Origin of the sequence: Amphritea sp. (assembly GCF_050300915.1) — a bacterium.
Classification (GTDB): Bacteria; Pseudomonadota; Gammaproteobacteria; order Pseudomonadales; family Balneatricaceae; genus Amphritea.
Genome location: NZ_JBNKYN010000005.1, coordinates 1 through 55,483, shown reverse-complemented (window position 1 = coordinate 55,483; position 55,483 = coordinate 1). Strand labels below are relative to the sequence as shown.

The following is a 55,483-nucleotide window of genomic DNA, read 5'->3' as shown; positions in this document are numbered from 1 at the left end:
TATAGGTCTGAGCGGTCGCTTACCTGGTCCATTGAGCGCAAGTGAATTCAGCCAGCAGATCGCTATCGCCATGGGACGTGAGGTACTGCATATTGACGGAGGCCCTGAGCTGATTGAAACCGTAGGCTGGTGCACGGGTGCCGCTCAGGGGTATATCGACAAGGCTGCAGCGCTGGGGCTGGATGCGTTTATCTCAGGAGAGATCTCCGAACCAACGGTACATAGCGCCAGAGAACTGGGTATTCACTATTTCGCAGCGGGCCATCATGCGACCGAACGTTATGGCGTGCAGGCACTGGCAGAGAGGCTGGCGGAGCAGTTCGATCTGGAACACCAGTTTATTGATATCAATAACCCTGTGTGATGGCACGATCATCGCCCAGCGAGCTGTGAGTTATTGCAAAATTCCTTTTTATAAGCTCGCTTTGGCGACACCGCAGCTAGAAAAAAACAGGCAGGAGCCGGTTGTTTAAAGCGTTGTGAGACAGCTGATTGGCTGTCGCTCAACCAGATTACTTCTCTTCGCTGTCACGCAGGCTGTTGCCGGGAATATGATCTTTCAGCAGTGGGGGTATCTCTTCCTCGTCATCCGCTTCAGGTTTTTTCTTCAAACCATATTTTTCTGACAGAGTGCCCTCTTCATCGGGCCCTTTAATGGCATAGTCGCGGGGAGGCTCAACAACTTCAGGCTCATCTGCAGCAGGGGTAATCTGCTCTGTAACCGTTGGAATCTCTTCCGTCTCAGCGGCTTCACTGTTTACCGGCTCGGAGATTTTAGCCTGAGTATGAGCACTTAACTGGGCAGGGGAGTGCTCACCCATACACAGGGTTTCCGATCCCTGGGCAAGATGTTGGTGAACCTGTTTATAACTCTCCGTGAGGTTATTCACCAGTTCGGCGGTTTTTTCGAAGTGGTTGTTGACCTTTTCTTTGTATTCGCTCAGATCGCGCTGGGCATCATTCAGCTGATCAACCAATTTTTTCTGATTCGATGTATCACCGGAGCGGCCCATCAGATAACCGATTAACGCTCCCGCTATCAGAGTGACAATACCAATAATCCAGACGCTGTTCTCTTCCACACTAACTCCTTAAATACTCCGATTTACAGCTGAAGAATACCGTAATTGCCGGACAAATCCTATGTTATTTTGGTCTGTGGCTTATGGTGATTTATTTACTTTCCACTGCTGTGCCTGTTGGGTTTTTTCGCTCAGGTAGCTCACCTGTTCAGCTAATACGCTGCAGGCGAAGTCTGCATTTTTCTGTTCCAGCGCCTGCAGGATACGCTGATGCTGATCGATGACCACCGAGCGCTCACGAAAGCGAAACGTTACCATGTTGCTAACTGGCTGGAGCGCCTCAATTACACTGAACATAATGAAACTCAGCAGGCGGTTACCAGACGCTTCAGCGATCAGACGGTGGAAACGAACATCGGCGGCGCAAAACTGCTCTGGTGTGAGATTTTTATCCTGCTGGGCCTGGAGCTCACGTTTGAGTTCGTCCAGTTGTTCCTGGGTGATATGCATTGCGGCCAGCTGCAGGCAGTTACTTTCCATCAGCAAACGGGTTTGGTGGATCTCGTCGATGGAGAATGCATCCATACCCACCAATAGGGTGGTGGCGCTGGTGAGAGCATCACTCAGATCGGTGGCTGAGGGGCGGTTGATAAAGGTTCCACCGGTTGGGCCGCGGCGGGAGCGGATCAGGTTTTGTGCTCCCAGACGTTTCAGCGCCTCACGTATCGTTGGTCTGGAAACCTGATAGCGCAGCGCCAGCTCTCCTTCAGTAGGTAAACGGTCGTCAGCTTTGAGTGACCCATCAATGATGGCTTGACGTATCTGATCTGCAATCTGGCTGGGCAAGCTGCGCTGGGCAACCGGTTCTATTTCTAAACTCACAGAATTTCTCCTACAGTAGTAGTACGATTATTTCATATAAACGACTAATTGTTAATTTGTAAGATGAATATCGTTGGTGTATATTTGTTTTAAGTTAATTTGTAAGACAAATAGGGTGGGTCTTATATCCCTTGCGAGGGGCTTATAGATCAGCCATCTAAACATTACGTCAGCCGTATATAGGTAAAGAGAGGTAAACTATGTTTAATGCCCTGGTATTAGAGCAGGAAGAGGGTAAAACCCTCGCCGCAGTAAAGCAGCTGGAACTCAGCGATCTTCCGGATGAGGATGTACTGGTTGAAGTAACATACTCCTCACTTAACTATAAAGACGGACTGGCCATTACCGGCAGCGGTAAAATTGTCCACAGTTTTCCAATGGTTCCGGGAATCGATCTTGCGGGAGTTGTGACGGAGTCCCACAGTCCTGAATTCCAGCCTGGCGATAAAGTGATTATGACCGGTTGGAGTGTTGGTGAGCGTTACTGGGGTGGATATAGCCAGTACGCACGGATGAAGCCTGAGTGGCTGGTGAAGATGCCTGAAGGGATGAATGCAGCGAAAGCGATGTCAATCGGTACCGCAGGCCTCACAGCAATGCTCTGTGTGATGGCATTGGAGGAGGGGGGAATCACCCCGGATCGGGGGACTGTAGTGGTCACCGGGGCTGCTGGCGGTGTGGGCAGTGTAGCGGTGGCGATTCTGAGCCAACTGGGGTATACCGTTGCAGCGGTTACCGGACGGGAATCCACCCATGAATATCTGCGTGGTCTGGGCGCCAGCGAATTGCTGTCCCGGGCAGAGATGGCTGAATCGGCACGCCCGCTTGAAAAACAGCGCTGGGCAGGCGCGATTGACACCGTTGGGGACACTATCCTGGCCCGGGTGCTGGCAGAGACTGATTATCGTGGCACAGTCGCAGCCTGTGGTTTGGCGGGTGGTTATAAGCTGCCAACAACAGTGATGCCGTTTATTCTGCGTAATGTCCGTTTGCAGGGAGTGGATTCAGTAATGTGTCCGGTGGATATCCGCACCCAGGCCTGGAATCGCCTGCTGACCGATCTGCCGGATAGTGCATTAGGCGATATCTCCAGTGTTATTGGTCTTGCTGATCTGCCACAGGCTGCAGAAGATATTGTTGCGGGCAGAATTCAGGGGCGTACCCTGGTTGACCCTAATAAGTAAGCAAGGTAACAGTGCCGCTTGTTCGCGGCTGTGAAAAGGAGGGCCGGAAAGCCCTCTTTTTTTATCGATAACTGAGCTTATGGCGGGGTTATCGTTGCCCCTTCGGCGTTGAATAGTAGTTCCAGTTCCCGATAACCGTCCAGCTCTGTCAGTAACCGACTCTTTTCATGTTTGGCGATTTTCAGCCAGCTTCTGCCTTCGATAGCGCCGACCATCGCGTAGAGAAAGTTCAGGCTGGGTTTAGTGCTGCACTGCTGCTGGAGTCTGATGAATGCCCTGACCGCGCCTACCTGTCTGAGTTCGTCGGGGCTGGTAATACCCACTTCGATAAGCCATGCCTCAGATTTGGGGCCTAACCCGGGCAGGCTCCTTAATTTAACAATTTAAAATTCCCAACCGGCTGTTTAACAGGGATAACGATACCTTGTTACCTTAATTTTACAACGTCAGACTGTTACAGCCGGTTTATAGTCTGTGAAGGGGCTCGCTTCATTAGTCTGATATGAGATTTTTAGGTTCAATATTAAATTTGAGACAGTGAGCTTCATAGAGTTTTTTAAGCTCAGGTTCTCCCAACAGATTTCCGGGCTCATCAAGATAGGAACCACTTCCATCCAGGGGGGCGCCCTGCCATTTCTGTTCGATTAAGGCGCGTTCGCCCTGTGTTTTAAACCAGCGGATAAAACGGTTTGCCTGGGCTAGCAGGCGATAACCGGAAGCCGTACCATTGACAACCATGGTGTAGAAAAAGGGTCTGCCAGCCAGATTGCCGGGAATAATTTCAATCTTGTCAAACCAGGGGCTGGCAGGGTTTTTACAGGCCCAGTAATAGATAGGCAGATCAATACCAAACGCATCAACAATGCCATCTGCAAGACAGTTATGGATGCGTGACTGGTCAGAGTATGCGATCAGGTTATTTAGTGTAATCCGTCCACCGGGTTTGGTTTCATTACTGCTCCAGCGGATGCCAAGCTCTTCCAGGATCATTAACGCAGCGGGATCATTGACTACGCCAACCACTTTGTCCTGCAGGTCGTTGATTGAGTTAACTCTGTTATCATCTTTGCGTCGCGCTAAAATCCAGGGCAGGTAGGTGTAAGCGTCAGAGTATGCGACATTGTCATATTCGGCGGAGGGGGGCAGTGCACTGATAACAATGTCCGCCGGTGGTTGGCCGAATTTTTTCCCGCATGTCAGCAGTTCTGTACACATGTCCCAAGGCGTTTCAATAAACTCACATTCGACACCGAGGTATCGGGCAAACGCTGTGGCATAGTCGACATCCAGACCTTTCAGCGGCTCTCCCAGCCTTTCCCGAAACGATAAACCAACAAAACTGGGTTCAATCGCTACCCGCAGTTTCCCCCTTTGCAGCACATCATCCAGCTGATCGTGAGCGGCATCGGCTACCAGGTGGAGTTTGTTGAGGGTGGTGTTAACTGCTTGCGATGCTAGTGTGATGTCGGCACTGTGGATATCAACTTTATCTAAACCAAGCGACATCTGTTCAATGACCTGATTGATCAATTGGTTTTTGCCGCTGATTCTCTGTATTGATCCGCTACTCATATCCAGGGTTTCAAAAATCACTGCGGTATTCTCCATCACCGCACTGAGCTGTTCACCGATAGAGTTAAACAGTTCGGTCAGCTGTCCGGTAGCCGACTGGATAACACCGATAAAATTGCTAAGCTTTTCGCTATTGGCCCTACTGATATTATGCAGATCCGCGTTAACCTGAGAGAAGTCGAGTTGCTCTGCCGCCTGGTGTGCCTGTTCAGTGGTCACGTTTGCCAGGCGTCGCACCTCATCGGCAACAACCGCAAAGCCCCGTCCATGTTCGCCAGCACGAGCGGCTTCTATCGACGCATTGAGTGCCAGCAGGTTTACACCTTTGCCGATTTTGAGGATACCATCCAGCACCTGATTTACATTATTGGACTTCTCCGACAGAGAGTTACTGATCGCATCCAGCGACTGGCTGATTGTGTTATTGACCTCCTTCACCTCCACCTCAATCTGCTGCTGTAATGTGCTGACGGTCGTGTTTGAACTGTTAAGGTAGTCGTTGGCGACCCTGAGTTCAGTATCCAGCTTGGTGGCTCGCTGGCTGATTTCTGAGAGGAAGTTCTCCTGGGCCTCAAGCGCTCTGAACACTTGTCGGGATAGCTGGGCAGTCTGGCCACTGATCAGCTGCAGCGCGCGATAGAAACGCTTTTCATCATCTGAAAAGTACTGATAGTTGAGTGTTTCCATCGCCACCGGGGTTGCAGAGGAGGTATTGGTATCCGCAGCTGTACTGTTTGAAGTGCCAAATAGTTTAGAAATCAGTGTCATTGCTCATACCTTCCGGAGTGTCAAAGAAGCACTAACTGAAGCAAACCTCATTCCAAAAGAATATTTAATTCATGAAGGGAATATTTCGGAGCTGCTAATGGGTGCCGCTGCAGCATTGCTGTGCTTATTTCAGACGGACAGGGCCGAGAAATGGGGAGTGCCTCCCACGACTGTTCAGCCTGGTCTGCACCAATCTGAAACACAGAGGGAACATAACTGTGCAAGCCACGGGCTGAAAATGTTAATGAGACCCTATCCCAGGCGAGGCGAGATTCTTTACTGGTCAGCGGTTGTTATCCCAACTGACCATCCAGCCGTGGTTGCAAAAGAATCGGGGTGTAAGGGATCAGAAACAGGCCCCAGGCGATTATCCATAAACCTCCGGAGAGGTGGATAGCCGTCGTATAGAGTTCCGGAATCATCGGCAGAAAGACTCTGATGACACCCGCAGCGATCATCACTGCAAAAGCCACAACGGTTATTCTTGCCAGTTTTAACGGCCGGGCGGTATGGCCCAGAGCCACCCGGGCCATCATGCCCAGGGTCATTGATCCGATCGCTCCGGCGGCGAAAGCATGAGTCGACAGGTATGGTGATAGGGGGGTGATGCTGCTAAGCGCATCCAGGGCAAATCCCAGCGGGATAAACAGGTAGGCGACGTGCAGAATCCAGATCAGCGGGTTACGAACCATACGTGCCCGGAACCACCCTGCCAGACGGATAAAATGGAGCATGGCGTTGGCCGCAGCCAGCCAGGTAACTACGGGCTGAAACTGGCCGATATCAGCCACTAGCCAGCTAACGGCGAGGGGGATAACAGCAAACTCTAGCAGTTTAAAGCGGCGGGCCTCAAAGGCCAGCGCCCGTTCAGTAAAGAAGGGGATGACCCGGCCACCCATGATGATCATCACCAGCAAGATCAACCCCAGCTCAAGTTGCATCCCTGACGCCAGCGTTGCTTCCGTTAATCCGGTCAGCTGCAGATGTATCAGCAGATTGGCAATGCTCATGATTAACAGAATAAGCGTAAAGATCAGGTTTTTGTAATTGCCAGAGCGGATAATTGGCAGGCCGATTGACAGAGCGACTAGTGGTAGAAACATCAGATCCGTCAGCGCTATCAATGGTGCGGGCAGTGGCACAACAAACGCTGAGATGACAGGTAATAAGCGGCCTGCCAGCCAGAGCAGAAACAGACCCGCCAGTTTTACCCCGAAGGGGGTCTGGATTGAAGTCCAGTTGCGCACCGCTGTCAGGAGAAAACCACTAATCACTGCCACCGCATACGCAAACAGCATCTCATGGCCGTGCCATAGCTGACTGGCCTGATAATAGCTGTAGGTGGCCTGGCCTGATCCCAGCAGCATCAGCCAGTGAACCATCAGCAGCAGTGCTGAAATAGCGGCGAATAAAAAAAATGGCCGGAAGCCGAGGTTAAACAGAGCGAAGCGACTGCTCTGATGGGGTTCCTGAATCTGCATAACTATTTTTCACCCTGTTTAACTGTGCAACGAACGCAAAAGAATGGTTTCTGGTAGTTTACTGGCTGTATTAGCATTTTTTCTCTGTTGGGTAGAGTAGAATTGGGTTCTCTTTACCTGATCCTGTTCTGGCAATAATTTATGCGTTTTAAATTACCCGCTTTTATTCTGCTTATATGCAGCCCACTCTTGTTGGCCTCGGCGACCGAAGCGGGGATCAGTGTGACAGATAACCGGGGCCGGGTGATTGATATTGCTCAACCAGCCCGGCGGGTTATCGCTTTAGCGCCCCATATCACCGAGAATCTGTTTGCCATTGGTGCGGGTGATTATGTTATTGGGGTTGTCAGCCATAGTGATTATCCTGCCGCAGCGCTGAATATCCCGGTGGTTGGCGACTCTCAGAGCTTTAATCTTGAAGCGATGATTGCTATGAAACCCGATCTGGTGGTGGCCTGGGCGGGGGGAAACCCCCAATTGCCTCTGCAACGGCTGGAGCAGATGGGGGTTCCGGTGTACTACTCGGACCCAAAAGTGTTCAGTGATATACCCTACAACCTGCGGGCATTGGGGCAGTTGTTAGAGCTGCCCCAGGCGGAGGATCAGGCGGTACTGTTTGAACGGCGATTAGCAGCACTGCAGCAGCGTTATGCTGACAGATCTAAACTACGGGTGTTTTATCAGCTCTGGCATCAGCCGTTGATGACAGTTAACCACAGTCAGATGATCGATCAGGTAATTCGTTTATGTGGCGGTGAAAATCTGTTTGCCGGACATCGGGAGGCGATTCCCCGTTTAGGGGTTGAATCGGTTTTGCTGACTAATCCTCAGGTTATTCTAACCGGAGAGGGCGTACCCGATGGCTGGCAACAATCCTGGCAGGACTGGCCAGACCTGGCTGCCAGTCGCGATAACCAGTTTTATCGTCTGAATGAAGATCTGTTATACCGCCCAACGATGCGTTTGCTGGACGGCGCTCAGCAGATGTGTGAAGCGCTACAGCAGGCCAGGGTGACTATTTACCCTCAATAGTCACCGCCAGGGTTACTCCTCAGTGAGCCCCTTAAAAAATGATTTGGTGTCTTGTGCCGCTTTCTTGGTCGCATCCCAGGCTGTTTCAGCTCCGGCTTTAGTGCTGCAGGCCGCACGCTCTGCTACGCACTTGGATTTACAGCCGGTTGCGGCCGCGTCATCGGTCAGATGTTTAACTTCGCACTTTGTTTCGCACCAGGTCTGCTCATCGGCGCAGTCTGCCTGAGCCAGCGGTGCCAGAAGCGAAGCTGAAAGGGCAATCGTCAGTGGAGCGATAAAACGCAACATATCGGTTTCTCTCTTTTACGGTTCATATTAGCTGCGGATAACAGATAATAACATGTGGCCATACGGGCTTATTTAAACCCCCAGGTACTCTTATTTACGATCAGGTTTGCGCGGTTGCCATAAGATTTCTTCGCCACCGTTATGTCGTGCCAGCACTCTGGCGATGACAAACAGCAGGTCGGATAGCCGGTTCAGATAGGTGGCGCTTTCCTGATTGACTGTTTCCTGGTCAGCCAGTTCCACCATCCGCCTCTCTGCCCGACGGCAAACACTTCGTGCCTGATGGCAAAGCGCTGCTGACCGGTTGCCGCCCGGAAGGATAAACTCCTTCAGCGGCGGCAGTTGGCTGTTCAGCGCATCGATCTGCTGTTCCATCTGCGTGATCACCTCAGCGTTGATAACGGTGTAGCCCGGATCTGCCACAGCCAGTTCACCCCCCAGATCAAACAGATCGTTCTGGCACTGTAGCAACAGTTTCCTTAACGGTTCCTGAGCAGGCAGTTCAGCAATCAAAACGCCCAGCAGACAGTTGAGTTCATCGGTATCCCCCAGCGCTTCGATGCGGGGATGGTATTTGTTCACCTTACTGCCATTGGCTAGGGAGGTGGTGCCTTGGTCGCCGCTGCGGGTGTAGATTTTTGTCAGGCGGTTGGCCATAGTTAATCCTTGAAATAAAAAAGGCTGAATAACATTATTCAGCCCTGGAGTGACCTGCTTCAGCTGAATTAAAAACTATAACGCGCCGAAACGGTTAGCAAGCGATCCTGAGTATTATACCCGGGATTGGTTTGATACGCCTTGTCGAACAGGTTTTCAATCCGGCTGCCAAGTGTCCATTCAGGGGTTACCTGATAGGTTGTATAAAGGTTAACCACGGCAAAAGCGGCAAGCGAAGCACTGTTATCTGCGTTGGTATAGCGTTTGCCTTCCCAGATGATTTCACTACCGGCAGACCATTGGCTGGCAGCATAATTAATCTGCCATTTGACGGTGTCCTGAGGGCGGAAACGCAGTTTTTTACCTGTTTCTGTGTCTTTGGCGTTAACGTACTGATATGTCAGCGTGTGGTTCCAGTGGCCATAACCTATCTGGTAGCTGGCATCCACGCCTTCGATTTCCGCTTTGTTGGTATTTTCTACGGTGGTAAACGTATCATTTGTGCTGATCAGGTTATGGATATCTGTTTTATAGACACTGATCTCCCATAGCGCGACGCCGTTGCCTGAAAAACTGATTTCGGTCGTTTCTGACTCTTCAGGTTTCAAATCAGGGTTACCCTGGTAGCCGAAGCTCAGGGGATAATACAGGTCATCAAAGGTTGGGGCTTTAAAGGCCGTGCCATGGCTGATGGCTACTTTTACCGGCTCAAACTGATAGGCATATCCGGCACTGTAGGTAGTATTTTCGCCAAACTGTTCATCGTCGGTAAAACGACCACTGAGTTCGGCCTGGTAATTTTCCCCTTCGTGAAGCAGGCCGACAAAAGCGGCTTTGGTTTCACGGCTGGACACCGTGTAGTTTTCTGTGCTTTCGCTCAGATCATCATCCAGATAATCCAGCCCGGCAGAAATAGAAGTGTTGTTGATGTAGACGGTGTTAAGCCAGTTTATCTGCTTGCGTTCAGTGACATAGCGAGAGCCATTCTTGCGATTGATACCGTTGCCGTAGGTCAGGTTATCATCTTTGACATAGGCGGCGTTCAGGGCGCTATCGAAACTATCGCCGGAATACTGAATGTGGGCTGAGTAGAGTTCGTTTTCAAAATCGGACTCGTTGCCACCCCAGGTGGTATCAAACTCACTGTTTCCCTGCCACTTCATCGCTTCGAGGTTCAGGTTAACCCGGTCAGATAATTTCTGATCAACGGCAATATTTGCTGACAGATTGCGATAACCGTCCCTATCAAACTCTGCATCATCTTTTACATCGATACCATCATGATGGTCGGAGGATAGCGTGACTGACAGCGTGCCGCTGTCGCTATAGGGCTGAGAATAATGGCCGGAGAGCTTTTGTGTACCCTGATCACCGAGGGTCAGAGCCATTGAACCGGAGGCCTCTTGGTTACCCTTCTTCGTGAATATCTGGATGATTCCGCCAATGGCATCGGAGCCGTAGAGCGCCGAACGTGGGCCTCTGACAAACTCAATTTTTTCGATCTGATCAACCGGGATCAGTTCCAGTCGTGTACCGGCTGCGGTCGGTGTGCCTATACGGATACCATTCAGAAGAACCAGGGTATGGTCAGATTCTGTACCCCGGGTATAGAGTGCCGCAGCCTGGCCGCGTGCACCGCTGCTGGTGAAGTTTACCCCTGGCAGCAGATTGATTGCGGCTTTAGCAGAATCCACCTGGGAACGCTGAATATCCTCAGCGGTGACAACAGATACTGAAGCGATCGTTTCTGTAATCGGCTGCTCAATCAGGTTAGCGGACACAACAATCGTATCGAGCGTGTTCTTCTGGGTTTTTTCCTGCGCTGCAGCCGTAGTGGAGATCAGCGCGCTGCCTAACAGCACCGCCTGGTAAAGGGGAGATATTTTCATTGTACTTCCTGTTTAGCGCACCCACCGTGCGCTTAAAGAGTGAACTGACTACTGGCCGGTCTCCGGGCTGGTAACCTGATCAGCTTCTGGCTGATCTGCAACTGACGCCTTCCCATGACAGTGGCGTGTGTCAGTTTCGCAGTTACTTACCGTTGCGGGGGCAGCGCTGGAGTTGCTCGATTTGAAGAGCGCACCAGACTTCCCGATTAACCCTGGCTGTGGAATCAGCGTCGGGCACCAGTAGAGCGAGGCGCTACTCTATGTTGCAGTTGCGCTCGGGTCAAATGAAAATGTATCAGCTGTTGATGAGGTGTTTTAATCCATTCCTTTAGTCAATCTCAGGGATATGCTTTTTGCTGAACTGTGGGGTACGATCCATTGCTTCAGCAACGATGTTGCTGTCGGGTACCAGATCAACCTCAGGGTCTTTGTTTTCATAGGGCAGGGCGTCCAGCACGATCTTCATCGCATTCAGTCGGGCGCGTTTTTTGTCATCCGACATGATGGTTTTCCAGGGCGCGAATTCGGTATGGGTGTAGTGGTACATCGCCTCTTTGGCTTTGGTGTACTCCTTCCAGCGCTCCACGGATGCCAGATCCATCGGGCTGAGTTTCCAATGCTTCAGCGGGTCTTCGCGGCGCTCGTCGAAGCGTCGTTGCTGCTCCCGCTGATTCACCGAGAACCAGAATTTGAATAGGCGGAAACCACTCTCTACCAGCATCTGCTCCAGCATCGGGGTGTGCTTGAGGAACAGCTTGTACTCCTCCTCAGAACAGAACTCCATTACCCGCTCAACACCGGCCCGGTTGTACCAGGAACGGTCAAACAGCACGATCTCTCCCGCGTTGGGCAGGTGTTGCAGATAGCGCTCGTAGTACCACTGACCCTGCTCAGTGCTGGAAGGTTTGTTCAGCGCTACGATACGGGCGCCCCGGGGGTTGAGGTGCTCAGTAAAACGCTGAATAGCTCCCCCTTTGCCTGCGGCGTCCCGGCCTTCAAAGATGATGATCACTTTCTGGCCGGTCTCTTTGATCCAGTTCTGCATTTTCAGCAACTCGATCTGCAGCTTTTGCTTCTCTTTTTTATACTTTTTCTTCGACAGTTTGCTGTCGTAAGGGTAATCCTCTCCCAGCCCCTGGGACTTGCGGCGTTCTGATGGGCTCACCTCTGCATGTTTCTTAGCCATTTAAAGATCCTTGTTAACCTATACGTATTTGGAAAGCCGTTCTCTACTGAGAGAAAAGCACTGTTATTACTCGCTCAGCTCCCGTACTGCCTCCAGTACTAAGTGGTTGGCCGGTGTCGCTATGTTAGCCTGGTCAGCAACCCCGCACAGATAACCGGTGATAGTTTCAATCTCGGTGGGGCGGTGGTGGCTGACATCCTGCTGCATCGAGGAATGGTTATTGCCAGTCAGCTCTGCCACATCCCAGGCTTCTTCCATCAGCTTACGATCAAACAGGGTGAACCCCAGTGCTCTGGTGACATCATCTACCTCTTTACATATCTGCGCCATCGCTGCCCGACGGTCGTCATATTTCAAGAGTTCGCCATTGCGACAGTTAAACAGTGCGGTGAGTGGGTTGATGGCGCAATTAATCGCCAGTTTACGCCAGAGTACGGTTGCAATATCGGTGGCATGGTGGAGCTGATCATCAACCCCTTGCAGCTCCTGAAACAGCCGATCATTGCCACAAGCAGACAGCCGGCCGATATGGGTTTCACCAATACCCGCCCTGACAAGACTAAAGGGCTGGTCAAAATAGGCGCCGTCGGTTGTGCTACCTGCCCAGATCTCCAGTTCAGGGTGCTTTTCTGTCAGTTGCTGCTGCGGCCCCATGCCATTGTGCAGTAGCAACACCCGGGCGCTATCGCTCAGACGCTGCTGCACGGTTGCAAAGGCATCAATCACCGCAAACGATTTCGTTGATACCAGCAGATGACTGATCGGTGTTTCGCTGCTGGCCAGTTCCGCTTCGGCGACAAAACGCTCAGAGGTATCGTTATGGCTGATCTGAAAGTGGCCGGTGTCGTTGTACCGCGTCAGTTTCTCTGGTGTATGCAGAATCAGAGTAACCTGGTGACCCGCTTTTTGTAATTTTGCTGCCCAGAGCAGGCCGATCGCGCCCGCGCCCAGAATATGCCAGTGCATATGTTCAGAATCCTATGCTGAATGGGGTATGTGTATGATCATCATAACGGTATGATAGGCAGGATCAAACGAATTAGACCGCCGGGCGAGCGGCAGTAGTGTTTTAAGGAGTAATTTCGATGCCATCTTTTGATATCGTTTCTGAGCTGGACATGCATGAAGTCAGTAATGCGGTTGACCAGGCTAACCGGGAACTGGGTACGCGCTATGACTTTAATAAGGTTGATGCGAAATTTGAACTTGCAGGAGAGGTTATCACCCTGCACGCGGAAGTGGATTTCCAGTTACAACAGATGATGGATATTCTGCGCAACAAGCTGGTGGGGCGTAAGATCGATATTAAGAGTCTTGATGTCGGCGAACCCCATAAAGCTAATATGCGGGCGCGTCAGCTGGTAACCCTGAAGCAGGGACTGGATCAGCCTTTCAGCAAGAAAATTGTCAAAATGATTAAAGATAAAAAACTCAAGGTTCAGTCACAGGTGCAGGGCGATCAGGTACGGGTGACTGGTAAGAAACGGGACGATCTGCAGGAAGTGATGGCGATGTTGCGTAATGAAGATCTGGAATTGCCGCTGCAATATACCAACTTCCGCGACTGATTCTGGTTCAGGTGCGGCAGTGTTCAGCTGCCGTTCCTTTCTACCTAGCTAAGATCAGCTAAACGTTACCCGTAAAGGATTTTAAGTGGACGCGGTAAAAGCACCGGACGACAAACCAAACTGGTTAGACGCAGTATTTAACCGACGGACGCTGATCTGTATTTTTACCGGCTTCTCCTCCGGTATGCCGCTCTACGTTTTGTTTCAGCTGTTACCTGCTTATCTACGGGCTGAAGGGGTAGGGCTGAAAGAGATCGGTCTGTTTGCTCTGGTTACTTTCCCCTACACCTGGAAGTTTATGTGGGCGCCGCTGATGGACCGCTATATTCCTCCATTTTTAGGGCGCAGGCGTGGCTGGATGCTGATGATGCAGCTGGCCCTGCTGGGGTCTATTGCCTGTTTAGGGTTGTTTGATCCGACTATGTCGATCATGACTATCGCTTATCTGGCCACGGCTGTGGCCCTGTTCAGCGCCAGCCAGGATATCGTCCTGGATGCCTATCGTCGGGAGCTGTTGCCAGAACAGGAACTGGGCTGGGGTAACTCTGTGCATGTGCAGGCGTACCGCATCTCCGGACTCGTGCCAGGTGCGCTGGGGCTGATTCTGGCAGATATCCTGCCCTGGAGCAGTGTCTTTATTATCGTTGCCGCATTTATGTTGCTGGGCGTGATCATGACGCTGGTGGTCAATGAGCCGATCACTGAACCCCGGGCCCCAAAGACTCTTAAAGAAGCGGTTGTCGAACCGTTTCACGAATTTATTACCCGGCTGGGATGGACCGGTGCACTGCAGATTCTCAGCTTTATGTTCCTTTATAAACTGGGCGATAACATGGCTACCGCGCTATCGACACCCTTCTATATCGATATGGGTTTCAGTCTGACAGAGATCGGAGTGATAGCGAAAGCCTCGGCACTCTGGGCATCGGTGGTGGGGGGGATTCTCGGCGGCCTGTGGATGATTAAGCTGGGTATTAACCGTGCATTGTGGATCTTTGGTGTGGTGCAGGTGGTAACTATCCTGGGATTCGCGCTGTTGGCTCAGGCCGGGCCTGACAAATTGGTGCTGGCGGTGGTTATCAGCCTTGAGTATCTCGGGGTCGGGCTGGGGACCGCTGCATTTACTGCTTTTATCGCCCGTTCAACCAGTATCACCTTTGCCGCCACCCAGTTTGCGTTGTTCACCGCTTTGGCCGCGTTGCCCCGTACCTTCGTCAACGCCTTTACTGGCTATGTTGTCGATGCGGTCGGCTGGCATCTGTTTTTCTATATCTGCGCCCTGCTGGCGATCCCGGGGATGTTGTTACTACTCAAAGTAGCTCCCTGGAATGGCGATACCGTCACAGCGGAAAAATTACCAGTGAAATCCCTCTAACATTTGATCCACGGTATAAGGTTTTTCAAACCGTTATGGGGCGGTAGGTCAGTTGATACACTTTGCTTTCGCTATGAAACGTTGCGTTGAGTTTGTGCAATTCATTTCCATGGGCACGCTCGGTGTGTGTCAGTCTGATCTCAAAGTGCTCTGCGTAGAGTGTGCTTATCTCTTCATCAATCATATCGGCAGCCTGATTGCTGCTGTTCTCAATATCCTCAACGGTGAGCAGAAAAATCTGACTGTTGTCCTCGATAAGTGTTTGTAGCTGGGCGATATACTGGCTCCGGATCGCCTCGGGCAGCGCCGTCAGTGCTGCACGGTCAAAGACAATATCAATCTTGCCCAGATGATGTGGCTGTAATGAGAAAAAGTCGCCACACCAGATCGTTATCAAACCCGACTGCCAGCGGGTGAAACTGCCCTCGCGTGTTTTTTTAACCTTTAAACCGTTCTCTGCGAAAAAAGCTTTGACGGCGACAGGGCTCAATTCCACACCGATTACCCGGTGCCCCTGTGCTGCCAGCCAGATCATATCCTGAGTTTTACCACACAGAGGCACCAGCACACGACTGCCTTTAGGCAATGACTGCCCGCCCCAGAATCTGGCGAGCAATGGATTAACCAGCAGCTGGTGAAACCCGGTCTGCTTATCCGTCCACATCTGCAGCCACAGCAGGTTATCCTGCCGTTTGTCGATATTGAGCGCTGGAGTTGCTCCTGAGTGAGTGTTGAGCGCTATGTCAGTTTTATCGGTCATGACAATCTCTTGTAATAAAGCAACCCCTGGGGTTGTGCTAGATGGATGGCACTGCAGTTAAGCAAATAACAGCTGGCGATACCCCCCGTCGGGCTATGCAGCCAGTTTCTGGTCTTTTCTGCTGCCAGATTTGCGGGGTATAGTCACCGATAAATTGATCTGTTCACGACAATAAAGGTTATTGCAATGGCTAACTGCAATAACCAGTCCACTTAAGTTGTTAAAAAAACGGATAAATAATTGATAAGAATCAGCGTTTCATTTTTACTACACTGAAACAAAACAGAAAGTTTGAGGTATTTGATGGATCAATTTCTGCTTGACCTGCCTAAGGCCGAATTACACCTTCATCTTGAAGGCTCACTGGAACCTGAACTGATGTTCGCGCTGGCTGAACGCAATGCGATTGCGTTGCCCTATGACTCAGTTGGCCAGCTGCGACAGGCCTATGATTTTGCAAATCTGCAGGAATTTCTTGATCTCTACTATCAGGGGGCAGCGGTGCTGCTAACTGAGGAGGACTTTTATGATCTGACCTGGGCCTATATCGAGCGTTGCCAGGCGCAGAATATTATCCATATTGAACCCTTCTTCGATCCCCAGACCCACACAGAGCGGGGTATCCCTTTTGCCACCGTAATCAGTGGTATCAGCCGGGCCCTGCAACAAGCTGAAACCGAGTATGGCATCAGCTCTGGTCTGATTATGTGCTTCCTGCGCCACCTTAGTGAGGATGCCGCGTTCGAGACTCTGCAACAGGCGGAGCCCTATCTGGATCAGATTATTGGCATCGGCCTGGACAGCTCAGAAAAAGGGCATCCTCCCGCTAAGTTTGAACGGGTATTTTCCAAAGCCCGCAATATGGGGCTGCTGGCCGTTGCCCATGCAGGCGAAGAGGGGCCCGCGCAAAACGTCATCGACGCACTGGATATTCTCAAAGTTGATCGGATTGATCACGGTGTGCGGGCGATCGATGATCCGCAACTGATAAAACGGCTGGCAGAGGAAAAAGTGGCTCTGACGGTATGCCCTCTGTCGAACACCCGACTGAAAGTCTTCGATGATATGAGCCAGCACAACATCCTGCAGATGTTAGAGCAGGGCGTAAAAGTCACGGTCAACTCCGACGATCCGGCCTACTTCGGCGGCTACCTGACGGAAAACTTCATCGCGTTGGAAAAAGGGCTGGGGATGACACGGGAGCAGGCGATAGAACTGGCACGCAACAGCTTTGAATACAGCTTTGCGAAAGCAGAGCGGAAAGCAGAGATGCTCTTTGAGCTAGACCGTCGAACAAGTTCGACTCGCTAGAACGCCGCTTTGCGGCTGCCAGACGTGGCTTCGCCACTTGTTAGTTGTTAGAAAAAGCGTAAACGATTGGCGCGGTATTCATGAAAATAACTCTAAATTTACATAATAGATGAGTATTCGGATAGCAGTTGAAAGTGATGTGCTCCAGATCGCAGATTTGGTTGCTTCGCTGTCGCATTTTTACCTCGATGAGCCGGGCCAGGAGCTACCGTTCTGGTTTAGGGATTCGATAACGGAGGCGGCATTTGCTGCTAGGGTTTCCAGTCCCGAATACCTTAATTTTGTTTATGAAGAGGCTGGCGTACTGATGGGCTATATCTCTATCAAAGGCGGTAGCCATCTTTATCATCTGTTTGTAGCACAAGCGTTTCAGGGAAGGGGAGTCTCTCGTTTGTTATGGCAACATGCTAAAGAACGCTGCCAAAGCAAATGTTTTTCTTTGCGCTCATCTATCTATGCTGTGCCAGTCTACAAACGGTTTGGTTTCGCTGAGTCAGGTCCTGTAGGCACAAAAGACGGGATCTCATTTCAGCCAATGGAATTGAATGATGCGAAGTAATCGGCTCGAAGGTTCTTATTCTTTCGACAGTAACCTTCTTACAACGCTCATCTTTTTAAAAATCTCTCTATAGTTATAAAGAAGGCTCTCCTAGCCACGAGCAAGCGGCGAAGCCGCGTCTAGCTAGTCGCGCAGCGACGGTCTAGCCACTGCTTTTTAACAAGAATTCTAAGATTTCCCCCCTCTCCCGAATCAGATGCCGGGCTTCCGGTTGGCAGATGACCCGGACATCGGCGACATTGGCTTCGAGCCTGGCTTGCGTGGCTTTGGAGTCGAGCAGAACATCTTTACCGGCGACAATGGCCAGCATTGGGGCGCGGATGTTTTGCAGGGTTGTATCGCTGAAGATCGGCAGTTTTTCCATTCGGGGTTTAACGTGCTGGGTAATCAGCCCGAAGAACTCCCTGAATTTGAGGATTGTGGGGGATGGATCTTTCTCTTCAGGACCGAAGATCATCTCACGCACTTTGCGCTTGCCCCATCTCCCCAACAACATCAGCGGTAGCGCTTTGAAGAGGAATTTACGTTGTGGTCCTACGCCACCCGGCACCAGCAGAGCGAGTTTTGTAATCCTTTCTGGTCGTCGGCTGGCGTAGTCGAGTGCCAGCCAGCCGCCCAGTGATTCGCCCACAACAGCAGCGCTAGCGAGCCCCGCTTCCTGCATCACATCATCCAGCCACAGGGTATAGGCATCAGAGTCCAGCGGCAGGCGTTTCTGTGCACTCAGGCCGGGTTCGCCGATCATATCGATGGCATAGATGCGAAAATGCTTTGACCAGGCCTCGATATCGAAAAACCAGGCGCTGGCGTTCGCCATAGCACCATGCATCAGCAGCAGAGGGGGCAGTGTTTTATCACCGCAGGTCAGCACATGGGTTTCACCGAAGCGGGTATCCAGTTTTAATTGCTGACAGGGCACGGGCCAGTGATTGATGAATGTTTGGTAGTATTCCTGAACGGCCTGTTCACCCTCAGCTGATTTGTATATTGTCATCTTTGTTTCCAGATAGTGTCAGAAAAGGTGATATCCAAATGGTGGTATTGGTGCAGATGAATGCGTATTCAGATAGTCGCTACAGCTTACAGGGTAAATTATGCGGCGTATTCAACGAGTGAAAAAATATATATTTTAATGGCCGATCAGGTCTGAGCTAGTCCATGTTATTACTAAGTTTCTGACCGCCCGGTTAACACCCCTGAAACGACATAACGCAAGGGGCCTCCCGGTACTATGCTATCCATCGGCCAGCAGGTGATTAGTGATAGCCCCTGGCTGTTCTGATCAACGGTCAACGGACCGTTTCGGGTATCAACCACATTGGTGGCTGTGATTCGGTATGACAGCCGCTGTCCCAGATAGGTTTCAACAGTTACCGTATCACCTATTATTAACTGATCGAGATAGTCAAAATGAGTATCCCGATGTCCCGAAATAAAGTTGTAGCCATTGCCGGATACGGGTATCACGGCACCCAGGCCAAATGCCAGCGATTCGCCGCTGGCATCCTGCATTACATACTGTTTTTTACCTAAGCGAGGCACCTCGATACGAGCGACTACCCAGGTATCGGCCCATGGCCAGGGCTTTTGTGGAACGCCATCTGGCTGGCGTTCCTCCCATGTGTTGCTGATCATCCAGTCTGCAACCTGAGCTTTAGCTTTAATGTAAAGCCCGTTCCCCATCAGCCATGCGCTCGCCGCAATCAGGCTTAGCATGATGAGATATCTACGCGCTTTCATGCTTGCAGACCCTTTTGGCTTGGACACTGTGCGAAGCGCTGGTAAACAAGGGCGCAGAGTAATAGAATCAAGCCCAGCAATATCTGTAAGGTGGCTGGTGTCGCTGTTCCTGGAGCATGAACGGTTTTGGCATTAGGCAGTAAGTTAGGCACTTGCTCATCTTTAGCCACCGCTTTTTCAGGTTTTGCAATTGCTTCATCGACGGCAACAAAACTGGTGAACTGCGTCACGATCTGGTTCTCAACACCTATTTTCACAATATCATTTTTGTATTTTGTGACTGGCTCGCCATAGAGAACAGACTTTTCTATCAAGTCGTTTACCTTATCCAGCGCCCAGATCTTATTAATATTCTCGGCGGTGGCTGATCCTCCCTGTTTAACCAGTAACTCCTGTTGCCAGGGCTGACCTGCAATCTGTCCGGTGAGTGTGACCGTGTCGATTGGCTTTTCCGAACGTGCAATCAGCATGATCGGCTCAGATACATATAAATCAGGAATATTGGCAGGATAAGATTCAACGGTGACATCCGCTGGCCATTGCGCTTTGAGGTCACGCATGACTGGATAGCTTAGTTTTTCAAATAAGCGGGTCATCTTTGCATTGACTTCAGATAGGTCGCTGATTTGAGTCGATGTGCCTCTGCCATATTTGGCTGCGCCATGCATAAAGTGAGTGTTCGGCGCACTACCTATGCCAACAGTGAACAAGCGAGCTTTACCCAGATGCTGATTGATGTAACTGAATAATGCTTTTTCATTACCCACGGAGCCATCAGTAATGAAGATGATCTGACGCAAATATTCTTCATGCTCTGGCTGTGCAATCGCCAGTTGAAGTGCCCCCATCATCTCAGTACCGCCATTCGCACGGAGATTTTTTACAAAGATCTGTGCCGAACGAAGGCTGCTGTCCGACACGGGTTGAGAGTCATCATATAGCTGACTGGATTTACTATTAAATTCAACGATATTGAAACGGTCTTTACGCGATAGTAAGTTTAATGCGGCTAACAAACCATTTTTAGCCTGTTCCATAGAGCCGCCAGCCATTGATCCTGAGGTATCCACAATAAAGGTCACATCCTTGGGCAAGGTTGACACAATATTTTTAACCGGTGGATTGATCATGATTAAGTTGTAATAAGCACTTCCTTTTTTCTCGGTGAATATAGCCGCCTTGGGAATCGAATGCGCTGCTGCTTGCCACTGCAACAAGACATCTCTATCCATGAGCTCATCTTTATTCTGAAATTTGACCTGATAAGCCGATCCTTGCTGTTCAACTGTTATTGCATGACTGATGCTGGAAATCTTATCCAATGGCAGACCCGCATTCAGATGAATATCCATATCAATACGGTGTGTATCGACTCTATTCATACCTGTCACCTGTGGCGGGGTGATCTCTGAAGCATCTGGAACCTGATCGGTGTTGACCGCCCAACCCTGTTGAATGGTTGTTGCAATCGCTTCAGCCTGTTCTGTTAACTCGTTCAGGCTAAGTTGCAGGCTTTCTCCTGGAATGTAGCGAGGGGTGAGTGTTGTTGGTAGCGATAATGAAAACACGCCGCCTTCATAATGTACTTTTTGCACCCAGGTGATTTCTGCTTTGATTGTCGAGTGAGGGGCGATATTTGCCATCGACATCGCAAATAAGTTGGGACGATTCTGCTCTAGCAATCCGGCTTTCTTGCCAGCCGCTTTTGCCTGTTCAAAAATCTTTTTGGCTTGCTGTTTTTCCTTGACGACGCCATGCAAAACACGGTCTTCATTGGTCAGCGTTAAGCTATCGATAACAGCATTGTCAGGTAATGGGAAGACATAGCGACCGTTGACCCAGTTAGCGCTGGTGTTTTTAAACTCCTGAGTCAGTGTCAGAGACACTACCAGACCATTAACCTGCCCTCTGATGTGACTATTCATTAATAAAGCCGGTTGTGAACCTTGCCGGGCGTCACTCATCAATAGTTGCGGTGCTGTATCACTCTCTTCAATACTGGCCTGTGCGGGCGCTATCAATAACCAGTACAACAGTAGTGTTATCAGATGGGGGCGTAGCTTGTTCATGTCATTCCTCCTTAAATTCGGTTGGAATAACTTTCTCAAAGCCACTTGTGATTTATGTGTGGATTGTGTGTTTTTTTGATTCAGCCTAACTTAACGGGCCAGGACATTTCTGCGCATACGCCTGATGCAATATTGCCTAATTTCACTTCGCCATGATGCAGGTGCATGATTTCACGGACAAAACTCAAACCAAGGCCGGTGCTTTTACGTGCGCCATTTTTAGAGTGTAATGAGAAAAAACGCTCAAACGCCCGTTCGATCATAAAATCATCCAAGCGACCTTCATTGATGGTTTTAACATGATGCCGGCCAGCCTGAAGTTCATAACTAATGCTGATGTGGCCCCCTGGCGGACTATTTTCCAAAGCGTTATCCACCAGGTTGCTTATTGCTTGCTGCAACAATAACTTATCGCCATGGACTATTAATTGTTCAGGTTTATCGACATGGATATGGAGGTCATATTCACGAATAATAGAGTCACTTTCACCTATTTTCGCCTCAATAATATCCGCTAAATCAAACGCATTAATCTCTGTCAGGGTGGTCATGTTTTCTAGCCTGGCCAGATCCAACATGCGTTCTACCAATGCCTGCATACGTGTATTTGAAGCGCGGATATTATTTATAAAACGCTTCTGCTCAGCGGCGGGCATCTCTTCAGATAACAGTTCTGCCGCTGCAGCAACGGCTGTGAGTGGAGTTTTCAACTCATGTGTTAAGCCGTGGATGTAGTGTTCGACATATTCTTTGCCATCCAGCTGGTCACGCATATGCGTAATCGCTGTTGCCAGATTATCAAAACGTGTATCCATAAATGCGGGCTGCTTGCTACGTTGCCCTGACGCCATGTTATTCGCATAGTCGACCAGCCGCGAGATGGACGCAGTAAAACTATGGCTCACCAAATAGCCAATCAGCATGGCGATAGCTAAGCCAACTAATATGTAGCTTTTCAAATTCTCGCTTTCGGTTGCCAGTAACTGCTCTAAAGGCCTGATGGGTTTGACAACACTGAGCACGCCGACGATATTCCCTTCAATTTGAATCGGGGCCGCGACGACCATAATTTTCTCATCAGTTTTACCCGTTTTATTCTCATAACGAAAACTACTCCGGGCTCCATACTCTCCCTCCAACGTAAGCTTCACATCTCGCCAGGCAGAAAAATTTTCACCTTCATGTAGACCCGTAGAATCATATATTACGATGCCTTGCCGGTTGGTGATGTAGATCTCCAGATCTATGGCATCTTTATACAAACTGTAGATTTGCGCCTGGATTTTGCGTTTATAACTCTCTTCAAAAATACGTGAGATTTCATCTGTATCCAGCACCTGATCCCGAAACTGATGTTCTAAAGAGGTTGCCAGTAAGTTCGCTGTATCGACTAATACCGTTTCCGATGATTGCTGAAATGCGGTACTGAGTTTGTCAGTGGCTTTATCCAGAAAAAACCAGGTTAACGCGCCCAGAATAATAAAAAAAACAAAAAACGCGCGAAGACTAAAGCTTATTTTTATCATGAAGTGGCAGCCAGGGAATAGCCGAAGCCGCGATGAGTTATAATGGGTACATTGACGGCATCGATATTTTTCAGCTTTTGTCTCAAACTTTTAATATGTGTATCAATTACCCGCTCATCAGATGGGTGCTGTGATGACCAGACCGCTTCTATTAATTGTCGGCGGGAAAATATCTGTTGCGGATGGTTTATCAGGGTTTCGAGTAAAGAGTATTCGCTGCGAGTCAGCTCCAGTATCTGTCCCTGATATCTGATTTTCATCTGCTGGCTGTCTACATTAAAGCCGTTCTTAGTCCGATTTGTTTCCGTGCTGGTCTGTGTGGCCGTATCAGCGCCAGCCCGCTTCAGGATGTTTTTAACTCTGGCTGCCACCTCTCTGGGGCTGAATGGTTTGGTGACATAATCATCGGCGCCAATCTCCAAACCAATAATCCGGTCAATCTCTTCTGAACGTGCGGTCAAAAACATCATCGGTATCGCATAACTTTCGCGAATAGTTTTAAACAGATCAAAACCATTACCGTCAGGCAGACCTACATCTAAAATAGCCAAATCAACGGCAGTCGCCGTGAGCTTGATTAAAGCATCCTGGGCCGTACTTACCCAGACAGGGTTCATGCCTTCAGATTTTAAGACATAAACCAATGCATCAGCGATCTCTGCTTCGTCTTCAACGATTAATATAGTTCTGATCATTAGGCTTACTTTAAATGGCTGCTTTAATATAGCGAAGTATGACATAGTCGACTTCACCAGTTAAAGATAACATGGGGCGCTACCCTGATACTTATTTCAGGGTGGTAAACATCGGCTGTGGAGCGTAAACAAGGTCGACATGTCAGCCGCAAAAAACAAAAAAGCCAGCATCGCTGCTGGCTTTTCAGACGCAACCTGTGGAGATATTACACCCGCAGTGCGCCGTCTACTTCGATGCAACGACCGTTTACATAGTCGTTTTGCAGGATGAAGGCAACGGTGTTGGCGATCTCCTGTGGCTTACCCAGACGTTTAGCCGGGATGCCAGCAGCGATTTTTTCCAGCGCTTCAGGTTTCATGCTCATTACCATCTCAGTACCGATATAACCCGGTGCGATAGAGGCTGCACGGATACCGTAACGGGCCAGTTCTTTTGCCCAGGTAACCGCCATTGCTTCTACGCCCGCTTTAGTGGCGGTGTAGTTGGTTTGGCCCATGTTGCCGTGACGAGAGATAGAGGAGATGTTGATGATGCAGCCTTCGTTGCCCAGCTCGATCATCTTGATAGCCGCTTCACGACCACAGAGGAATGTTCCGGTCAGGTTAACATCAATGACCAGGTTCCAGTTATCCAGGCTCATCTTGCTGACAACTTCACCATCTTTAACTTTGATGAACAGGCCGTCACGAGTGATACCCGCGTTGTTTACCAGACCGTGCAGGGCACCAAAATCTGATGCAACATCGTTGAACAGTTTTACAACAGAATCTTCATCGGAAACGTTAGCGATGTAGCCACGGGCTTCAACGCCGAACTCCATGCACATGCCAATGGTTTCATCCAGGCCTTCCTGATCCAGGTCAGCCAGAGCCAGTTTTGCGCCTTTTTCAGCCAGTTCAAGTGCCATAGCACGACCCAGACCACGACCGCCGCCAGTGATAACGATTACTTTATCTTTCAGTTCCATCAGTTTTTACTACCTTATCTTCTATATTTTCTTTTCGTTTTTATTATAGCCGTATTTGTGCGTTGCAAAATGCTGTGCATATGAACTTATAACGCTTCTGCAAAAAAGTCTACTGCCTAAAGGTGGTATTGTTTAATATTCATAATAAACAATGACTTATATTATCAATAGTCTGTCCTTTCTTGCTTAAGTGTCTGATTGTTAAGTGATAATTTGTGCGCTTCTGTAGAGGGTGGTTTGTAGTTATTTAGTCGTAATGCTGCAATCGCGAATAGTTTCCGAGGGGTTGAAAAGGCAGAAACAGTCCCTAACTATGTTGAATGTGCAGTATTTTTTTCTGTTTGGCTCCTTGCGTAGCGAAATTTCGCAGGGCGTAAATTTTTTTAAGCAGTGCTGACAGAGATGCTGTCTGGCACAGGATTGGAGCATTATGCGCTTTCTCTTACTGCTGTTTATTGTCATTCCGGTGATTGAAATAACCGTGTTGATTAATGTCGGCCAGGCGATCGGGGCCTGGTATACCGTTGGGTTGGTGTTGTTGTCAGCCTTTATCGGCGTGAATATGTTGCGCTATCAGGGATTATCAACTCTGGCCCGGGCGCAGCAGCGGATGAACGAAGGCCAGATTCCCGGCAATGAGATGGTTGAGGGGATCGTGCTGGCGGTGGGTGGCGCGTTGCTGCTGACGCCCGGGTTTGTCACCGATGTGATCGGCTTTCTCTGTCTTATTCCCTTTACCCGCCAACGTTTTGCCCGGTTGCTGATGAGTCGCTTTACAATAGTGGCGATGTCGCATCGTCAGGGTGGTGCTGCAAGCCATGATACGCTGAATCAGCGTCAGCGTCCCGGCCACAGCGATACCCAGCAAAGTGGCGATATTATTGATGGTGACTTCCGTCGCGAAGATTAAAAAATAATTTTGCCCGGGTGTTGAAATCTCTTTCAGCGCCCCCATTTAGTGTGTCATCCAAGGATTTGTAAGCGCTTACAGCGTTTACACTTTATAAAACAAAACTGACTTTTTTTGATCAACGGATCAGGAGAGAGATTCAATGAAAATTCGTCCGCTTCACGACCGTGTCGTTGTTCGCCGTAAAGAAGAAGAAGCCGCTACTGCCAGTGGTATTTTGCTGCCAGGTTCTGCTGCTGAAAAGCCTAACCAGGGTGAAGTGCTTGCTGTCGGTACTGGTCGTATTACCAGCACCGGTGAAGTTCTGGCTCTGGCTGTTAAGGTTGGCGACACTGTACTGTTTGGTCAGTATGCCGGTTCTAATACCGTTAAAATCGACGGTGAAGAGCTGCTGATCATGAATGAAAGCGATATTTACGGTGTGCTGGAAAACTGATTTCAGTTCTCTGGTAAGAATTTCTGATTGAATTTTTTTAGACACAGGATTTTTAAAAATGGCTAAAGAAGTACTGTTTGGTAACGATGCTCGCGTACGTATGTTGGCGGGTGTAAATATTCTGGCTGATGCAGTTAAAACAACTCTGGGGCCAAAAGGCCGCAACGTTGTTCTGGATAAAGCATTCGGTGCTCCTACCGTCACTAAAGATGGTGTATCCGTAGCAAAAGAGATCGAGCTGAAAGATAAGTTCGAAAACATGGGCGCTCAGATGGTTAAGGAAGTTGCTTCCCAGGCCAATGATGTTGCCGGTGACGGTACGACCACTGCAACTGTTCTGGCGCAGGCGATTGTGAATGAAGGCCTGAAGTCTGTCGCTGCTGGCATGAACCCGATGGACCTGAAGCGCGGTATTGATAAAGCTGCTGCGGCAGTTGTCGAACAGCTTAAGCTGATGTCTGTTCCTTGTGCTGACGGTAAAGCCATTGCTCAGGTTGGTACTATCTCAGCTAACTCTGACACCCAGGTGGGTGACATCATCGCTGAAGCGATGGAAAAGGTTGGTAAAGAGGGTGTTATTACTGTTGAAGAAGGTTCAGGTCTGGAAAATGAGCTGGATGTAGTCGAGGGGATGCAGTTTGACCGCGGTTATCTCTCGCCATACTTCATCAACAACCAGGAAAACATGAGCGTTGAACTGGAAAATCCGTTCATGCTGATCGTTGACAAGAAAGTGTCCAGCATTCGTGATCTGCTGCCAATTCTGGAACAGGTTGCTAAAACCTCCCGTCCGCTGCTGATTATTGCTGAAGATGTTGAAGGTGAGGCCCTGGCAACTCTGGTGGTTAACAACATGCGCGGTATCGTTAAGGTTGCTGCCGTTAAAGCACCTGGCTTCGGTGATCGTCGTAAGGCGATGCTGGAAGATATTGCTATCCTGACTGGCGGTACCGTGATCTCTGAAGAGGTCGGTCTGAGTCTGGAGACTGCTGTTCTGGATCAGCTGGGTCAGGCTAAGCGTGTTACCATCACCAAAGAAAACACCACTGTTGTGGATGGTATTGGTGAGCACACTGCAATTGAGTCCCGTGTATCTCAGATTCGTGCACAGATTGAAGAAACTTCTTCTGACTACGACCGTGAGAAACTACAGGAGCGCGTTGCTAAGCTGGCAGGCGGTGTTGCCGTAATCAAAGTCGGTGCTGCTACCGAAGTTGAGATGAAAGAGAAGAAGGCTCGTGTTGAAGATGCTCTGCACGCGACTCGCGCTGCGGTTGAAGAGGGTGTGGTTCCTGGCGGTGGTGTTGCACTGATCCGTGCAATGGACAAAGTGGGCGCGCTGCAAGGCGACAACCATGACCAGACTGTCGGTATCGAGTTGGCATTCCGTGCCCTTGAAGCGCCTCTGCGTCAGATCGTAGGTAATGCCGGTGAAGAGGGTTCTGTTATCGTTGCTAACATCCGTGAAAAGGGTGAAGGTAACTTTGGCTACAACGCTGCGACCGGTGAGTACGGCGATATGATTGAGATGGGTATTCTTGATCCGGCTAAAGTAACCCGTTCTGCGCTGCAGGCTGCGGCCTCTGTTGCTGGTCTGATGATCACCACTGAAGCGATGATTGCTGACCTTCCATCTGAAGGCGGTCCTGATATGGGCGGCATGGGTGGTATGGGCGGTATGGGTGGCATGGGCGGCATGATGTAATCATCTGCTCTTAAGCTATACGCTACCTGGAAAGCCCCGTGTTCTGCACGGGGCTTTTCTTTTGGCAAAAAAACGGCCAGATGGTGTAATATCAGCAGTTCTGAACTGAACTATTGATCTGATAGAGAGATTTAAATGCGTGATCAGGATAAAGATCTTGAGCTTCCGAGCTTAGGTCCGGCAGAGCGGGAGCCGAACATCAAACTTCCCGGTGCTAAGACGCAGCCACAGTCTTCTCCGGATCCTGCTGCAGGCCGTCCTCACGCTGTCGCGGAGCAAAAGAAAGGCTCTGGCAGTAGTGCTCTGAGCTATCTGATTATTTTGCTATTGGCTGCAGCGGTGGCTGGGCTGGCCTACTGGAACTTTTTGCAGCATCAGCAGCTACAAACACTTGAGTCCCAGCGTCAGGCGGTTGAGCAGGAGATCGTTGAACTGCAGAAGCTGTTTCTGGTGGCCGGTAACAGTGCTGCTCAGTCAGGGGAAACGTTGCAGAATCAGGTGCAGCGACAGGCTGCGGCTGCCCAGCAGAAGTTTGAAAAAGTGGATGCAGATGTCGCTAAGTTTGACGCAGCCATTACCCGGCTTGATGCAGAAGTGACTAAGTTGAATAGCGAAAATGGTAAGCTTTGGGTCGTTGCTCATCAGCGTAATACACCTAAGATTGCTGAACTGGAAAAACTGTTGAGTGATGCTTCAACCCAGATCGATCAGCAGGCTAAGACTCTTGAGGGGATGAATACTGAGCTGGCAAAACTGGATAAACAGTTGAAAGCGGCTGACGCTAAAGGCAGTGAAAACAGCAAACAGGTGGCCGCTATTCGCCAGAGCGCCTCTGCTCTGAGCACCGAATTCCAGGCGTTGACCGAGTCGGTTGAGCTGCAGCAGGCGGATCAGAAAAAGAAAATGGCGCTACTGGCTGAGCAGGTTATCTCTCTGAAAGGTGATCAGGGGCTGGCCGCAGGGCTGGAACGTCGGGTCAAGGTGAACGAGCAGGCGGTTAAGGCAATTGATGGTTCCCGCTTGGTGACCAATAATGAGTTGTTACAGATACGTCAGAAACTGAATAACCTGCAGTTGAAAGTAGAGCAGCTTCAAGCAAGGTAAAACGCAACCTCAAGGAGAGTGAGATGATTAAGGTTTATGGCGGTGTCTATTCCCGCGCCAGCATGGTGATGTGTGCGCTTGAAACGTTGGGTTTAGCCTATGAAAATGTTCCTCTGATGCCCCGCAGTGAACCTACTCAAAGCGCGGAATACCTGGCGCTGAATCCTACCGGTAAATTGCCTACCCTGGTGGATGGAGACCTGGTGCTCTGGGAGAGTCAGGCGATTCTGTTTTATCTGGCTCGCAAATATGGCGCGGGCTTGTTGTGGGTGGATACGCTTGAGCAGGAAGCCGATCTGTATCGCTGGAGTCTGTATATCAGTAATCAGATCGAAGTGCCTGCTCTGGATATGTTACTGGCGGTTAAGTACGCTGATGGTGAGCCTGACCGGCAAAATATTGATGCACAGCGCCAGCTTCTGGATCGCTTCTTGCCGGTGCTTGAAAGCCATCTGCAGGATAAGGAATATCTGGTTGGTAACAAACTGACGGTCGCTGATCTGCATGGTGCGATGGTTATTTCCTGGCCTAAAGTCGCTGGTTTTGACTATTCGGACTATCCGGCGATAGACCGCTGGGTTTCTCGCATTCAGGCGTTGCCGGCGCAGGAAAAAGTACGTCAGGGCGGTTGAAGTACAAATTGTCGCTTTTTTATACAGGTTAGTGATTGCGATCACACCGCTGGACGGGCAAAATAGCTAGTCTTTTTTGACGAGGTAGACAACGTTTTAATGGATATTCGTGCGTTTTTTGCGCTGGCCCTGCCGGGTTCTGTGGCCCGATGGTTGGCTGATTACGCTGATACCCTGTGTCAGTATGATAAGCAGATAGAGGTCGATTGGGTTGACGCAGAATCTTATCATTTGACGCTCTGCTTTCTGGGCGAGATATCACTGGAGCAGGTTGATCAGTTGGAAGATATCGCCCGCAACAAGTTGTCTGATGTCCGCTCTTTTCAGGTGCGCATCAATACGGCTCAGTATTATCCGGTGAGCAAACAGCTGTCGGTCATTGCAGCGATGAGCCAGGAGGATGAAGAGCTCAATAGTCTTAACCGGGCGATGATGGAGATCGCTCTGGAAGCGGGGATTGAGTTTAAAGAGGAGGATTTTAAGCCTCATATCACCCTGGGACGATTGCCTGCCAGAAACCAGTTTGTACCGCCCGACGACTGGCCAGCGCTGGATCTTTTCAGTCTGGCGGACTCGGTGATTCTGTTTCAGAGTAAGCCGGGCGAGCGTGGATCTATCTATACGCCACTGTTTAAAATTCCCTTGCAGGATATGGCCTGAGCCAGCTGCACAACCTAACTTTTCAATGTTGTGAATAATGTTTAAACCAGAACTTCTTTCGCCAGCGGGAACGCTGCGCAATATGAAATACGCATTTGCCTATGGTGCGGATGCCGTATACGCCGGTCAGCCACGTTACAGCCTGCGGGTGCGTAACAACGACTTCAATCTGGATAATCTGCATGAGGGGATTGATATCGCCCATGCTCAGGGTAAAAAGCTCTATGTGGCGAGTAACATTATGCCCCACAACAGTAAGCTGAAAACCTATATAGATGATCTGCGCCCCGTTATTGAGATGGGGCCTGATGCGTTGATTATGTCTGATCCTGGCCTGATTCTGATGGTTAAGGAGCACTGGCCGGATGTTCCGATCCATCTGTCGGTGCAGTCGAATACGATGAACTGGGCCAGTGTTAAGTTCTGGCATCAGGCGGGTATTGAACGGATTATTATGTCCCGTGAGCTGTCACTGGACGAGATTGCCGAGATCCGCGAGAAGTGCCCGGAGATCGAACTGGAAGTGTTTGTTCATGGTTCGCTGTGTATCGCATACTCTGGTCGCTGTCTGTTATCCGGTTATATCAATCACCGTGATCCGAATCAGGGAACCTGCACCAACTCCTGTCGCTGGAAATATGACGCCCACGAGGCGACTCAGAGTGATAATGGTGATCTGATTCCGGTGCAGAACTTTGACCCGAATGAAACACCTGTGCAACCTGCGCTGGGCGAAGGCGAACCGACCAGCAAGATGTATCTGTTGCAGGAGGAGACCCGTCCGGGCGAATATATGCCAGCGTTTGAAGATGAGCATGGCACCTACATTATGAACTCCAAGGATCTGCGGGCGATTCAGCATGTGCACCGCCTCACTGAGATGGGTATCCATTCGCTGAAGATCGAGGGCCGGACCAAATCGCACTACTATGTTGCACGCACCGCGCAGGCCTACCGTAAGGCGATCGATGATGCGGTGGCGGGGCGTCCGTTTGATATGGGGCTGATGGATACGCTGGAAAATCTGGCTAACCGTGGCTACACCGAAGGTTTCTATCGCCGTCATGTGCATGACGAGTACCAGAACTATGAAACCGGTAACTCCGTGGGGGTGCACCAGCAGTTTGTCGGCGAGGTGATCGGCCGCGATGCGCAAAGAGGCACGCTGGATATCGAAGTGAAAAACCGCTTTATGGTGGGCGATACCCTGGAGCTGATGACGCCTGCCGGCAACCGCAAGTTTAAACTGGAACATCTGGAAAACCTCCAGGGCGAAACCAAAGACTGCGCCCCTGGGTCTGGCCATAAAGTTCGTCTGCCGCTGGATATTGATGTTGATCTGGAATATGCCCTGCTGATGCGCGATCTGCCAAATGCTCCGGCGTTTGAAAGTGGTAACTAATTGATAATAATTGAGAAAAAGGTATCCTGAGATACCTTTTTTTATGTCTTTTTATCTCGATAAAGAGTTTTTGCCAGATGAGTACAGTGAGTACTGATGCAACAGGATAAATATTCACTTGGACGGGCGTTGCGCCCATTCTCCTTTTCGGTAGCGCTGATCACCTGCCTGGTCGGCATTGTCAGCGCCTCTGAGCTGCCGGGGTTTAGTTATCTCGCAGCACTGATGATTATGGTAGCGGCGGTGTTGCTGCAGGCCGGGGTCAATCTGATTAATGATCATGCGGATCTGCAGCGTCTTCATAGCCGCATTGTCCGAGATCGTGTAATCCGTAACTTCCGATTAGGGTTGTGTTGTTTTTTGCTGGCGGCTGCGATCGGCATCTACCTTATCAGCTATGCCGGGCTGGGGCTGTTGGCATTATTGATGGTGGGGTTGGCCGGCGCGCTGGGATACACCGTCGAACCGGTTAACTTTAAGCGCAGGGGGCTGGCGGTGGTGTTGGTGTTCTGGTTGATGGGTGTGCTGATGGTCTGCGGTAGTTATTATATTCTCGCAGGTGAGTTGAGCTGGCTGGTGTTCTGGCGTTCGCTGCCGGTTAGCCTGATCAGCTCGCTGTTATTGCTTGCCAACGAGATACGCGATATTGAGAGTGACCGTGCTGCCGGAATGCGAACGCTGACGGTGCGCATCGGTCTCAACAACGCCCGTAAACTCTATCTGCTGCTACTTACGTCAGTGGTTATCATCGCGGCAGCGCTCTGGCTTGCCGGGATAATATCCGGCCTCTGGTGGTTAGCCAGCCTGCCGCTGATCTGGCTGTTATACAAACAACAGCAGGAAGCGCTGGGCCGGGCATCACTACCCCCGGCCAGTGGTCGGTTTTTCATGCTGTTTGGCCTGCTGTACTGCTTTAGCCTTTAAGTGATGGCGTTGCCAAGCCCTTTGCGGTGCTGGATTTTAGACTAAGGCCGGACAATGCCAGAGGATTAAATTAGTGTATAATTCTGCGGCAGCTTTACCGAACAGCTTATACAAGCGCTTATAAAACAGCCTGTATATGAGCTTATACCACAGCTTTACTGAGCACGTTAAGGGTTATGAAAACAGCCCTTAGCCTATGACATAAGCCTGATATTGCGGAGTCAATAATGAGCGTAATTCGCCAAGACGATTTGATCAGCAGCATTGCAGATTCGCTGCAGTTTATCTCCTATTACCACCCGATTGATTTTATTCAGGGTGTGCATGAAGCCTATCTGAAAGAACAGAATCCAGCGGCAAAAGACGCAATGGCTCAGATTCTGATTAACTCCCGTATGTGTGCCGAAGGCAAACGTCCCATCTGTCAGGATACCGGTATAGTCACGGTATTTTTGAAAGTTGGTATGAACGTAACCTGGGACGCGAAGATGAGCGTTACCGATATGGTGAACGAAGGTGTTCGCCGGGCGTATACCCATCCGGACAACGTTTTGCGCGCGTCTATTCTGGCAGACCCTGCGGGTAAGCGTCAGAACACCAAAGACAACACTCCGGCGGTCATCCACTACGAAATCGTTGAAGGTGATGAGGTCGAAGTACATGTGGCTGCGAAAGGCGGCGGTTCTGAAAATAAATCGAAGATGGTGATGCTCAACCCATCCGACAGCATTGTTGACTGGGTTGTGAAGACAGTACCGACGATGGGTGCTGGCTGGTGTCCACCGGGCATGCTGGGCATAGGTATCGGTGGCACGGCTGAAAAAGCGGCGGTGATGGCGAAAGAGTCCCTGATGGACCCTATCGATATTCATGAACTGCGTGAGCGTGGCCCACAGAACCGTGTTGAAGAGTTGCGTCTGGAGATTATGGATGCCGTCAACGCATTGGGGATCGGTGCCCAGGGGCTGGGTGGTCTGACAACCGTGTTGGATGTGAAGATTATGGATTATCCGACGCATGCGGCATCACTGCCGGTGTGCATGATCCCTAACTGCGCGGCAACCCGCCACACCCACTTTAAACTGAATGGTAACGGCCCGGCGGTACTCACCCCGCCAAGCCTGGATCAGTGGCCAGAGGTGACTTTCGAAGTGGGTTCAAACACCCGTCGTGTCGACCTGGATACCGTGACGCCGGAAGATGTGTTGAGCTGGCAGCCGGGTGAAACGGTACTGCTGAGCGGTAAGATGCTTACCGGTCGTGATGCGGCGCATAAGAAGATGGTAGAGATGCTGGATAACGGTGAAACACTGCCGGTTGATCTGAAAGGCCGTTTTATCTATTACGTAGGCCCGGTTGACCCGGTACGTGACGAAGTTGTGGGGCCTGCCGGTCCGACCACAGCAACCCGCATGGACAAGTTTACCCGCCAGGTTATCGAAAGCACTGGCCTGCTGGGTATGATTGGTAAGTCAGAGCGTGGTCCGATTGCTATCGATGCTATCCGTGATAACAAAGCGGTTTACCTGATGGCGGTGGGCGGTGCTGCGTATCTGGTATCTAAGGCGATCACAAATGCGAAGGTGCTGGCATTCCCTGAGATGGGTATGGAAGCGATCTACGAGTTTGAAGTCAAAGATATGCCAGTGACCGTTGCGGTTGATACTAACGGTATCTCTGTACATAACACCGGCCCTGCCAAGTGGAAGCAGATTATCGCCGAACAGGTGTGATAACCTCTTTACCCGGAGACATAAACGCGGCCTGTGCCGCGTTTTTTGTTTCTCTCTGGTGTGTTGATTTAGGTCATCAGTCGATATAAAAGGGTACTCAAGTAGTAAATTCCCCGAGCTTTTCAGTCAGTATACTTTTCAGACCCGTATAAATTACGATGAGAGTACCTGATAATGAAAAAAGTAATGCTTAAGTTGCTATCAGCCGCCGCGATGGTCGGTGTGATGGCTTCTTCTGTGCAGGCAGATGAGGCAGCGATGGCTGCTGCCGGTGCAGAAGTGTTTAAACGGTGCCAGGCTTGTCACTCCACTGACAGCAGCAAGAATGCCTTTGGACCCAGTCTTATCGGTGTTGTGGGGAGAGAAGCAGCTTCACTGCCACGCTTCGCTTACTCTGAGGCGCTGAAAAAGTCTGGTATTACCTGGACCGAAGCTAACCTGCGTCAATGGGTTGCCGACAACACTAAACTGGTTCCTGGCACCCGGATGCGCCATGTGTCGATCACCGATCCTGCCGAACAGGATTATCTGATCGCCTACCTGAAGACATTATAGTCAGCGCAAAGACTCCAGCGAGTTGCAACGTTGTCTCGATACGGTCTCAACTTAGTGTCAACTACAGCGGGATAACAGTCCCGCTGCTTTTTCCGACACGTATTGTACTTGTCACTATGCCAGAACGGCATCCGTCTATTCTCAGGCACATTTGGTGATCTGACTAAGGCGGTTTTTAATTGCCATGTAGCGGGGCATCGGGCCGATATCTTCATACACCGGGTCACCCTCTTCAACGCGAATGACCTTTGGGCCTTCACGGTAGGGCATCTTCTCTTCGATCTCTAGCAGGGCAGAATGTAACAGGTCTGCAACCAGAGCCTCTTCAGACATGTGAAACAGCTCGGCAAGCGCCTGTACCTTAAACTGATCCTCTTCGGTGATCGCAAAGTTACACTCAACCAGTTTGGATTTTTCCGTCGATTGCTCTTCCAACTTCTTTAGAAGAAGAGCCATATGGTTGTTTGGCATGTTCTTTTCCCCTTTTGGTACTGTCTTATTAAAGATAGTTGACAGAAATAGTTGGGTAAACGGTGATTTTTAAAAAATTAACGTTCTACCGGCGGTTAGTTTTCATTAATATACAGTCCGATTATGACTTTAAGCTGAATTAGCAGAGAGAGGTGGGAGTTAGATGGCTGATATTTTGGTTGTGGTCGGGTCGACCTATGGTAACGCCAGCCTGATCGCTGATGATTGTGTCGATCAATTGAATCGGCTGGGGCATCGGGCAACATTACTGAATGAACCAACCTATGAGCAGGTAACTCAAAACCCGGATGTGATACTGATCTGTACCGCGACCATCGGGCAGGGAGAGATACCGGCGAACCTCCAGCCTCTCTATGATCAGCTCAGAGCGCGCATGCCGGATTTCTCTGCAGTGCGTTTTGGGCTGATCGCACTGGGAGACAGTTCCTATGAGTCATTTGCTGAAGGGGGCAAGCAGATGAACGAATTGATGTATGATCTGGGTGCTAAGGCCGTCGGTCAGGCGCTGTTTATCGATAGCTGCGAAACGCCGGATGCGGAAGAAGCGGCGGCTGAGTGGATTGAAATCTGGTCAGAAAAGCTTTAAACCCTTACAGGTTATCGGCTTGCCAGATCGCGGCGCTGCTAACCATTCAGACTTTCGCCGTGAGCTGCTGATATCCCTGGTTAATGCGTTATCCCGTCGTTACAAAGGATATTTCCACAAAAAAATCCCCCGCATTGGTCGAAAACGGAACCACAATAATCGGCCCTGAAGACGAATGATTGATATGGTGTGATTCGCCGCTGACAACCACGGGGGTTGCCATATTCAGTTCATAGCCGTTTTGTGACAGCTGTGCCACCGCGCCGCCAGCCGACATATTGGTTAACTCTCCCACCATATCGGTGACGGTCTCATCGATTGTCGTCAGGGTTTCTCCCAGCATTCGCTCGGTAATATCCAGAATCACTGACTGAGTGAAAGAAACTGCGAAAGAGCCTTTCGCATGAGGTCCGGCTAACCCCATGATGCCGGTCACATGTCCCTCTGCACTGGTGGAACTTTTAAGATAGGCTTTGCCCGCTGAACACTCGATACTGGCCATGGTCGACAGAACATTCACCATGGATTTTAAAAACGGGTTGACGTATGCAAACTTCATTATTGTTACCACCCTTTGATAAATCAGCTAAAGCCTTACTCTCCATCGAACAGGCTACTTCATACCCGATTTCAATTTTTGGAATAACTGGGGCTGAAGTCAAAAAGTTAATCTAACAAAAACAATAGACTGAGTCAGTCGTATATATGCCAAAATGGGAAGGATGATGCTTAAAAAGTGTTCAATAAAAGCAACGTCCATTGGCTTCGTTGAGAGCTGTTGACCATGGACAAACCTTCGTGATCCACTACAGGGGTAAAACCAGTCTCTATCTCAGGACCGCGATACTTTGGAAAACAATCAGAATCCTGCTTCAATAGCCGCATTGTGGATGGTCGGAGCCCTTCTTTCATTTATGATAATGGCTATCGGGGGGCGTGAACTATCTGAAGAACTTAACACCTTTCAGATCCTGTTCTTCCGTAGTGCTATCGGTTTATTCGTGATTGCCTGTTTGTTACAACGCAATGGCTGGCAGCAGGTGCGTACCCCGGCTATAGCAACGCATTTCTTTAGAAATCTGGCGCATTACGGGGGGCAGTTTGGCTGGTTTTACGGGTTGGCATTCATTCCGCTTGCCCAGGTTTTTGCGATTGAGTTCACTGTGCCGGTGTGGACTGCCGTGCTGGCCGTGTTTTTTTTAGGCGAGAGATTAACCGCCCCCCGCATGATCGCCATAGGGCTGGGGATTATGGGTATGCTGATCATTTTGCGTCCGGGATTGGAAGTGATGAATCCCGCAGCCCTGGCGGTGTTAGGTGGCGCAATCTGTTACGCGATATCCCATATAAAAACCAAACAGCTGGCCCATATCGACACACCGCTTTGCATCCTGTTTTACATGACAGTAATCCAACTGCCTTTAGGGTTGATCCCGGCCTTGTATGATTGGAAAACGCCATCCATTGATGCCTGGCCATGGATCCTGATGGTTGGACTGACCGCCATGAGTGCCCATTACTGCTTAACGAGAGCGATGAAATTGATTGATGCCACCGTTGTCGTCTCGATGGATTTTCTAAGACTGCCCCTGATCGCCGCGGTGGGTTTTCTGTTTTACGGCGAACCGTTGGAGTGGGCTGTTTTAATCGGCGCGTTAGTGATGTTAATCGGCAACTACATCAGCAACCGGGCTGAAAAAAGGAGGTTGAATTAACGCTTTTTGTTGTTCGTTGCTTGTTGCTCGAAAAAGCGGGGCTTGAGCGTTTTGTGGGAGTGACGCTGGCATGCCCTCTGGGTACTGCGTCACGATGGATTACTCCCCAACTTTTTATTTAATGGACACGACCCTCGCAACTGATCAAGCCATTGTAGAAGCCCTTTTTAAGGGCGAAAAGATTTACCACAGTACCCAAAGGGGATGCTAAGAACACCGGGGTCACTGAGAACGTGCCTCTTTTATAGTCTCACATCTTCCCGTTATTCACTGTGGATAACTCCCTCAGATTTCTGACTATATAAAGCTAGTCAGGATAACCCAGAAAAGTGGCGTGCTTTGCCTCTGGCATAACCCTTTCCATTGATGCAGAATCAGACAGATTAGGATATCAACAGGTACGATTATGTGCCGTTGAAAAGAGAATAAACGCGCAAAAAGTTATGCACAAATCGTCGGGTTAGGAAATGCCAATCAAGCCAATAGATGACACGAGTTGGTCAGGAATAGTAAAGGTTCAAGCTGAAGCTTACTCACAGGTTGAGCCTGAAAGTCTGGATGTTCTTAAAAGTAAGTGGTTGCGGTCACCGGAAAGTTGCTTTGTGTATGAAAAAGCGGGCAAAGTTGTTGGTTACCTGCTGGCACATTCATGGAATAGGGAAGCGCCGCCAAAGCTTTTTCAAACATTACCTATTGTTACCGATGGGCCGATAATTTTTTTGCATGATCTGGCTGTTTCAAGAGAGGTTGCGGGTGAGGGGATTGGCGGAAAAATGGTACTACATTTACTCCAGATGGCTAAAACTTCAGGTTTTCAACAGATTCGGCTGGTTTCAGTGCAAGACTCTCTGGAGTTTTGGCAAAAGCAGGGCTTCTTGCCCATAGAGCATCAAGAGGTCTGCTCTAGTTACGGTGAAGATGCTCAGCTTATGAGTCAGAGAGTTACGGCATAACAACCGACTGCCCCAGACAAACTGCCGTTGTTACTTTTGGAATTAAAGGGGCAAAGTGTCCTCTTTAATTGAGTCGGTAAATGCAACATCAAGCAATAAGGAGAAAACGGTGCTAAAGCCTGTTATACAGGAAGAAACTACCGGTTGCGGAATTGCGTCAGTAGCCAATATTCTGGGCAGAACCTACCAGGAGATGAAGAGCGTAGCAAACGCTATGGGTATCTATGCTGAAGATAATTCGCTTTGGTCTGATACCCAATATGTTAGGGATATGTTGTCCAGTGCCGGAGTCGGGACGTCTCCCGATGAGATTCCTTTTGAATCATGGGCCGGTCTGCCTGATCTGGCACTACTATCCATTAAGCATCATCAGGAGGGTGGCAAAGACTTCTGGCATTGGGTTGTTTTCAAACGTTTAAATGGTCAGGAGCTTGTTTTAGATTCAGCAAGCTACCTTCCGTCCAACATTCGGACAGACTTCGATGAAATGCAGCCCAAGTGGTTCATTGCGGTTACAAATGTATAACAGACCACCGCAGTCGCTCCCGTTGATCATTGGGGTTTTAGTTAAAGGAGCCAACGCTCTTTATTGGGAATAGCGCCCTCATCACAATAGGGGGGCACTGAAAGGACACGACCCTCGCAACGGATTAACCCATTGTAGGAGCCCTTTTTAAGGGCGAAAAGATTCACCACAGTAGCCAAACGGCATGCTAAGAGCACTGAGGTCACGGAGAAAATACCTCTGCTGATAGCCTCGCCCCTTCCCGCTATTCACTGTGGACAATTCCCTCAGATTTCTGGGTTTTATATACAGCAGTACTGGGGTTGCTATATCTCAACTCTCCCAATTCAGGGGACCCCCTTTCCCTTGAACAAGGTAAATATTGAACTAACGCTTTGATTTAACAGAATGTGGATATTATGATTGAGGCAAGTTTATGGCAGGGACGCAGCCTTTACAGGCACTATAATTCTGTAAGATGTCTCTCGTAATTCTTGCTAACCTGCTGATATATAGAATGAATGTGAACTTTGGCCTATCGAATCCCCAGAATTATAGTGCCTGGGAGTTATAGTGCCAAACGGCACTATAATTAGCTGTTAGGCACTAAATGAGAAGATCTTCACGCAAAGGAAATAAACATGTATTTGGCTAACTATCTCTTTTTTACGACTTGTTGTGAACAAGCTTTAGATTTCTACACCCGTTGCGGCATTGGTAAGGTCGTAGATATTTTGCGGTTCGGTGAGAATGGTATGCCTGTTAGTAATGAAATGATGCGCGGAAAAATTATGCACGCTCAATTCGAAGGGCCAGGAATATTGTTTTACGCCTCTGATAATGATGATGCTGAACCGATGAGAGGCTCAGCCATGATTTTTCAGTTAGAAGATCGTCAGCAGACCGAGAACCTGTTTGAGCTTCTCGGTAATGGAGGGCAAGTTACTACACCACTAGCGATCCAACCTTGGGGCGACTATTTTGGTAAATTAACGGATCGCTTTGGTGTGCAGTGGATGTTCAACTGCAAAATCGATAAGTAATTTATATGCCTAACAAACGCAAGCACGCGGACAAATTTCCGCTACGCATTTTGGCATGGCTTCGCCATTTTATGCCAAAATTCTCCACTACAATTTGCCGGTGTTGCGGGCGTTAAGCATCAAAATGAACTACGGATTTACTAAGCTAGCAACTAGGTGGAACGAGAGGGAAATGAATAGTATTGGCGTTCGCCTAATCAAAGCCATATTGTTCTTCATTCCCCGAGCTAATCCCGACCAGGAAAAGCTATACCCGCATGTGGCCAAGTGGCTTATTGAAATCGATGAAAGCGGTGCTCCAGTACGAGAAATAGGCATGGATAAGAACAATAACCCTCTATTTGTTTGCTGCGCCAAACATTCGTAATTTTGGCTTCTGGACAGATAGCGATAAGAAATTTGAGATTCAAGAGTTGGAATCATCTAGCAAAGAAGAGTTTGAATCTCTTTGGAAAAGGGTTGTGCAAAATGCTTAACAAGGCGCTGTTGTCGCCGCTATCGCGGCTGGGACAGCCTACACTGCGTTTCGGCTGTCCCAAAGCTTGGCGTTAGCAAAAATACATGTACCATATATTGTGCATATAAAATAACTGAGTTATAGTTGTTCAATAAGTTGTACATATAGGTGATTTATGAGAGTTGTATCTTTTACTGAAGCAAGAAATGGATTAAAAGCTGTTTTAGACTCTGTCGTTAATGATGCAGACACCACTATTATAACGCGTCGAGATTCAGAAGATGCGGTAGTGATGTCATTAGATTATTACAATAGTTTGATGGAAACAGTTCATTTATTAAAGTCTCCTGCAAATGCAGAACATTTAAACAAATCAATAGCTCAATATAAAAGTGGTAAAGCTACGCAAAAAGATATAGTCGATGAGTAGTAGGCCACTTTGTTGGACTGATGAAGCTTGGAATGATTACATCTACTGGCAAGGTCAGGACAAAAAGACATTAAAGCGTATAAACAAATTAATCAAGGATACTGAGCGTACACCATTTGAGGGTATTGGTAAGCCTGAGCCTCTTAAAGAAAATTTGTCAGGTTTCTGGTCACGCCGAATTGATGACACCAATCGTTTAGTTTATGCCGTTGATGATAAAACGCTAACCATAATATCGTGCAGGTATCATTACTAATGTGCATGCACCAAATAAAACTGCTTACACATATGAGCCGCCTCGGAGTCAATAGAATATAATGCTCTTATCTGGCCGCGAAGCGGTCAGGTTTTTCAATTAATCAGCCAGCTAGTTTTCTTCGTCTGTCATTGTCGTTGCCAAGACGAGTTTGCAACAAACACATATTGAGACTCTCTTACCCCGTGCTCAACGGGTGCCTACCAATACATCATCCCTGATGAGAGTAGGGGTACCAGACACATATGAGTCAGTCGGACATTTTGTTCCGTGGCTTCTTTTGTGCTTATCGCTACGCTAGCACAAAGAGCCACTCCACCGACTGCCGCTGCACTTTGCGTTAAAAGCACTAGACATGGGAACCTTCATCGCAGACTTAAAGCTTGAATCTGAAAATACTCGATTGAGTGTACCGAAGGTAAGCGTTCGAAAATTCAATTTTTTATGCTCACTTGTTGGTCTTAACTTCGTAGCGTTTATAAGACGAGGTCACCGCTTTAGCCGCTACGCCGATGTCGGGCATTGCCAACCAGTATTTTAAAGGCTTGGGGCTGCCATCACTGGCAGCGTGACAATAGATGAGGGGATGAACCGCCGTGGTACGTGACCCTTATGCCCGGTGTCTGGGAGGAGGGGGCATTGCGAGGTGCCTCCCTATCCCGATTATTTTAAGGCCACGTACCTAAAACCTACACCCGACTCCCATGCTTTTTCTAGCAAGTCACGAAGTGACGTCTAGCGAGCGGCGCAGCCGCGTTCTAGCCACTGGCCGCTTCAAAACTAGGGCTTAGCAGACCCTCATTACTTCAATAAAAACCCCCGCTCTTGAAGAAAAGACAACATATGCGGCCGCGCTTCTTTAACCAGCATGCCGGACATCTGTTCGCTCCAGGTCATCTCTTTATTGCCGCCGGTACGGGTTTGGTAGTATTCACGCACAGATTTATCGTATTCAGCGATGGTTTCTTTATCGCTGCTGTCGCGATAGCTGTCCTGCTTCAGGACGACTTCGACCGGCAGGCGGGGTTTAACTTCCGGGTTCTGATCCGGATAGCCGAGACAGAGACCGAAGACAGGGTAGACCAGTTCAGGTAGCTCCAGAAGTTCTGATACCCGGGCGATCTGGTTGCGGATGCCACCGATATAGACGATGCCTAAGCCGAGTGATTCGGCGGCGATGGTCAGGTTTTGGGCAAACAGAGCGACATCCACGGTGGCGGTAATAAACTGTTCCGTGAAGCCTGAGTTGATCTCGGCGTCGTTCATTTCGCAGGCGAGTTTGTTGCGCTGCATATCGGCGCAGAACACCAGAAAAACAGGGGCCTCAGCGACATAGGCCTGGCCACCGGAACACTCTACCAGTTGGTTACGCTTGTCCTGATCATTGACCTGAATAACGGTGCAGGCCTGAATAAAACTGGAGGTGGCAGCAGCCTGTCCTGCTTGCACCAGGGTATTAACCGTTTCCTGTGGAATTGGCTGATCGGTGAATTTACGGATTGATCGGTGACTGTTGAGTAGCTCTATAACGGGGTTCATCGGTTATTCCATCTGGGTATCTGTGGTGAAAGTATGCCGGAAGGTCAGATTGATCCGTCCCTCCTGTGGCCGGCTGGTTTTGGGCACGCTGTGGTGCCAGTAATGTTGTAACTGACCTGCCATTATCAGCAGGGAGCCGCTATTGAGCAAGAGTTCCTGCTGAGGAATGGTTTTATTCACGCGGTGGCGCAGCAGAAAACGGCGCGCTTGTCCCAGACTCAGAGAGGCGATCACCGGGTTGCGGCCCAATTCGGGCTCGTCGTCGCTGTGCCAGCCCATACTGTCTTTGCCGTCGCGATAATAGTTGATCAGTACGCTGTTAAAACTGTGTCCGCTGACCATTTCTACGCGCTGCTTAACTGCCTGGATCAATGGGTGCCAGGGGTCAGTTTGCAGGCTCAGGCCTGAATAACGGTAGTGGATGCCCGGGTCGCCCTGAAAACATTGCAGTCGGGGAATCTTCACCATCCGGCCAAACATTCTGATCTCGGCCTGGTGCCAGTTAAGTTCAGTGTCCAGCGCCTGAAACAGCTGTGCGGCTTCTGCGGCAGAGATAAACTCGGGCTCCAGCCGCAGCTCTCCCTGGGGGATCGGTATTCCGGTCATCCCTCCAGTAGTTCCCGGGTGGCTGCTGCAATCGCCGGGGCGATTTCGATCTGACTGCTGGGGTGGGGGATACAGCGACTGGTGATGACATCCGAGACCGCTTGCAGTTGTGGATAAGCATCGGCGGCGAATATTCCATGTACAGCGATGCAGGTGGCTCTGGGCATCCCGGCATTTTGCAGGTGGGTGATGGTCTCAAGCATGGTCCGGCCACTGGAGATAATATCATCGACCAGCACCGGGGTATGCTGCCGCCAGCGCTCGACTTCCGGTAGCGTGACTTCTACATCATAGTCACCCCGACGAATTTTGTTGAGCACCTGAAAGGGGGCGTCCGCCAGCTTCGCCACGCTGGAGACCCACTGTTCGCTTTCACTGTCCGGGCCGATCAGCAGAGGCTTTTGAATATTCTGTTTGATCCAGTCTGCGATGAGTGGTGCGGCGTGGACCACTCGCGATGGTATTGTATAGATCTCATCGAGTGAATCATAACGGTGCAGGTGTGGGTCAACGGTCACCAGAAAGTCGACAGTATCAGAAAGCAGTCGGGCAAAGGGGCGGGAGCTGACGCACTCGCCTGCATGAAACTGTTTGTCCTGACGCATATAGGCCAGGTAGGGGGTGATCAGCCCGACCTTCGCGGCCCCCATCTGCCGCAGGGTGTCGCTTAATAATACCAGCCTGAGGATTTTGTTGTCGGGCTGGTAGAGATTGCAGAAGATCACCACATTACGGTCTTTGCAGTCGCTCAGCACCCGCAGATAGCTCTCATCATCGGGAAACCGGCGTAGCTCTATTTCACCTTTCTGGGCATTAAGTTCGTTTAGCAACTGGGTTTCCAGTTGCAGGTTTGATTCCAGATTAATCAGTATAGTTTTCATGACGACACTCCTTTGCCAGACGCTCCTCTAACGCGATCTCTCCATCAGAAACCTCCTCATTAAGCGGCTCTTCATCAGGCAGCTCTTCATCAGAGCGTAGGGAGATAATATCTGGGTGGCTTTCGAGATAATCGACTGCGTAGTTCAGCTCACCGGAGCTTTCGGCGTGGATGGTCAGCAGCGGTTCGTGGGGATACACCGTCTGGCCCAGTTTGACATGGATCTCTACGCCAGCAGTAGGGTCGAGTGGTGCCCCAGCCAGTTTGGCGACCTGTGCCAGTTGGCGGTTGTCCACCTGGGTTACGGTGCCTGTTTTATCTGCCATCAACTTGAACAGATAGGGGGCTTCATCCGGCTGTTTCATGCCGCCCTGGGCATTGCAGATAGCGCAGAATTTTCCCCAGGCAAGACCGCTTTCAAGAACGACCGTCGCTTTTTCGATGCCGCGGCCAGGTTCAACAACACCGGCCATCTCAAGCATCGTGCCTGCCATCGTCAGGGCTCTCTGCTTCAGATCCTGCGGCGCATCGGTGTCATTCTGCAGAACTGCGAGAACATCCTTGGCTTCCAGAGCCGGGCCGATGCCGTTACCGACCGGCTGGCTGCCGTCGGTATAGAGTATCTGAATCTTAATACCCAGCTGCTCACCGACTTTTATAAAGGATGCGGCCAGTTTATCGGCGGCTTTCTGGGAACGTACTTTAGCGGTGGGGCCTACCGGGATATCGATCAGAACGTGGGTGGCACCCGCGGCAATTTTTTTCGACAGCACGGAGGCGATCAACTGTCCCTCGCTGTCAATATCCAGAGCTCTTTCGACCTGAATCAATATGTCATCGGAGGGGCTGAGACGCACCGAGCCGCCCCAGGCAAGACAGGCGCCCTCCTGTTTCACCACCTGTTTCATCTGCTCCAGTGTCAGACTGACTTCGGTCATTGTTTCCATGGTATCAGCGGTGCCCGCGGGGGAGGTGATCGCCCGGGAGGATGTTTTCGGCATGGTCAGGCCGCTGGCGGCCAGAATCGCAACCACAATTGGAGTAGTACGGTTGCCGGGCAGTCCTCCGACACAATGTTTGTCGATCACCATGGGTTGCCCCCAGTCGATGCGGCTGCCGGAATCGATCATCGCCTGGGTGAGGGCGATGATCTCGGCATCATCCAGTTTGTCATCACCGCAGGCGGTGATAAAGGCGGCGATATGCACATCGGCATAACGGCCATCGACGATATCGTTGATGATCTCCTGAAACTGCTGTTTGCTGAGGGAGTGGCCATAGACCTTTGCCCGGACATGGGACAGAGACTGCACCGGCCGGGGGTGCGTCAGCCAGACGTTATCATCGGCATTCAGTTGTAACCTCAGCCAGGCTGATTCGGAAAAGCCTATCTGCCCCCGGCGCAGCATCTCGCCGGTAATGATATTGAGGGTTGCAATTATCTTGCAGTGTTCGGTGTGCACCAATACCCGTGACAGCGCGGAAAAGCCTTCTGAGCGGCATACCGGGCTGTCGGCCCTGAGGTAGATTATCGGTTCCTGGCGGGTGTCGATACCCAGCCTGCGTGCCTGGAGAGTGGTGGCTCGTTCGGGGGTGGAGATCATCTTTGCTTTGCTCCCTGTCCAGATCTCAATTGGTTAACACTGCCGTTAACAAATAAGTCTGGTCGCCAAATAGAATGGTCTTTTCATCAATTTATATCAGAGAACAATATCGCCTGTACATGATATCGCTACCTATTCGTAGGCTTTAAACGGTTCGTGAATTAAGACAGGTGGCGTGAGTCCGGATAGCTGATAGAATGTCGCCACTTCAAAAACAGATAGAAAAAGTAGGATATCATGGAACGCAGATTCAGACTGGTACTGGCTTGCCCTGATCGATTGGGTATTGTGGCGATGGTAAGTAATTTTATCTCCAGCCATGGAGGCTCTATTGCGGATGCCAACCAGCATTCTGATAGTTCTACCGGCTGGTTTTTTATGCGGGTTGAGATTGTCACTGCCTCCCGGAGTTTTGATCGGGAGCAGCTGATTGAGCAGTTCACACCGATCGCTCAGTCATTCAAAATGCAGTGGGAAATCACTGACGCGGCAGTGCCCAAGAAAGTGGTGCTGATGGCCAGTCGGGAGTCCCACTGTCTTGCTGACCTGCTGTATCGCTATCATGAAGGTGAGCTGGATTGTGAGATCCCCTGTGTAATCTCTAACCATGATGATCTGCGCAGTATGGTTGAGTGGCATGGCATTCCTTACCACCACGTGCCGGTCGACCCCAAGGATAAACAGCCGCATTTTGACCGGGTGCATCAGCTGATTGTGGAACATCAGGCCGATACTGTGGTGCTGGCGCGCTATATGCAAATTCTGCCTAGCACGGTGTGCGATATCTACCGCCATAAAATTATCAATATTCATCACAGCTTTCTGCCCTCATTTGCCGGTGCAAAGCCCTACCATCAGGCCCACGAACGGGGCGTTAAGCTGATCGGAGCCACCTGTCATTATGTGACAGAGGAGTTGGATGCCGGTCCGATTATTGATCAGGATGTGGTGCGGGTGACACATCGCGACCAGCCAGAGGAGATGGTGCGTCTGGGTAAGGATGTCGAGAAAACGGTGCTTTCACGTGGGCTGCGCTGGCACCTGGATGACCGTGTGCTGGTACACGGAAATAAGACCGTGGTGTTTAACTGAAAACGGCTGTACTCATTCTGTGGGTAGTGGATTTATTCGCCTAATTGATAGACCTCGGACAGTGTTTTGTTGTTAACAGCTGGGCTAAGATAAAGTCCTAAAAAGAGCTTATTAAAAATAAGTTTGTAGTAAGAGTACTTAAAAAATCAATAATAAAGGCCGGTTCGACCGGCTGTTAGATGACTGATATCCGCCTGGAGGATACTCGATGTTGCGATCTGTTAAAGCCAGCGATTATATGGCTGAAAAGCTGATTACATTCACACCTGAAACTGATCTGTTTGAAGCGATAAATCAGTTGCTTAAATACCGTATTACCGGCGCGCCGGTTATCGATAAAAATGGTGAGTTGGTTGGGCTGCTGTCCGAGGCTGATTGTCTGAAAGCGATTCTGACCCTGACCTATCATGAAGAGGAGATGGGCGGTAAGGTAGGCGATTACATGTCACCGGAGGTGTTCACTATCTCCCACGATGCCGACATTATCTCAGTGGCTGAAGAGTTTATTATCAATAAAAGACGTCGCTTGCCGGTGATAAAAAATGGTAAACTGATCGGCCAGATCAGTCGTCGGGATGTGCTGCGCGCAGTGGAGCAGTTTGCCCAGGACGGCTGATTGGATTTGTATCCGGGTCGCCTCTCAGAGTTAGCTGCATCGGTAATGTCGAACCGTTCGGCAGGTTATACTCTTTGTATGGTTATAACCCTCAGTTGCCGGGTTGTGTTCCGGTGAGCTGACCAGGTGGCCTGGTTGTTTTTACTTTCTGCTTTAGATTTATGGAATCATTATGAGCTTCCGTTTTCCGGAAAAACCCGTACTGTTTTATCCTTCGCTGGCACGTACGGCAGGCTCTGATGAAGCGATCCTTCTGGCTATCTATCATGACTACATTCAGATTCACGGCTTGCCTGATAAGTCAGGCTATCCTTCTGCGGTATTGAGTCGCTCTGAATGGTTCTCTCTGGTCAGTTTCTGGGATGAAGAAAAACTGGCAATGACAACCAGTAGTCTGGTGTCCCAGGGCTACATTCAGGCATCCTTTGGTCATGGCCGGGCGATTAAACTGGCGTTGTTGATGCCGCTAGATCAACCGTCTGCCCCTTCATCATCTCCGGTATTTCCGGATGAACCGCCGCCGGTGATGGTGCAGGAGCTGCCGGTGGTTGAACAGCCCCCGGAGCGCAGTGAGATCAGTCGCCGGGTACATCAGGCGCAGCCGCGCAGACTGGGGCCAGCGCCCACTTTTGGTGGCAGTATTGGCTGGTCGAAAAGTCGTCAGGTGACCCCCAGTCGTGAGACCACGGCGGAGAACGACTTTGCCAGCCGGCTGAATGAGATCGAACAGAAAAACCAGAAGCTGCAGCCGATGTCACTCGGCTGGCGACCTTCGCAGATGTTGCTGGATATGTTACCTCGCCACAGTATTCCGCAGCCGTTCGCTGAAAGTTTACTGGATGAGTTTATACTCTACTGGCTGGATAAAGATCGTAAAGAGTCTAACTGGGATCAGAAATTCCTTGCCTGGGTTAAGCGGGAATGGGTTAATCAACAAACACGTGATGCGCGCAAGCAGCGGGCAGAAGAAGCAAATAAAGGTGTAAACCATGAAAACACCCGCCCAGATAATCGGGAAAAGCGCCAGCGGGTTACCGCAGCCATCATGGACATCAAGGACACCGACTGGTAATTCCGAGGCGGCTGCTGAACCCACCACCATCAGCAACCAAACCAAAACCCTGATCAACATGCTGTTTGCCCGTTTTATGGCAATTTACGGGCATAAGTTTAAAAGTTGTTTTGAAACTCAGGACGAGATCCGTATCGCTAAGCGCGAATGGGCGCTGAGCATGCAGGGGTATAGCGAAGCGGAACTGGTGGCGGCGATCAGTCGTTGTAAAGAAACGCTGGCGTGGATGCCCACCATCTCAGAATTTATCACTATTCTTAATGAGCAAAGTGGTAATTTCGGCCTGCCTCCGGCAAAGATCGCCTATGAAGAGGTCTGTCGTTATGCTGACCATCCAACTCAGCATGACTGGACTCATGTAGCACTCTACCATGCAGGCAAAGCCACAGGCTGGTTTCGTCTGCGCAGTGAAACAGAGGACCGGGTTTTCCCCGACTTTCTCTATAACTATCAGGTCATCTGTCGCCGGGTACGGGCCGGAGAAGATCTCTCCATTGAGGTGCCGGTTGCGCTCGAAAATAAAAGCGACAACACTCTGGTGGAGTTTATCCGCCGTTGGGGCGAACAGCAAAACCTGAGTCCTGAACAGGCCAGCACTTTGCTGTTTTATCTCACTAAACCTAAAGGCACCGATGTTCGCGAACGTTTTCGCCAGGCCAGTCAGCAGCGCGCTGAAAGCTGGGGTCTGAGCATTACCCTGCCGGACGACTATCAATAAACAACCTGTAATGTCTCCGCTTCAGGTGGTGAGTTGACCACCTGAACGCCTCTTGCTCACCAACCGCAGTACCTTGTTGCCTCTGAGGGAACTCCCTCTCATCCCCTTGCAGTTAGCCTTCCTTAGAGTGTCTCTATTTTGTGTCATGGTCACTGTCGCCAGTCGCTGTCATAAAACCTAAATCTTAACGACATAAAAGGTAAATATAGAGTCGCTAGTATGTGATGCTCTCATTTTCTTGCGATCAGGAATAATTATGAAACTATTTGCAATGACAGTAGCGCTGGCTAAAAACACCAAATCCGCTGTTGTAGTCAGTGCCCTCATTGGTGCGATCTCTGCAGCATCGGTCGCTCATGCAGACCTGAAGTTAAATGGCTCTGGTGCAAGTTTCCCCGCGCCGATCTATAACAAATGGTTTAAAGACTATAGCAAAATCACCGATGGCGTTCGCATTGACTATCAGTCGAAGGGGAGTGGTGCCGGTATCCGTGACTTTATTAACGAAACGGTAGACTTTGCCGCCAGTGATGCGGCGATGAAAGATAAAGAGATTGCTGAAGTTAAGCGGGGAGCTATTCTGCTGCCCATGACGGCCGGTGAAGTCGTTCTGTCATACAACCTTGACGGCGTTGAAACGCTGAAGCTTCCGCGTGACGTCTATCCTGATATCTTCTTGGGTAAAATCACGCAATGGAACGACCCGAAAATTGTCGCCGCAAACCCGGGTGTAAAGCTGCCTGATGCAAAAATCACTGTGGTTGTCCGTTCTGACTCCAGTGGTACAAGTTATGTGTATACCAACCACCTGTCGGCTATCAGCCCTGAGTTCAAAGCGGCAGTTGGTGCAGCAAAATCGCCTAACTGGCCGACTACCGGTACGCTCGTTAAAGCACCGAAAAATGACGGTGTTACTGCAACAATTAAGCAAACTCCGGGGGCTATCGGTTACATCGAATATGGTTTTGCTAAGTTGACCAAAATGCCAACCGCTATTCTTCAGAACCAGAAAGGTAAGTTTGTTGCCGCTGGTGGTGAAACCGGCGCTGCCGCACTGGCTACAACCACATTCCCTGATGCTAACCTGCCGGGCAGTGATGTTCCTGATCTGCGCGCCTGGGCAACCGATCCTGCCGGTGAAGATGCTTACCCAATCGCTTCGTTTACCTGGTTGCTTGTGTACAAAGATCAGGATGATGACAAAGCTGAAGCGATGAAAAATCTGATTGAGTATATGGTCACTACAGGTCAGGAGTCTGCCGAGTCTATGGGGTACATTCCTCTGCCAGCGAACGTCGTTGAGAAAGTGCGTAATGCTGCAAAAATGATCAAGTAATCTGATCTCTCAACATGGGTTAGTCAATGCTGTAAGTACCTCAGTGTATTTACAGCATTTTCATGCTCATATTTTAATGCACAGATAGTAGGTATATGCATGGTATATGATCCCTTTAAGCACGCCAGTAGTGATAGAACACTGTCTGCTCCGCCTTCAGCTTTTGATTATACGAAGGATAAGGTGTTCAGATCTTTTGCTTATTGTTGTGCCTTAGCCATCGTTCTTTTAGTTGCATACATTGTATTTGAACTTGGCTCCCAGGCTTTGCCTGCCATAAAGAGTTATGGTCTGGGCTTTGTCACAGGCACGACATGGGATGCAAACCAGCGTGAATTTGGCGTGCTGCCTGAGATCTGGGGGACACTCTATAGCTCATTAATCGCATTGATCACGGGTGGGTTTTTAGGTGTGGGTATTGCTATCTTCCTGACCCAGAGCTTTGTTCATGCGAAATTAGAACTTGTTTTCAGAACCATTATTGAATTATTGGCCGCTATCCCTTCGGTTGTTTATGGCCTGTGGGGTATCTATGTCCTTATCCCATTATTAAGACCTGTTGCTCAGTGGTTTTATGAAACCTTAGGCTGGTTTCCCTTTTTTGGTACTGAGTTAAGTGGCCCGGGCCTTGCGCCAGCCTCACTGGTTCTCGCCATTATGATTTTACCAACGGTCGCGGCGATCTCTGCCGATGCCTTCCAGCGTATCCCCTATAAAGTGAAAGAGGCGGCTTACGGTATGGGCGCGACAAAATGGGAAGTCATTCTTAAGGTGATGTTGCCAACCGCATCTTCAGGGATTTTAGCCGGTTTGGTGCTGGGCTTCGGTCGGGCACTGGGTGAGACAATGGCCTTAGCGATGCTGATTGGTAATGTTAATAACATCAGTCTGTCGCTGTTCGCTCCCGCTAATACCCTGGCCTCTCTGCTGGCATCAACGTTCCCTGAAGCGGGGGAGATAGAGGTGCAGGCGTTGATGTATGCCGCACTGGTGTTACTGGCTATCACCTTTATTGTTAATGTCGCGGGTCTGGCAGTACAGCAATATGCGATGCGTAAATTTGAGGGTAAAAAATGAGCGAAATCAGTCAGCAGTTGCCTCCAGTGGTTGAGTTTCCCTCGCTGGAAAAAGATTCCTTCGATATCCGGGCAATTAAGAATTCAGCCCTGACCGTTATGGTCTGGGGTATCGCGATTATGGCGAGTATCCCTCTTTTCTCGGTGATTTTTATGCTGGTTAGCGAGGGAGGGGCGCGTATCGATGTTGCTGCGCTTACGGAGATCCCGCCAGCGGGTTTTGAAATGGGAGGGGGTTTTGGTAACGCTATTATCGGCACATTGGTGATGGTCGGGATCGCTTCACTGATCAGTATCCCTTTAGGGATTATGGCTGCGTTGCATCTGGCGATTCTCGACCCTAACAGCAAGCTGGCGACGGTTTCCCGCTTTCTGGCAAAAGTGCTTACCGGTTTTCCTTCCATTCTGGCCGGTGTATTTGTCTACGCTGTCATTGTTATTACGACAGGCACCTATTCCGCCTGGGCCGGTGGTGTTGCATTAGCCGTGTTAATGTTGCCAACCGTGACACTGGCGGCTGAAGAGGCGATGCGACAGGTTCCTCAGCGGATGAAAGATGCGGCCTATGGCATGGGGTGCACACGTACTCAGGTGATTATGCAGGTGGTTCTGCCAACCGGATTACCCGGTATTTTAACCGGCGTGATTTTAGCCGTTGCCGGTGCGGCGGGTGAATCCGCGCCGTTACTGTTTACGGCCTTGTTTAGTAACTACTACATGGCTGAACTGGCTGAGCCGACTGCCTCGCTCTCCATCCTGATTTATAACTTTTCAGGAATGCCATTCGATAATCAGATTGAACTCGCCTGGGCTGCTTCATTAGTACTGGTCGTATTAGTTTTGTTCTTCAACATACTGGCGCGCGTTGTTGGCCGTTCGAAATTTAAAGAATAATTGAGGTAATACATTATGACTTCGCTATCTGCTACTGGTGAATTTATTGCAAAAAAATATGAGCCAAAAGGCCCGGTCGTTTTAGATTGCCAGATAAATAACATTTATTACGGTAATTTCAGAGCGGTCAGGGACTCTCATGTTCCCATTGAAAAGAATAAAGTCACTGGCTTTATTGGCCCGTCAGGGTGCGGAAAAAGTACGGTATTAAGAAGTATGAACCGTATGAATGATTTGATTGAATCATTCCGTTTTGACGGCAGCATTCAATATCACAGTAATGATATTTACGGTAAGAGGGTCGATCCTGTTGTTGTCAGACGCTACATCGGCATGGTTTTTCAACTGCCTAACCCGTTCTCAATGAGCATCTACGATAATGTTGCTTTTGGTTTAAGACTGAATGGCTTCAAAGGTGATGAAGAGGAGATGGTGGTGCAGGCACTGAAAAGAGCCGCTATCTGGGATGACGTAAAAGATAAACTTAAAAACAGTGGGTTGTCTTTGTCTGGTGGCCAGCAGCAGCGGCTATGTATTGCCAGAGCCATTGCAACAGAGCCCGATGTGCTGTTAATGGATGAGCCTTGTTCGGCGCTTGATCCCATTGCGACACGCCAGGTTGAAGATCTGATGGTAGAACTGAAAGAGCACTATAGTGTGGCTCTGGTAACCCATAATATGCAGCAGGCTACCCGTGTTGCCGATGTCACTGCGTTTCTGGGGGTTGATATTTCTCAGGGTGGCCGTACCGGGTATCTGGTTGAAATGGATGACACACAGAAGATTTTTGAAGACCCGCAACAAATACTGACGCAGCAGTATGTCAGAGGTGAATTCAGTTAATTAGTCCTTAGATACTGATTAATCTTTATTACGCTGAATTCCTGTGAAACCTGTAGAGCACGGCATGATTTGATGGCTAAAATATTACCTCTGAATATTGATGAAATCAGATCATGCCTTGTCGATACCCAAAAAAACTTTAACAAAATCAATGCAACACTGACCGTCCAGCGGAAGCCGCCAACCGATGAGGTTATCAATAACCTGATAGCAGGGTATGTAAGAATTGATGAGCATCTGCAAAATGGAACCGATCTTTTTAAGATCGGTAACTCCCGGCTGATCTTAGAGCTGAATCATATCGTGCTATATCACCATGCAGATATCTCTGTTGAAGAGGATAAATCACAATTTAAGGCCACTAAAAAGCATTTTTACGATACCAAAAATGCGGGTATTGGCCCCTTAATGGAGTGGTTGGCGTTTAATAAAAATACCGATATCTGGAAAAAAACAGCGGGCACATTCACCCATATCATCAGTCAGCCGCAGCTCTTCCTGGAGGGCAATCATCGCACTGGTTCATTGATTATGAGTTATTTGCTGATGAGGCAGGGGTATTCGCCATTTGTGCTCTCTTATGACAATGCGAAACACTTTTTCGAGCCAGCAGAATTAACCAAAAACCGTCATAAAAAAACACTGTTGGATGAATTTCTCCATCTGCCCAAACAGACTCGAAAATTTGCCAAACTGCTCAAAAGTGAGCAAAGCAGCAAGTTCCTGTTAAACAGATAATCTTTGACCAACCGGTGTCTATTGCAGTTTGTCTGTGGGATTTCTGGCTTTGAGTTCGCCACGATTCGATAACAGTATTTTTTGATACTTTTCCGGATCATGTTTGAGTATGTCGATATATTCCATGACTAATGATGGCCAGTTATTGCCCTCGTAGAGGGCAAACTTATCCAATGCAACCAGGAGTAGTTTAGCCGCTGCCCGCTGTTCCTTTTTATCGGCTTCGCCATACCACTCTACAATCTCATCATACAGTGATTCAGCCTTCTCAAGCGGGGTTAACTCAACCGGAGGTAGGTGCTTCTCATGGCTCATTTAATGCTATCCCGTGTAGGTGACTGGGTTGTTAAAATAACACAGCCTGGCACAGGAGAGGTGCTATTCTGCAGATAAAAAATATTGTATGGTCGGTACCATTTAGTCTGTTAACTGGAATGTTTGTCTTATGGTCGATACCTGTCTGCCCGCTAGTGTAAAGTGGCGATCTGTTCTATGCATCACCGTGGGGGTGTTGTTGAGTGTTTGTGCCGTAGCAGGCCAGAGCCAACCGGAACCCCCAGATTTAATCAGTGACAAGATCCATCAGGTTGAGGCTGATCTGGGCGCTTCGGTCGGGGTTGCTGTTTATAACCTGGCGGACAACACCCTGTGGCACTATAACGGAGAGACGCGTTTTCCGCTGATGAGCACCTTTAAAACGCTTGCCTGTGCCAAACTGTTTGCTGATGTTGATCGGGGCGCACAGTCCTTTGAACGTTCGGTGATGATTGAAAAAGAGAAACTGATCGCCTGGTCACCCATCACAGAAAACCTGGTCGGCGAGCCGTTTACGCTTAAGCAGGCCTGTTCTGCCGCTATGCAGATGAGCGACAATACCGCCGCCAATATTGTCCTCGAAGGTATTGGCGGCCCTGGCGAGTTAACTCAGTTTATGCGCAGCATTGGTGATGATGTTACCCGCCTTGACCGGATAGAACCCGCTCTGAATGAGGCTTTGGCCGGTGATAATCGTGATACCACTACTCCTGATGCGATGGTGAACAGTTTAGCTGAATTGCTATATGGTGAAACACTGAGTGCCAGTGCAGCAGCGCAACTGAAACAGTGGATGATGGATAATAAGGTATCTGATAGCCTGCTGCGCTCCGTGCTACCGCAGGGGTGGTCAATCGCAGACCGGTCGGGTGCCGGTGGTTTTGGTTCCAGAGGTATCACCGCGATAGTGTGGTCAGAACAACAAACACCAATCGTTATAGCGATCTACCTGACACAAACCGATGCCTCGTTTGATCGCCGCAACCGGGCGATAGCAGAGATTGGTCAGGCGATTTTCAGCCGTTATCGCTAGTCGGCTAATCGAGGTTCTGGTTAAAGGGCTGATTCAGGTCGTTTTAAAGCTGTTTTTAGCAGGGCTGCCTTCAGCACTTAACGCGGTAAAT

58 protein-coding genes and 1 riboswitch (1 of these 59 cut by a window edge) are annotated in these 55,483 nt (G+C 49.7%); of the genes, 34 read left to right on the top strand and 24 right to left on the bottom strand.

Going from position 1 to position 55,483, the window contains the following annotated elements; all coding sequences use genetic code 11:
* A protein-coding gene (locus ACQY8X_RS02365; protein ID WP_428033534.1) for a Nif3-like dinuclear metal center hexameric protein crosses the window boundary here: on the top strand, positions 1 to 364 show its 3' end. It extends 398 nt beyond the left edge of the window; only the last 364 of its 762 coding nucleotides appear in the window; its start codon lies beyond the left edge, outside the window; the stop codon is at positions 362 to 364.
* A gap of 148 nt (positions 365 to 512) precedes the next feature.
* On the opposite strand, the gene ACQY8X_RS02360 is transcribed toward ACQY8X_RS02365, so the two are convergent.
* Both ACQY8X_RS02360 and ACQY8X_RS02355 read right to left on the bottom strand, forming a co-directional pair.
* Complete coding sequence (locus ACQY8X_RS02360; protein ID WP_428033533.1) at positions 513 to 1,082, bottom strand: YhcB family protein; 570 nt, start codon at positions 1,080 to 1,082, stop codon at positions 513 to 515.
* An 81-nt stretch (positions 1,083 to 1,163) separates the two neighbouring features.
* Complete coding sequence (locus ACQY8X_RS02355) at positions 1,164 to 1,904, bottom strand: FadR/GntR family transcriptional regulator (RefSeq protein ID WP_428033532.1); 741 nt, start codon at positions 1,902 to 1,904, stop codon at positions 1,164 to 1,166.
* 200 nt (positions 1,905 to 2,104) lie between these two features.
* Between ACQY8X_RS02355 and ACQY8X_RS02350 the strand changes: the two genes are divergently transcribed.
* Entirely contained in the window at positions 2,105 to 3,088 is a 984-nt protein-coding gene (locus ACQY8X_RS02350) for an MDR family oxidoreductase (RefSeq protein WP_428033531.1), read from the top strand.
* Between the two features lie 77 nt (positions 3,089 to 3,165).
* On the opposite strand, the gene ACQY8X_RS02345 is transcribed toward ACQY8X_RS02350, so the two are convergent.
* The 3 genes from ACQY8X_RS02345 to ACQY8X_RS02335 all read right to left on the bottom strand — a co-directional run bounded on the left by ACQY8X_RS02345 (position 3,166) and on the right by ACQY8X_RS02335 (position 6,909).
* Positions 3,166 to 3,453 carry a TfoX/Sxy family protein gene (locus tag ACQY8X_RS02345; protein WP_428033578.1) on the bottom strand — a complete coding sequence of 96 codons (288 nt, stop codon included), beginning with the start codon at positions 3,451 to 3,453 and terminating at the stop codon, positions 3,166 to 3,168.
* 127 nt (positions 3,454 to 3,580) lie between these two features.
* Entirely contained in the window at positions 3,581 to 5,428 is a 1,848-nt protein-coding gene (locus tag ACQY8X_RS02340) for a methyl-accepting chemotaxis protein (RefSeq protein ID WP_428033530.1), read from the bottom strand.
* A gap of 293 nt (positions 5,429 to 5,721) precedes the next feature.
* Positions 5,722 to 6,909 (bottom strand): NnrS family protein, encoded by a 1,188-nt coding sequence (locus ACQY8X_RS02335; RefSeq protein ID WP_428033529.1) that lies wholly within the window; start codon positions 6,907 to 6,909, stop codon positions 5,722 to 5,724.
* 141 nt (positions 6,910 to 7,050) lie between these two features.
* Between ACQY8X_RS02335 and ACQY8X_RS02330 the strand changes: the two genes are divergently transcribed.
* Entirely contained in the window at positions 7,051 to 7,941 is an 891-nt protein-coding gene (locus ACQY8X_RS02330; RefSeq protein WP_428033528.1) for a cobalamin-binding protein, read from the top strand.
* Positions 7,942 to 7,953: 12 nt separating this feature from the next.
* On the opposite strand, the gene ACQY8X_RS02325 is transcribed toward ACQY8X_RS02330, so the two are convergent.
* The 5 genes from ACQY8X_RS02325 to ACQY8X_RS02305 form a co-directional block, all read right to left on the bottom strand.
* Complete coding sequence (locus ACQY8X_RS02325; RefSeq protein ID WP_428033527.1) at positions 7,954 to 8,229, bottom strand: hypothetical protein; 276 nt, start codon at positions 8,227 to 8,229, stop codon at positions 7,954 to 7,956.
* Positions 8,230 to 8,319: 90 nt separating this feature from the next.
* Complete coding sequence (locus ACQY8X_RS02320) at positions 8,320 to 8,886, bottom strand: cob(I)yrinic acid a,c-diamide adenosyltransferase (protein WP_428033526.1); 567 nt, start codon at positions 8,884 to 8,886, stop codon at positions 8,320 to 8,322.
* Between the two features lie 68 nt (positions 8,887 to 8,954).
* Complete coding sequence (locus ACQY8X_RS02315; protein WP_428033525.1) at positions 8,955 to 10,775, bottom strand: TonB-dependent receptor domain-containing protein; 1,821 nt, start codon at positions 10,773 to 10,775, stop codon at positions 8,955 to 8,957.
* Positions 10,776 to 10,811: 36 nt separating this feature from the next.
* Positions 10,812 to 11,032, bottom strand: a riboswitch (cobalamin riboswitch).
* Positions 11,033 to 11,103: 71 nt separating this feature from the next.
* On the bottom strand, positions 11,104 to 11,961 hold the full coding sequence (ppk2, locus tag ACQY8X_RS02310; RefSeq protein WP_428033524.1) for a polyphosphate kinase 2: 858 nt from the start codon (positions 11,959 to 11,961) through the stop codon (positions 11,104 to 11,106).
* Positions 11,962 to 12,027: 66 nt separating this feature from the next.
* Positions 12,028 to 12,927 carry a ketopantoate reductase family protein gene (locus ACQY8X_RS02305; RefSeq protein WP_428033523.1) on the bottom strand — a complete coding sequence of 300 codons (900 nt, stop codon included), beginning with the start codon at positions 12,925 to 12,927 and terminating at the stop codon, positions 12,028 to 12,030.
* 119 nt (positions 12,928 to 13,046) lie between these two features.
* On the opposite strand from ACQY8X_RS02305, the gene ACQY8X_RS02300 reads away from it, so the two are divergent.
* Both ACQY8X_RS02300 and ACQY8X_RS02295 read left to right on the top strand, forming a co-directional pair.
* A complete protein-coding gene (locus tag ACQY8X_RS02300) occupies positions 13,047 to 13,529 on the top strand; it encodes a YajQ family cyclic di-GMP-binding protein (protein WP_428033522.1) in 483 nt (160 codons plus the stop codon).
* Between the two features lie 85 nt (positions 13,530 to 13,614).
* A complete protein-coding gene (locus tag ACQY8X_RS02295) occupies positions 13,615 to 14,904 on the top strand; it encodes an AmpG family muropeptide MFS transporter (RefSeq protein WP_428033521.1) in 1,290 nt (429 codons plus the stop codon).
* Positions 14,905 to 14,929: 25 nt separating this feature from the next.
* On the opposite strand, the gene ACQY8X_RS02290 is transcribed toward ACQY8X_RS02295, so the two are convergent.
* Positions 14,930 to 15,664, bottom strand: a complete 735-nt coding sequence (locus ACQY8X_RS02290) for a thiopurine S-methyltransferase (RefSeq protein ID WP_428033520.1) — start codon at positions 15,662 to 15,664, stop codon at positions 14,930 to 14,932.
* A gap of 303 nt (positions 15,665 to 15,967) precedes the next feature.
* Here ACQY8X_RS02290 and ACQY8X_RS02285 point away from each other — a divergent pair, with 303 nt between their 5' ends.
* Together ACQY8X_RS02285 and ACQY8X_RS02280 are read left to right on the top strand one after the other, a co-directional pair.
* Positions 15,968 to 16,975 (top strand): adenosine deaminase, encoded by a 1,008-nt coding sequence (locus ACQY8X_RS02285; RefSeq protein WP_428033519.1) that lies wholly within the window; start codon positions 15,968 to 15,970, stop codon positions 16,973 to 16,975.
* Between the two features lie 109 nt (positions 16,976 to 17,084).
* Positions 17,085 to 17,534, top strand: coding sequence for a GNAT family N-acetyltransferase (locus ACQY8X_RS02280; protein WP_428033518.1), 450 nt, complete (start codon positions 17,085 to 17,087; stop codon positions 17,532 to 17,534).
* Positions 17,535 to 17,676: 142 nt separating this feature from the next.
* On the opposite strand, the gene ACQY8X_RS02275 is transcribed toward ACQY8X_RS02280, so the two are convergent.
* The 6 genes from ACQY8X_RS02275 to ACQY8X_RS02250 all read right to left on the bottom strand — a co-directional run bounded on the left by ACQY8X_RS02275 (position 17,677) and on the right by ACQY8X_RS02250 (position 24,532).
* The gene (locus ACQY8X_RS02275) at positions 17,677 to 18,528 is read right to left on the bottom strand and encodes an alpha/beta fold hydrolase (protein WP_428033517.1); all 852 of its coding nucleotides are present in this window, start codon (positions 18,526 to 18,528) and stop codon (positions 17,677 to 17,679) included.
* 173 nt (positions 18,529 to 18,701) lie between these two features.
* Complete coding sequence (locus ACQY8X_RS02270) at positions 18,702 to 19,274, bottom strand: class GN sortase (protein ID WP_428033516.1); 573 nt, start codon at positions 19,272 to 19,274, stop codon at positions 18,702 to 18,704.
* On the bottom strand, positions 19,271 to 21,343 hold the full coding sequence (locus tag ACQY8X_RS02265) for a marine proteobacterial sortase target protein (protein WP_428033515.1): 2,073 nt from the start codon (positions 21,341 to 21,343) through the stop codon (positions 19,271 to 19,273). The genes ACQY8X_RS02270 and ACQY8X_RS02265 overlap by 4 nt, the downstream gene beginning before the upstream one ends.
* 80 nt (positions 21,344 to 21,423) lie before the next feature.
* Positions 21,424 to 22,869: a two-component system sensor histidine kinase CreC gene (gene creC / locus ACQY8X_RS02260; RefSeq protein ID WP_428033514.1), complete on the bottom strand. Its 1,446-nt coding sequence runs from the start codon at positions 22,867 to 22,869 to the stop codon at positions 21,424 to 21,426.
* Positions 22,866 to 23,564 carry a two-component system response regulator CreB gene (creB, locus tag ACQY8X_RS02255; RefSeq protein WP_428033513.1) on the bottom strand — a complete coding sequence of 233 codons (699 nt, stop codon included), beginning with the start codon at positions 23,562 to 23,564 and terminating at the stop codon, positions 22,866 to 22,868. The genes creC and creB overlap by 4 nt, the downstream gene beginning before the upstream one ends.
* A 206-nt stretch (positions 23,565 to 23,770) precedes the next feature.
* Positions 23,771 to 24,532, bottom strand: coding sequence for an SDR family oxidoreductase (locus ACQY8X_RS02250; RefSeq protein WP_299198699.1), 762 nt, complete (start codon positions 24,530 to 24,532; stop codon positions 23,771 to 23,773).
* A 430-nt stretch (positions 24,533 to 24,962) separates the two neighbouring features.
* Between ACQY8X_RS02250 and ACQY8X_RS02245 the strand changes: the two genes are divergently transcribed.
* From ACQY8X_RS02245 to ACQY8X_RS02200, 10 genes are all read left to right on the top strand, one after another.
* On the top strand, positions 24,963 to 25,442 hold the full coding sequence (locus ACQY8X_RS02245; protein WP_428033512.1) for an FxsA family protein: 480 nt from the start codon (positions 24,963 to 24,965) through the stop codon (positions 25,440 to 25,442).
* 142 nt (positions 25,443 to 25,584) lie between these two features.
* The gene (locus tag ACQY8X_RS02240; RefSeq protein WP_428033511.1) at positions 25,585 to 25,878 is read left to right on the top strand and encodes a co-chaperone GroES; all 294 of its coding nucleotides are present in this window, start codon (positions 25,585 to 25,587) and stop codon (positions 25,876 to 25,878) included.
* A gap of 58 nt (positions 25,879 to 25,936) precedes the next feature.
* Positions 25,937 to 27,583, top strand: coding sequence for a chaperonin GroEL (groL, locus tag ACQY8X_RS02235; RefSeq protein WP_428033510.1), 1,647 nt, complete (start codon positions 25,937 to 25,939; stop codon positions 27,581 to 27,583).
* 135 nt (positions 27,584 to 27,718) lie between these two features.
* Positions 27,719 to 28,687, top strand: a complete 969-nt coding sequence (locus ACQY8X_RS02230) for a hypothetical protein (RefSeq protein ID WP_428033509.1) — start codon at positions 27,719 to 27,721, stop codon at positions 28,685 to 28,687.
* Between the two features lie 23 nt (positions 28,688 to 28,710).
* Positions 28,711 to 29,319, top strand: a complete 609-nt coding sequence (locus ACQY8X_RS02225) for a glutathione S-transferase family protein (RefSeq protein WP_428033508.1) — start codon at positions 28,711 to 28,713, stop codon at positions 29,317 to 29,319.
* 99 nt (positions 29,320 to 29,418) lie between these two features.
* On the top strand, positions 29,419 to 29,979 hold the full coding sequence (gene thpR / locus ACQY8X_RS02220) for an RNA 2',3'-cyclic phosphodiesterase (protein ID WP_428033507.1): 561 nt from the start codon (positions 29,419 to 29,421) through the stop codon (positions 29,977 to 29,979).
* A 37-nt stretch (positions 29,980 to 30,016) separates the two neighbouring features.
* The gene (gene yegQ, locus ACQY8X_RS02215) at positions 30,017 to 31,381 is read left to right on the top strand and encodes a tRNA 5-hydroxyuridine modification protein YegQ (RefSeq protein ID WP_428033506.1); all 1,365 of its coding nucleotides are present in this window, start codon (positions 30,017 to 30,019) and stop codon (positions 31,379 to 31,381) included.
* 96 nt (positions 31,382 to 31,477) lie between these two features.
* The gene (locus tag ACQY8X_RS02210) at positions 31,478 to 32,305 is read left to right on the top strand and encodes a prenyltransferase (protein ID WP_428033505.1); all 828 of its coding nucleotides are present in this window, start codon (positions 31,478 to 31,480) and stop codon (positions 32,303 to 32,305) included.
* A gap of 227 nt (positions 32,306 to 32,532) precedes the next feature.
* A complete protein-coding gene (locus ACQY8X_RS02205) occupies positions 32,533 to 34,038 on the top strand; it encodes a fumarate hydratase (protein ID WP_428033504.1) in 1,506 nt (501 codons plus the stop codon).
* 174 nt (positions 34,039 to 34,212) lie between these two features.
* On the top strand, positions 34,213 to 34,593 hold the full coding sequence (locus tag ACQY8X_RS02200) for a c-type cytochrome (RefSeq protein WP_428033503.1): 381 nt from the start codon (positions 34,213 to 34,215) through the stop codon (positions 34,591 to 34,593).
* 141 nt (positions 34,594 to 34,734) lie between these two features.
* Here the strand turns inward: ACQY8X_RS02200 and ACQY8X_RS02195 are convergent, their stop codons facing one another.
* A complete protein-coding gene (locus tag ACQY8X_RS02195; RefSeq protein ID WP_428033502.1) occupies positions 34,735 to 35,064 on the bottom strand; it encodes a hypothetical protein in 330 nt (109 codons plus the stop codon).
* Between the two features lie 163 nt (positions 35,065 to 35,227).
* Here ACQY8X_RS02195 and ACQY8X_RS02190 point away from each other — a divergent pair, with 163 nt between their 5' ends.
* Positions 35,228 to 35,671 (top strand): flavodoxin domain-containing protein, encoded by a 444-nt coding sequence (locus ACQY8X_RS02190; RefSeq protein WP_428033501.1) that lies wholly within the window; start codon positions 35,228 to 35,230, stop codon positions 35,669 to 35,671.
* A gap of 88 nt (positions 35,672 to 35,759) precedes the next feature.
* On the opposite strand, the gene ACQY8X_RS02185 is transcribed toward ACQY8X_RS02190, so the two are convergent.
* Positions 35,760 to 36,230: a chemotaxis protein CheX gene (locus ACQY8X_RS02185; RefSeq protein WP_428033500.1), complete on the bottom strand. Its 471-nt coding sequence runs from the start codon at positions 36,228 to 36,230 to the stop codon at positions 35,760 to 35,762.
* Positions 36,231 to 36,519: 289 nt separating this feature from the next.
* On the opposite strand from ACQY8X_RS02185, the gene ACQY8X_RS02180 reads away from it, so the two are divergent.
* From ACQY8X_RS02180 to ACQY8X_RS02155, 6 genes are all read left to right on the top strand, one after another.
* Entirely contained in the window at positions 36,520 to 37,386 is an 867-nt protein-coding gene (locus ACQY8X_RS02180; RefSeq protein ID WP_428033499.1) for a DMT family transporter, read from the top strand.
* 467 nt (positions 37,387 to 37,853) lie between these two features.
* Positions 37,854 to 38,339 carry a GNAT family N-acetyltransferase gene (locus ACQY8X_RS02175; RefSeq protein WP_428033498.1) on the top strand — a complete coding sequence of 162 codons (486 nt, stop codon included), beginning with the start codon at positions 37,854 to 37,856 and terminating at the stop codon, positions 38,337 to 38,339.
* Positions 38,340 to 38,448: 109 nt separating this feature from the next.
* Positions 38,449 to 38,865, top strand: coding sequence for a hypothetical protein (locus tag ACQY8X_RS02170; protein WP_428033497.1), 417 nt, complete (start codon positions 38,449 to 38,451; stop codon positions 38,863 to 38,865).
* 620 nt (positions 38,866 to 39,485) lie between these two features.
* Positions 39,486 to 39,887 (top strand): VOC family protein, encoded by a 402-nt coding sequence (locus ACQY8X_RS02165; protein ID WP_428033496.1) that lies wholly within the window; start codon positions 39,486 to 39,488, stop codon positions 39,885 to 39,887.
* Positions 39,888 to 40,519: 632 nt separating this feature from the next.
* Positions 40,520 to 40,774, top strand: coding sequence for a type II toxin-antitoxin system Phd/YefM family antitoxin (locus tag ACQY8X_RS02160; RefSeq protein ID WP_428033495.1), 255 nt, complete (start codon positions 40,520 to 40,522; stop codon positions 40,772 to 40,774).
* A complete protein-coding gene (locus ACQY8X_RS02155) occupies positions 40,767 to 41,030 on the top strand; it encodes a Txe/YoeB family addiction module toxin (protein WP_428033494.1) in 264 nt (87 codons plus the stop codon). Before ACQY8X_RS02160 ends, ACQY8X_RS02155 begins: the two co-directional genes overlap by 8 nt.
* Before the next feature lie 801 nt (positions 41,031 to 41,831).
* Here ACQY8X_RS02155 and nfsA read toward each other — a convergent pair.
* The 4 genes from nfsA to ACQY8X_RS02135 are packed head-to-tail and all read right to left on the bottom strand — an operon-like array spanning position 41,832 to position 45,659.
* Entirely contained in the window at positions 41,832 to 42,569 is a 738-nt protein-coding gene (gene nfsA, locus ACQY8X_RS02150) for an oxygen-insensitive NADPH nitroreductase (protein ID WP_428033493.1), read from the bottom strand.
* A gap of 3 nt (positions 42,570 to 42,572) precedes the next feature.
* A complete protein-coding gene (locus ACQY8X_RS02145; RefSeq protein WP_428033492.1) occupies positions 42,573 to 43,175 on the bottom strand; it encodes an alpha-ketoglutarate-dependent dioxygenase AlkB family protein in 603 nt (200 codons plus the stop codon).
* Positions 43,172 to 44,056 (bottom strand): ribose-phosphate pyrophosphokinase, encoded by an 885-nt coding sequence (locus ACQY8X_RS02140; protein WP_428033491.1) that lies wholly within the window; start codon positions 44,054 to 44,056, stop codon positions 43,172 to 43,174. The genes ACQY8X_RS02145 and ACQY8X_RS02140 overlap by 4 nt, the downstream gene beginning before the upstream one ends.
* Entirely contained in the window at positions 44,037 to 45,659 is a 1,623-nt protein-coding gene (locus ACQY8X_RS02135) for a thymidine phosphorylase family protein (RefSeq protein WP_428033490.1), read from the bottom strand. Before ACQY8X_RS02135 ends, ACQY8X_RS02140 begins: the two co-directional genes overlap by 20 nt.
* A 237-nt stretch (positions 45,660 to 45,896) precedes the next feature.
* Between ACQY8X_RS02135 and purU the strand changes: the two genes are divergently transcribed.
* The 9 genes from purU to ACQY8X_RS02090 all read left to right on the top strand — a co-directional run bounded on the left by purU (position 45,897) and on the right by ACQY8X_RS02090 (position 54,044).
* Positions 45,897 to 46,751, top strand: coding sequence for a formyltetrahydrofolate deformylase (purU, locus tag ACQY8X_RS02130; RefSeq protein WP_428033489.1), 855 nt, complete (start codon positions 45,897 to 45,899; stop codon positions 46,749 to 46,751).
* Between the two features lie 208 nt (positions 46,752 to 46,959).
* Positions 46,960 to 47,367, top strand: a complete 408-nt coding sequence (locus ACQY8X_RS02125; protein ID WP_428033488.1) for a CBS domain-containing protein — start codon at positions 46,960 to 46,962, stop codon at positions 47,365 to 47,367.
* 172 nt (positions 47,368 to 47,539) lie between these two features.
* Complete coding sequence (locus tag ACQY8X_RS02120) at positions 47,540 to 48,439, top strand: DnaT-like ssDNA-binding domain-containing protein (RefSeq protein WP_428033487.1); 900 nt, start codon at positions 47,540 to 47,542, stop codon at positions 48,437 to 48,439.
* The gene (locus ACQY8X_RS02115) at positions 48,357 to 49,157 is read left to right on the top strand and encodes a replication protein P (protein WP_428033486.1); all 801 of its coding nucleotides are present in this window, start codon (positions 48,357 to 48,359) and stop codon (positions 49,155 to 49,157) included. Before ACQY8X_RS02120 ends, ACQY8X_RS02115 begins: the two co-directional genes overlap by 83 nt.
* A 256-nt stretch (positions 49,158 to 49,413) precedes the next feature.
* On the top strand, positions 49,414 to 50,493 hold the full coding sequence (gene pstS, locus ACQY8X_RS02110; RefSeq protein WP_428033485.1) for a phosphate ABC transporter substrate-binding protein PstS: 1,080 nt from the start codon (positions 49,414 to 49,416) through the stop codon (positions 50,491 to 50,493).
* 99 nt (positions 50,494 to 50,592) lie between these two features.
* Complete coding sequence (pstC, locus tag ACQY8X_RS02105; protein ID WP_428033484.1) at positions 50,593 to 51,570, top strand: phosphate ABC transporter permease subunit PstC; 978 nt, start codon at positions 50,593 to 50,595, stop codon at positions 51,568 to 51,570.
* Positions 51,567 to 52,463: a phosphate ABC transporter permease PstA gene (pstA, locus tag ACQY8X_RS02100; RefSeq protein ID WP_428033483.1), complete on the top strand. Its 897-nt coding sequence runs from the start codon at positions 51,567 to 51,569 to the stop codon at positions 52,461 to 52,463. The genes pstC and pstA overlap by 4 nt, the downstream gene beginning before the upstream one ends.
* Positions 52,464 to 52,478: 15 nt before the next feature.
* Positions 52,479 to 53,306: a phosphate ABC transporter ATP-binding protein PstB gene (gene pstB / locus ACQY8X_RS02095; RefSeq protein WP_428033482.1), complete on the top strand. Its 828-nt coding sequence runs from the start codon at positions 52,479 to 52,481 to the stop codon at positions 53,304 to 53,306.
* A gap of 72 nt (positions 53,307 to 53,378) precedes the next feature.
* Positions 53,379 to 54,044, top strand: coding sequence for a hypothetical protein (locus ACQY8X_RS02090; RefSeq protein ID WP_428033481.1), 666 nt, complete (start codon positions 53,379 to 53,381; stop codon positions 54,042 to 54,044).
* Positions 54,045 to 54,062: 18 nt separating this feature from the next.
* On the opposite strand, the gene ACQY8X_RS02085 is transcribed toward ACQY8X_RS02090, so the two are convergent.
* Positions 54,063 to 54,359, bottom strand: a complete 297-nt coding sequence (locus ACQY8X_RS02085; RefSeq protein WP_428033480.1) for a hypothetical protein — start codon at positions 54,357 to 54,359, stop codon at positions 54,063 to 54,065.
* A 130-nt stretch (positions 54,360 to 54,489) separates the two neighbouring features.
* On the opposite strand from ACQY8X_RS02085, the gene bla reads away from it, so the two are divergent.
* Positions 54,490 to 55,392: a class A beta-lactamase gene (bla, locus tag ACQY8X_RS02080; RefSeq protein WP_428033479.1), complete on the top strand. Its 903-nt coding sequence runs from the start codon at positions 54,490 to 54,492 to the stop codon at positions 55,390 to 55,392.
* Positions 55,393 to 55,483: the final 91 nt, after the last annotated feature.

Excerpts from the sequence above, each read along its gene's own strand:
- ACQY8X_RS02350 (WP_428033531.1), top strand. The coding sequence starts at position 2,105 with ATGTTTAATGCCCTGGTATTAGAGCAGGAAGAGGGTAAAACCCTCGCC.
- ACQY8X_RS02340 (WP_428033530.1), bottom strand. The coding sequence starts at position 5,428 with ATGACACTGATTTCTAAACTATTTGGCACTTCAAACAGTACAGCTGCG.
- ACQY8X_RS02335 (WP_428033529.1), bottom strand. The coding sequence starts at position 6,909 with ATGCAGATTCAGGAACCCCATCAGAGCAGTCGCTTCGCTCTGTTTAAC.
- ACQY8X_RS02330 (WP_428033528.1), top strand. The coding sequence starts at position 7,051 with ATGCGTTTTAAATTACCCGCTTTTATTCTGCTTATATGCAGCCCACTC.
- ACQY8X_RS02325 (WP_428033527.1), bottom strand. The coding sequence starts at position 8,229 with ATGTTGCGTTTTATCGCTCCACTGACGATTGCCCTTTCAGCTTCGCTT.
- ACQY8X_RS02320 (WP_428033526.1), bottom strand. The coding sequence starts at position 8,886 with ATGGCCAACCGCCTGACAAAAATCTACACCCGCAGCGGCGACCAAGGC.
- ACQY8X_RS02315 (WP_428033525.1), bottom strand. The coding sequence starts at position 10,775 with ATGAAAATATCTCCCCTTTACCAGGCGGTGCTGTTAGGCAGCGCGCTG.
- ppk2 (WP_428033524.1), bottom strand. The coding sequence starts at position 11,961 with ATGGCTAAGAAACATGCAGAGGTGAGCCCATCAGAACGCCGCAAGTCC.
- ACQY8X_RS02305 (WP_428033523.1), bottom strand. The coding sequence starts at position 12,927 with ATGCACTGGCATATTCTGGGCGCGGGCGCGATCGGCCTGCTCTGGGCA.
- ACQY8X_RS02300 (WP_428033522.1), top strand. The coding sequence starts at position 13,047 with ATGCCATCTTTTGATATCGTTTCTGAGCTGGACATGCATGAAGTCAGT.
- ACQY8X_RS02290 (WP_428033520.1), bottom strand. The coding sequence starts at position 15,664 with ATGACCGATAAAACTGACATAGCGCTCAACACTCACTCAGGAGCAACT.
- ACQY8X_RS02285 (WP_428033519.1), top strand. The coding sequence starts at position 15,968 with ATGGATCAATTTCTGCTTGACCTGCCTAAGGCCGAATTACACCTTCAT.
- ACQY8X_RS02280 (WP_428033518.1), top strand. The coding sequence starts at position 17,085 with ATGAGTATTCGGATAGCAGTTGAAAGTGATGTGCTCCAGATCGCAGAT.
- ACQY8X_RS02275 (WP_428033517.1), bottom strand. The coding sequence starts at position 18,528 with ATGACAATATACAAATCAGCTGAGGGTGAACAGGCCGTTCAGGAATAC.
- ACQY8X_RS02270 (WP_428033516.1), bottom strand. The coding sequence starts at position 19,274 with ATGAAAGCGCGTAGATATCTCATCATGCTAAGCCTGATTGCGGCGAGC.
- ACQY8X_RS02265 (WP_428033515.1), bottom strand. The coding sequence starts at position 21,343 with ATGAACAAGCTACGCCCCCATCTGATAACACTACTGTTGTACTGGTTA.
- creC (WP_428033514.1), bottom strand. The coding sequence starts at position 22,869 with ATGATAAAAATAAGCTTTAGTCTTCGCGCGTTTTTTGTTTTTTTTATT.
- creB (WP_428033513.1), bottom strand. The coding sequence starts at position 23,564 with ATGATCAGAACTATATTAATCGTTGAAGACGAAGCAGAGATCGCTGAT.
- ACQY8X_RS02250 (WP_299198699.1), bottom strand. The coding sequence starts at position 24,532 with ATGGAACTGAAAGATAAAGTAATCGTTATCACTGGCGGCGGTCGTGGT.
- ACQY8X_RS02245 (WP_428033512.1), top strand. The coding sequence starts at position 24,963 with ATGCGCTTTCTCTTACTGCTGTTTATTGTCATTCCGGTGATTGAAATA.
- ACQY8X_RS02240 (WP_428033511.1), top strand. The coding sequence starts at position 25,585 with ATGAAAATTCGTCCGCTTCACGACCGTGTCGTTGTTCGCCGTAAAGAA.
- groL (WP_428033510.1), top strand. The coding sequence starts at position 25,937 with ATGGCTAAAGAAGTACTGTTTGGTAACGATGCTCGCGTACGTATGTTG.
- ACQY8X_RS02230 (WP_428033509.1), top strand. The coding sequence starts at position 27,719 with ATGCGTGATCAGGATAAAGATCTTGAGCTTCCGAGCTTAGGTCCGGCA.
- ACQY8X_RS02225 (WP_428033508.1), top strand. The coding sequence starts at position 28,711 with ATGATTAAGGTTTATGGCGGTGTCTATTCCCGCGCCAGCATGGTGATG.
- thpR (WP_428033507.1), top strand. The coding sequence starts at position 29,419 with ATGGATATTCGTGCGTTTTTTGCGCTGGCCCTGCCGGGTTCTGTGGCC.
- yegQ (WP_428033506.1), top strand. The coding sequence starts at position 30,017 with ATGTTTAAACCAGAACTTCTTTCGCCAGCGGGAACGCTGCGCAATATG.
- ACQY8X_RS02210 (WP_428033505.1), top strand. The coding sequence starts at position 31,478 with ATGCAACAGGATAAATATTCACTTGGACGGGCGTTGCGCCCATTCTCC.
- ACQY8X_RS02205 (WP_428033504.1), top strand. The coding sequence starts at position 32,533 with ATGAGCGTAATTCGCCAAGACGATTTGATCAGCAGCATTGCAGATTCG.
- ACQY8X_RS02200 (WP_428033503.1), top strand. The coding sequence starts at position 34,213 with ATGAAAAAAGTAATGCTTAAGTTGCTATCAGCCGCCGCGATGGTCGGT.
- ACQY8X_RS02195 (WP_428033502.1), bottom strand. The coding sequence starts at position 35,064 with ATGCCAAACAACCATATGGCTCTTCTTCTAAAGAAGTTGGAAGAGCAA.
- ACQY8X_RS02190 (WP_428033501.1), top strand. The coding sequence starts at position 35,228 with ATGGCTGATATTTTGGTTGTGGTCGGGTCGACCTATGGTAACGCCAGC.
- ACQY8X_RS02185 (WP_428033500.1), bottom strand. The coding sequence starts at position 36,230 with ATGAAGTTTGCATACGTCAACCCGTTTTTAAAATCCATGGTGAATGTT.
- ACQY8X_RS02175 (WP_428033498.1), top strand. The coding sequence starts at position 37,854 with ATGCCAATCAAGCCAATAGATGACACGAGTTGGTCAGGAATAGTAAAG.
- ACQY8X_RS02165 (WP_428033496.1), top strand. The coding sequence starts at position 39,486 with ATGTATTTGGCTAACTATCTCTTTTTTACGACTTGTTGTGAACAAGCT.
- ACQY8X_RS02160 (WP_428033495.1), top strand. The coding sequence starts at position 40,520 with ATGAGAGTTGTATCTTTTACTGAAGCAAGAAATGGATTAAAAGCTGTT.
- ACQY8X_RS02155 (WP_428033494.1), top strand. The coding sequence starts at position 40,767 with ATGAGTAGTAGGCCACTTTGTTGGACTGATGAAGCTTGGAATGATTAC.
- nfsA (WP_428033493.1), bottom strand. The coding sequence starts at position 42,569 with ATGAACCCCGTTATAGAGCTACTCAACAGTCACCGATCAATCCGTAAA.
- ACQY8X_RS02145 (WP_428033492.1), bottom strand. The coding sequence starts at position 43,175 with ATGACCGGAATACCGATCCCCCAGGGAGAGCTGCGGCTGGAGCCCGAG.
- ACQY8X_RS02140 (WP_428033491.1), bottom strand. The coding sequence starts at position 44,056 with ATGAAAACTATACTGATTAATCTGGAATCAAACCTGCAACTGGAAACC.
- ACQY8X_RS02135 (WP_428033490.1), bottom strand. The coding sequence starts at position 45,659 with ATGATCTCCACCCCCGAACGAGCCACCACTCTCCAGGCACGCAGGCTG.
- purU (WP_428033489.1), top strand. The coding sequence starts at position 45,897 with ATGGAACGCAGATTCAGACTGGTACTGGCTTGCCCTGATCGATTGGGT.
- ACQY8X_RS02125 (WP_428033488.1), top strand. The coding sequence starts at position 46,960 with ATGTTGCGATCTGTTAAAGCCAGCGATTATATGGCTGAAAAGCTGATT.
- ACQY8X_RS02120 (WP_428033487.1), top strand. The coding sequence starts at position 47,540 with ATGAGCTTCCGTTTTCCGGAAAAACCCGTACTGTTTTATCCTTCGCTG.
- ACQY8X_RS02115 (WP_428033486.1), top strand. The coding sequence starts at position 48,357 with ATGAAAACACCCGCCCAGATAATCGGGAAAAGCGCCAGCGGGTTACCG.
- pstS (WP_428033485.1), top strand. The coding sequence starts at position 49,414 with ATGAAACTATTTGCAATGACAGTAGCGCTGGCTAAAAACACCAAATCC.
- pstC (WP_428033484.1), top strand. The coding sequence starts at position 50,593 with ATGGTATATGATCCCTTTAAGCACGCCAGTAGTGATAGAACACTGTCT.
- pstA (WP_428033483.1), top strand. The coding sequence starts at position 51,567 with ATGAGCGAAATCAGTCAGCAGTTGCCTCCAGTGGTTGAGTTTCCCTCG.
- pstB (WP_428033482.1), top strand. The coding sequence starts at position 52,479 with ATGACTTCGCTATCTGCTACTGGTGAATTTATTGCAAAAAAATATGAG.
- ACQY8X_RS02090 (WP_428033481.1), top strand. The coding sequence starts at position 53,379 with ATGGCTAAAATATTACCTCTGAATATTGATGAAATCAGATCATGCCTT.
- ACQY8X_RS02085 (WP_428033480.1), bottom strand. The coding sequence starts at position 54,359 with ATGAGCCATGAGAAGCACCTACCTCCGGTTGAGTTAACCCCGCTTGAG.
- bla (WP_428033479.1), top strand. The coding sequence starts at position 54,490 with ATGGTCGATACCTGTCTGCCCGCTAGTGTAAAGTGGCGATCTGTTCTA.